Origin of the sequence: Pseudomonas sp. LRF_L74 (assembly GCF_965644255.1) — a bacterium.
In the GTDB taxonomy this organism is placed as follows: Bacteria; Pseudomonadota; Gammaproteobacteria; order Pseudomonadales; family Pseudomonadaceae; genus Aquipseudomonas.
Map to the genome: position 1 here is coordinate 112,621 of NZ_CBFFRH010000001.1, position 53,945 is coordinate 166,565.

At 64.2% G+C, this 53,945-nt stretch carries 57 protein-coding genes, 1 other RNA gene and 1 pseudogene (1 of these 59 running past the window's edge); 29 read left to right on the top strand and 30 right to left on the bottom strand.

What is annotated here, in order from left to right:
* Nucleotides 1-102 precede the first annotated feature (102 nt).
* The 5 genes from ACSZPK_RS00530 to ACSZPK_RS00550 are packed head-to-tail and all read right to left on the bottom strand — an operon-like array spanning nt 103 to nt 4,905.
* Complete coding sequence (locus tag ACSZPK_RS00530; RefSeq protein ID WP_437879449.1) at nt 103-1,314, bottom strand: 2-octaprenyl-3-methyl-6-methoxy-1,4-benzoquinol hydroxylase; 1,212 nt, start codon at nt 1,312-1,314, stop codon at nt 103-105.
* On the bottom strand, nt 1,311-1,808 hold the full coding sequence (locus tag ACSZPK_RS00535) for a DUF4442 domain-containing protein (RefSeq protein WP_437879450.1): 498 nt from the start codon (nt 1,806-1,808) through the stop codon (nt 1,311-1,313). Before ACSZPK_RS00535 ends, ACSZPK_RS00530 begins: the two co-directional genes overlap by 4 nt.
* Nucleotides 1,805-2,992: a 2-octaprenyl-6-methoxyphenyl hydroxylase gene (ubiH, locus tag ACSZPK_RS00540; RefSeq protein WP_437879451.1), complete on the bottom strand. Its 1,188-nt coding sequence runs from the start codon at nt 2,990-2,992 to the stop codon at nt 1,805-1,807. Before ubiH ends, ACSZPK_RS00535 begins: the two co-directional genes overlap by 4 nt.
* 4 nt (nt 2,993-2,996) lie before the next feature.
* The gene (gene pepP / locus ACSZPK_RS00545; RefSeq protein ID WP_437879452.1) at nt 2,997-4,331 is read right to left on the bottom strand and encodes a Xaa-Pro aminopeptidase; all 1,335 of its coding nucleotides are present in this window, start codon (nt 4,329-4,331) and stop codon (nt 2,997-2,999) included.
* Nucleotides 4,332-4,347: 16 nt separating this feature from the next.
* The gene (locus ACSZPK_RS00550) at nt 4,348-4,905 is read right to left on the bottom strand and encodes a YecA family protein (RefSeq protein WP_437879453.1); all 558 of its coding nucleotides are present in this window, start codon (nt 4,903-4,905) and stop codon (nt 4,348-4,350) included.
* A 192-nt stretch (nt 4,906-5,097) separates the two neighbouring features.
* Between ACSZPK_RS00550 and ACSZPK_RS00555 the strand changes: the two genes are divergently transcribed.
* The 4 genes from ACSZPK_RS00555 (at nt 5,098) to ACSZPK_RS00570 (ending at nt 6,435) form a co-directional block, all read left to right on the top strand.
* Nucleotides 5,098-5,307, top strand: coding sequence for a TIGR02449 family protein (locus ACSZPK_RS00555; protein ID WP_437879454.1), 210 nt, complete (start codon nt 5,098-5,100; stop codon nt 5,305-5,307).
* A complete protein-coding gene (locus ACSZPK_RS00560) occupies nt 5,304-5,618 on the top strand; it encodes a cell division protein ZapA (RefSeq protein WP_437879455.1) in 315 nt (104 codons plus the stop codon). The genes ACSZPK_RS00555 and ACSZPK_RS00560 overlap by 4 nt, the downstream gene beginning before the upstream one ends.
* Before the next feature lie 32 nt (nt 5,619-5,650).
* Nucleotides 5,651-5,829, top strand: a non-coding RNA gene (gene ssrS / locus ACSZPK_RS00565) — 6S RNA.
* A 6-nt stretch (nt 5,830-5,835) separates the two neighbouring features.
* Entirely contained in the window at nt 5,836-6,435 is a 600-nt protein-coding gene (locus ACSZPK_RS00570) for a 5-formyltetrahydrofolate cyclo-ligase (protein WP_437879456.1), read from the top strand.
* A gap of 36 nt (nt 6,436-6,471) precedes the next feature.
* Here the strand turns inward: ACSZPK_RS00570 and ACSZPK_RS00575 are convergent, their stop codons facing one another.
* Nucleotides 6,472-6,609, bottom strand: coding sequence for a hypothetical protein (locus ACSZPK_RS00575; protein ID WP_437879457.1), 138 nt, complete (start codon nt 6,607-6,609; stop codon nt 6,472-6,474).
* 181 nt (nt 6,610-6,790) lie between these two features.
* Between ACSZPK_RS00575 and ACSZPK_RS00580 the strand changes: the two genes are divergently transcribed.
* Nucleotides 6,791-7,240: an EVE domain-containing protein gene (locus tag ACSZPK_RS00580; RefSeq protein ID WP_437879458.1), complete on the top strand. Its 450-nt coding sequence runs from the start codon at nt 6,791-6,793 to the stop codon at nt 7,238-7,240.
* A 119-nt stretch (nt 7,241-7,359) separates the two neighbouring features.
* Nucleotides 7,360-9,189 (top strand): sensor domain-containing diguanylate cyclase, encoded by a 1,830-nt coding sequence (locus tag ACSZPK_RS00585; protein ID WP_437879459.1) that lies wholly within the window; start codon nt 7,360-7,362, stop codon nt 9,187-9,189.
* A gap of 24 nt (nt 9,190-9,213) precedes the next feature.
* Here ACSZPK_RS00585 and ACSZPK_RS00590 read toward each other — a convergent pair whose 3' ends face one another.
* Nucleotides 9,214-9,627, bottom strand: coding sequence for a flagellar basal body-associated protein FliL (locus ACSZPK_RS00590; protein ID WP_437879460.1), 414 nt, complete (start codon nt 9,625-9,627; stop codon nt 9,214-9,216).
* Between the two features lie 129 nt (nt 9,628-9,756).
* Here ACSZPK_RS00590 and ACSZPK_RS00595 point away from each other — a divergent pair.
* The 11 genes and pseudogenes from ACSZPK_RS00595 to ACSZPK_RS00645 form a co-directional block, all read left to right on the top strand.
* Nucleotides 9,757-9,924 (top strand): annotated as a pseudogene (locus ACSZPK_RS00595) (zinc-binding dehydrogenase); the annotation flags it as partial.
* A 107-nt stretch (nt 9,925-10,031) separates the two neighbouring features.
* Nucleotides 10,032-11,693, top strand: a complete 1,662-nt coding sequence (gene mdcA / locus ACSZPK_RS00600; protein WP_437879461.1) for a malonate decarboxylase subunit alpha — start codon at nt 10,032-10,034, stop codon at nt 11,691-11,693.
* On the top strand, nt 11,693-12,571 hold the full coding sequence (locus ACSZPK_RS00605; protein WP_437879462.1) for a triphosphoribosyl-dephospho-CoA synthase: 879 nt from the start codon (nt 11,693-11,695) through the stop codon (nt 12,569-12,571). Before mdcA ends, ACSZPK_RS00605 begins: the two co-directional genes overlap by 1 nt.
* 3 nt (nt 12,572-12,574) lie before the next feature.
* Entirely contained in the window at nt 12,575-12,874 is a 300-nt protein-coding gene (locus tag ACSZPK_RS00610) for a malonate decarboxylase subunit delta (RefSeq protein ID WP_437879463.1), read from the top strand.
* Entirely contained in the window at nt 12,867-13,721 is an 855-nt protein-coding gene (locus ACSZPK_RS00615) for a biotin-independent malonate decarboxylase subunit beta (RefSeq protein WP_437879464.1), read from the top strand. Before ACSZPK_RS00610 ends, ACSZPK_RS00615 begins: the two co-directional genes overlap by 8 nt.
* Nucleotides 13,718-14,503: a biotin-independent malonate decarboxylase subunit gamma gene (gene mdcE / locus ACSZPK_RS00620; RefSeq protein WP_437879465.1), complete on the top strand. Its 786-nt coding sequence runs from the start codon at nt 13,718-13,720 to the stop codon at nt 14,501-14,503. Before ACSZPK_RS00615 ends, mdcE begins: the two co-directional genes overlap by 4 nt.
* Before the next feature lie 5 nt (nt 14,504-14,508).
* Nucleotides 14,509-15,126: a malonate decarboxylase holo-ACP synthase gene (locus ACSZPK_RS00625; protein WP_437879466.1), complete on the top strand. Its 618-nt coding sequence runs from the start codon at nt 14,509-14,511 to the stop codon at nt 15,124-15,126.
* Nucleotides 15,123-16,058 carry a malonate decarboxylase subunit epsilon gene (gene mdcH, locus ACSZPK_RS00630; RefSeq protein WP_437879467.1) on the top strand — a complete coding sequence of 312 codons (936 nt, stop codon included), beginning with the start codon at nt 15,123-15,125 and terminating at the stop codon, nt 16,056-16,058. The genes ACSZPK_RS00625 and mdcH overlap by 4 nt, the downstream gene beginning before the upstream one ends.
* Before the next feature lie 55 nt (nt 16,059-16,113).
* On the top strand, nt 16,114-16,530 hold the full coding sequence (madL, locus tag ACSZPK_RS00635; RefSeq protein WP_437879468.1) for a malonate transporter subunit MadL: 417 nt from the start codon (nt 16,114-16,116) through the stop codon (nt 16,528-16,530).
* 1 nt (nt 16,531) lies between these two features.
* Nucleotides 16,532-17,296: a malonate transporter subunit MadM gene (gene madM / locus ACSZPK_RS00640; protein ID WP_437879469.1), complete on the top strand. Its 765-nt coding sequence runs from the start codon at nt 16,532-16,534 to the stop codon at nt 17,294-17,296.
* Nucleotides 17,297-17,605: 309 nt separating this feature from the next.
* Nucleotides 17,606-18,985, top strand: coding sequence for a sodium:proton antiporter (locus ACSZPK_RS00645; protein WP_437879470.1), 1,380 nt, complete (start codon nt 17,606-17,608; stop codon nt 18,983-18,985).
* Between the two features lie 76 nt (nt 18,986-19,061).
* Here ACSZPK_RS00645 and ACSZPK_RS00650 read toward each other — a convergent pair whose 3' ends face one another.
* The 5 genes from ACSZPK_RS00650 to trxA all read right to left on the bottom strand — a co-directional run bounded on the left by ACSZPK_RS00650 (nt 19,062) and on the right by trxA (nt 24,575).
* Nucleotides 19,062-19,979 (bottom strand): LysR family transcriptional regulator, encoded by a 918-nt coding sequence (locus ACSZPK_RS00650; RefSeq protein ID WP_437879471.1) that lies wholly within the window; start codon nt 19,977-19,979, stop codon nt 19,062-19,064.
* 12 nt (nt 19,980-19,991) lie between these two features.
* Nucleotides 19,992-20,960 carry a CDP-6-deoxy-delta-3,4-glucoseen reductase gene (locus ACSZPK_RS00655; RefSeq protein ID WP_437879472.1) on the bottom strand — a complete coding sequence of 323 codons (969 nt, stop codon included), beginning with the start codon at nt 20,958-20,960 and terminating at the stop codon, nt 19,992-19,994.
* Between the two features lie 204 nt (nt 20,961-21,164).
* Nucleotides 21,165-22,631: a 4-hydroxy-3-polyprenylbenzoate decarboxylase gene (gene ubiD, locus ACSZPK_RS00660; RefSeq protein ID WP_437879473.1), complete on the bottom strand. Its 1,467-nt coding sequence runs from the start codon at nt 22,629-22,631 to the stop codon at nt 21,165-21,167.
* Nucleotides 22,632-22,747: 116 nt separating this feature from the next.
* Nucleotides 22,748-24,007: a transcription termination factor Rho gene (gene rho, locus ACSZPK_RS00665; RefSeq protein WP_437879474.1), complete on the bottom strand. Its 1,260-nt coding sequence runs from the start codon at nt 24,005-24,007 to the stop codon at nt 22,748-22,750.
* A 241-nt stretch (nt 24,008-24,248) separates the two neighbouring features.
* Nucleotides 24,249-24,575: a thioredoxin TrxA gene (gene trxA / locus ACSZPK_RS00670; protein ID WP_437879475.1), complete on the bottom strand. Its 327-nt coding sequence runs from the start codon at nt 24,573-24,575 to the stop codon at nt 24,249-24,251.
* A gap of 216 nt (nt 24,576-24,791) precedes the next feature.
* Between trxA and ppx the strand changes: the two genes are divergently transcribed.
* The gene (ppx, locus tag ACSZPK_RS00675; RefSeq protein WP_437879476.1) at nt 24,792-26,288 is read left to right on the top strand and encodes an exopolyphosphatase; all 1,497 of its coding nucleotides are present in this window, start codon (nt 24,792-24,794) and stop codon (nt 26,286-26,288) included.
* A 79-nt stretch (nt 26,289-26,367) separates the two neighbouring features.
* On the opposite strand, the gene ppk1 is transcribed toward ppx, so the two are convergent.
* Together ppk1 and hemB are read right to left on the bottom strand one after the other, a co-directional pair.
* The gene (gene ppk1, locus ACSZPK_RS00680; protein WP_437879477.1) at nt 26,368-28,587 is read right to left on the bottom strand and encodes a polyphosphate kinase 1; all 2,220 of its coding nucleotides are present in this window, start codon (nt 28,585-28,587) and stop codon (nt 26,368-26,370) included.
* A 16-nt stretch (nt 28,588-28,603) separates the two neighbouring features.
* A complete protein-coding gene (hemB, locus tag ACSZPK_RS00685) occupies nt 28,604-29,617 on the bottom strand; it encodes a porphobilinogen synthase (RefSeq protein ID WP_437879478.1) in 1,014 nt (337 codons plus the stop codon).
* A 243-nt stretch (nt 29,618-29,860) separates the two neighbouring features.
* On the opposite strand from hemB, the gene elbB reads away from it, so the two are divergent.
* Nucleotides 29,861-30,526 carry an isoprenoid biosynthesis glyoxalase ElbB gene (gene elbB / locus ACSZPK_RS00690; RefSeq protein ID WP_437879479.1) on the top strand — a complete coding sequence of 222 codons (666 nt, stop codon included), beginning with the start codon at nt 29,861-29,863 and terminating at the stop codon, nt 30,524-30,526.
* Nucleotides 30,527-30,749: 223 nt separating this feature from the next.
* Here the strand turns inward: elbB and ACSZPK_RS00695 are convergent, their stop codons facing one another.
* Genes ACSZPK_RS00695 through ACSZPK_RS00710 form a run of 4 tightly spaced genes read right to left on the bottom strand, consistent with a single transcriptional unit; the run spans nt 30,750 to nt 34,326 of the window.
* On the bottom strand, nt 30,750-31,199 hold the full coding sequence (locus tag ACSZPK_RS00695) for a YaiI/YqxD family protein (protein WP_437879480.1): 450 nt from the start codon (nt 31,197-31,199) through the stop codon (nt 30,750-30,752).
* Nucleotides 31,199-31,834, bottom strand: a complete 636-nt coding sequence (rhtB, locus tag ACSZPK_RS00700) for a homoserine/homoserine lactone efflux protein (protein WP_437879481.1) — start codon at nt 31,832-31,834, stop codon at nt 31,199-31,201. The genes ACSZPK_RS00695 and rhtB overlap by 1 nt, the downstream gene beginning before the upstream one ends.
* Nucleotides 31,835-31,876: 42 nt before the next feature.
* A complete protein-coding gene (locus ACSZPK_RS00705; protein ID WP_437879482.1) occupies nt 31,877-32,416 on the bottom strand; it encodes a mechanosensitive ion channel domain-containing protein in 540 nt (179 codons plus the stop codon).
* A complete protein-coding gene (locus ACSZPK_RS00710) occupies nt 32,416-34,326 on the bottom strand; it encodes an ATP-binding cassette domain-containing protein (protein WP_437879483.1) in 1,911 nt (636 codons plus the stop codon). Before ACSZPK_RS00710 ends, ACSZPK_RS00705 begins: the two co-directional genes overlap by 1 nt.
* Before the next feature lie 50 nt (nt 34,327-34,376).
* Here ACSZPK_RS00710 and ACSZPK_RS00715 point away from each other — a divergent pair, with 50 nt between their 5' ends.
* Nucleotides 34,377-34,838: a TIGR02444 family protein gene (locus ACSZPK_RS00715; RefSeq protein WP_437879484.1), complete on the top strand. Its 462-nt coding sequence runs from the start codon at nt 34,377-34,379 to the stop codon at nt 34,836-34,838.
* Here ACSZPK_RS00715 and ACSZPK_RS00720 read toward each other — a convergent pair whose 3' ends face one another.
* From ACSZPK_RS00720 to ACSZPK_RS00760, 9 genes are all read right to left on the bottom strand, one after another.
* Nucleotides 34,839-35,954, bottom strand: a complete 1,116-nt coding sequence (locus tag ACSZPK_RS00720) for an AlgP family protein (protein ID WP_437879485.1) — start codon at nt 35,952-35,954, stop codon at nt 34,839-34,841. It abuts the gene before it with no gap.
* A gap of 290 nt (nt 35,955-36,244) precedes the next feature.
* Entirely contained in the window at nt 36,245-36,718 is a 474-nt protein-coding gene (rsd, locus tag ACSZPK_RS00725) for a sigma D regulator (RefSeq protein WP_437879486.1), read from the bottom strand.
* A 206-nt stretch (nt 36,719-36,924) separates the two neighbouring features.
* The gene (locus ACSZPK_RS00730) at nt 36,925-37,419 is read right to left on the bottom strand and encodes a disulfide bond formation protein B (RefSeq protein ID WP_437879487.1); all 495 of its coding nucleotides are present in this window, start codon (nt 37,417-37,419) and stop codon (nt 36,925-36,927) included.
* Nucleotides 37,420-37,551: 132 nt separating this feature from the next.
* Nucleotides 37,552-38,778 carry a heme biosynthesis HemY N-terminal domain-containing protein gene (locus tag ACSZPK_RS00735; RefSeq protein ID WP_437879488.1) on the bottom strand — a complete coding sequence of 409 codons (1,227 nt, stop codon included), beginning with the start codon at nt 38,776-38,778 and terminating at the stop codon, nt 37,552-37,554.
* Nucleotides 38,775-39,884 (bottom strand): uroporphyrinogen-III C-methyltransferase, encoded by a 1,110-nt coding sequence (locus ACSZPK_RS00740; protein WP_437879489.1) that lies wholly within the window; start codon nt 39,882-39,884, stop codon nt 38,775-38,777. The genes ACSZPK_RS00735 and ACSZPK_RS00740 overlap by 4 nt, the downstream gene beginning before the upstream one ends.
* A gap of 14 nt (nt 39,885-39,898) precedes the next feature.
* Nucleotides 39,899-40,669: a uroporphyrinogen-III synthase gene (locus tag ACSZPK_RS00745; protein ID WP_437879490.1), complete on the bottom strand. Its 771-nt coding sequence runs from the start codon at nt 40,667-40,669 to the stop codon at nt 39,899-39,901.
* Complete coding sequence (gene hemC / locus ACSZPK_RS00750) at nt 40,666-41,604, bottom strand: hydroxymethylbilane synthase (RefSeq protein WP_437879491.1); 939 nt, start codon at nt 41,602-41,604, stop codon at nt 40,666-40,668. The genes ACSZPK_RS00745 and hemC overlap by 4 nt, the downstream gene beginning before the upstream one ends.
* A gap of 142 nt (nt 41,605-41,746) precedes the next feature.
* Nucleotides 41,747-42,493, bottom strand: coding sequence for a LytR/AlgR family response regulator transcription factor (locus ACSZPK_RS00755; protein WP_437879492.1), 747 nt, complete (start codon nt 42,491-42,493; stop codon nt 41,747-41,749).
* Nucleotides 42,490-43,572 carry a sensor histidine kinase gene (locus ACSZPK_RS00760; protein ID WP_437879493.1) on the bottom strand — a complete coding sequence of 361 codons (1,083 nt, stop codon included), beginning with the start codon at nt 43,570-43,572 and terminating at the stop codon, nt 42,490-42,492. The genes ACSZPK_RS00755 and ACSZPK_RS00760 overlap by 4 nt, the downstream gene beginning before the upstream one ends.
* Nucleotides 43,573-43,814: 242 nt before the next feature.
* On the opposite strand from ACSZPK_RS00760, the gene argH reads away from it, so the two are divergent.
* The 4 genes from argH to ACSZPK_RS00780 all read left to right on the top strand — a co-directional run bounded on the left by argH (nt 43,815) and on the right by ACSZPK_RS00780 (nt 46,863).
* A complete protein-coding gene (gene argH, locus ACSZPK_RS00765) occupies nt 43,815-45,209 on the top strand; it encodes an argininosuccinate lyase (protein WP_437879494.1) in 1,395 nt (464 codons plus the stop codon).
* A gap of 4 nt (nt 45,210-45,213) precedes the next feature.
* Nucleotides 45,214-45,504: a hypothetical protein gene (locus ACSZPK_RS00770; protein ID WP_437879495.1), complete on the top strand. Its 291-nt coding sequence runs from the start codon at nt 45,214-45,216 to the stop codon at nt 45,502-45,504.
* A 21-nt stretch (nt 45,505-45,525) separates the two neighbouring features.
* The gene (locus tag ACSZPK_RS00775; protein ID WP_437879496.1) at nt 45,526-46,008 is read left to right on the top strand and encodes an N-acetyltransferase family protein; all 483 of its coding nucleotides are present in this window, start codon (nt 45,526-45,528) and stop codon (nt 46,006-46,008) included.
* Nucleotides 46,009-46,110: 102 nt separating this feature from the next.
* Nucleotides 46,111-46,863: an endo alpha-1,4 polygalactosaminidase gene (locus tag ACSZPK_RS00780; protein WP_437879497.1), complete on the top strand. Its 753-nt coding sequence runs from the start codon at nt 46,111-46,113 to the stop codon at nt 46,861-46,863.
* 102 nt (nt 46,864-46,965) lie between these two features.
* Here ACSZPK_RS00780 and ACSZPK_RS00785 read toward each other — a convergent pair whose 3' ends face one another.
* Nucleotides 46,966-47,631 (bottom strand): glutathione S-transferase family protein, encoded by a 666-nt coding sequence (locus ACSZPK_RS00785; protein ID WP_437879498.1) that lies wholly within the window; start codon nt 47,629-47,631, stop codon nt 46,966-46,968.
* Nucleotides 47,632-47,728: 97 nt separating this feature from the next.
* On the opposite strand from ACSZPK_RS00785, the gene ACSZPK_RS00790 reads away from it, so the two are divergent.
* From ACSZPK_RS00790 to ACSZPK_RS00810, 5 genes are all read left to right on the top strand, one after another.
* Entirely contained in the window at nt 47,729-47,998 is a 270-nt protein-coding gene (locus tag ACSZPK_RS00790) for a hypothetical protein (RefSeq protein WP_437879499.1), read from the top strand.
* An 88-nt stretch (nt 47,999-48,086) separates the two neighbouring features.
* Nucleotides 48,087-48,866 (top strand): substrate-binding periplasmic protein, encoded by a 780-nt coding sequence (locus ACSZPK_RS00795; RefSeq protein WP_437879500.1) that lies wholly within the window; start codon nt 48,087-48,089, stop codon nt 48,864-48,866.
* 45 nt (nt 48,867-48,911) lie between these two features.
* The gene (locus tag ACSZPK_RS00800; RefSeq protein ID WP_437879501.1) at nt 48,912-49,154 is read left to right on the top strand and encodes a TIGR02647 family protein; all 243 of its coding nucleotides are present in this window, start codon (nt 48,912-48,914) and stop codon (nt 49,152-49,154) included.
* An 86-nt stretch (nt 49,155-49,240) separates the two neighbouring features.
* Nucleotides 49,241-52,087: a class I adenylate cyclase gene (locus tag ACSZPK_RS00805; RefSeq protein WP_437879502.1), complete on the top strand. Its 2,847-nt coding sequence runs from the start codon at nt 49,241-49,243 to the stop codon at nt 52,085-52,087.
* Nucleotides 52,088-52,413: 326 nt separating this feature from the next.
* Nucleotides 52,414-53,121 (top strand): glycine-rich domain-containing protein, encoded by a 708-nt coding sequence (locus ACSZPK_RS00810; protein WP_437879503.1) that lies wholly within the window; start codon nt 52,414-52,416, stop codon nt 53,119-53,121.
* Nucleotides 53,122-53,248: 127 nt separating this feature from the next.
* Here the strand turns inward: ACSZPK_RS00810 and rnk are convergent, their stop codons facing one another.
* Together rnk and ACSZPK_RS00820 are read right to left on the bottom strand one after the other, a co-directional pair.
* Nucleotides 53,249-53,659: a nucleoside diphosphate kinase regulator gene (rnk, locus tag ACSZPK_RS00815; protein WP_437879504.1), complete on the bottom strand. Its 411-nt coding sequence runs from the start codon at nt 53,657-53,659 to the stop codon at nt 53,249-53,251.
* 153 nt (nt 53,660-53,812) lie between these two features.
* Nucleotides 53,813-53,945: the 3' portion of a DUF1289 domain-containing protein gene (locus tag ACSZPK_RS00820; RefSeq protein WP_437879505.1), read on the bottom strand. Its footprint extends 74 nt past the window's final position; the window shows 133 of its 207 coding nt (coding positions 75-207); the start codon falls outside the window, past its right edge; the stop codon is at nt 53,813-53,815.

The following is a 53,945-nucleotide window of genomic DNA, read 5'->3' on the forward strand; positions in this document are numbered from 1 at the left end:
CAACGCGAAGCTTATCCACCGCTCTGCATTGCCAGTGGTGGACAAGCTTCGCGTTGTCCACCCTACGAAAGCACCGTTTTATACGAACGCAATCTCGTGGCGTCAGGCTTTCGCCAACTCCGGCAAATCTCCCGACAAGCCCAGCGCCTGGCGCACGAACAGCACCTTGGCCTCGGCCAGGCCATCGACCCAATTGAGGCCGCTGTTACGCAGCCAGCGCAATGCCAGGTCGTCGGTCTGGAACAGCCGCTCGAAGCCTTCCATCGCCGCCATCATCGCCAGGTTGTGCGGCATCCGTCGGCGCTCGTAGCGGCTGAGCACACGCACGTTGCCGATCTGCTCGCCGCGCCCGTGGGCATGCAGCAGCACTTCGGCGAGGACGGCGGCATCGAGGAAGCCCAGGTTGACGCCCTGACCGGCCAGCGGATGAATCGTGTGAGCAGCATCGCCGATCAACGCCAGGCCACTTTCGACGTAACGTTTGGCATGTCGCTGGCGCAGCGGAATACATACGCGAGGATCGGTCTGGGTGACCGCGCCGAGGCGACTTTCGAACGCGCGGGTCAGCTCGACGCAGAACTCGCTCTCCTCCAGCGCCATCAGCCGCTCGGCCTGTTCCGGCACGGTCGACCAGACGATGGAGCACCAGTGGCCATCGCCCGGCAGCGGCAGGAACGCCAGCGGGCCGTCGTCGGTGAAGCGCTGCCAGGCGGTATCACGATGTGCCTGCTCGCTGCGCACACTGGTAACGATGGCGTGGTGCAGGTAATCCCACTCGCGGGTCGGGCAGCCGGCCAGTCGACGTACCGCCGAGTTGGCGCCATCGGCAGCGATCAGCAACGGTGCGCGCAGTTCGCGGCCATCGTTGAGGGTCAGCAGCCAGCCGTCGCCGGAGCGACGCAGTTGCTCCAGACGCGCACCGCCGATCAGGCCCAGGCTGCTTTCGTGCAGGCGTTCGAGCAACGCGTCCTGGATCACCCGGTTCTCGACGATATGGCCGAGGGTATCGGCATGCACGCTGGCAGCACTGAAATGCACGTGGCCGGTGCCAGAGCCGTCCCACACCTGCATATGCGCATACGGGCCGGAACGCCGTGCGGCGATGCCCGGCCAGGCGCCAACACGCTCGAGAATGCGCTGGCTGGCGATGGACAACGCACTGACCCGCGCCTCGAACGGCGCCTCGGCGTCGAATGGCGTCAGGCTGAGCGAGCCGCCATCGACCACCAGAATCTCCAGACCGCTCTGTTCCAGCGCCAGCGCCAGGGTGCTGCCGACCATGCCGGCACCAACGATGATCAGGTCCGCGTTCATTTGCTGTGTTCCTTAGTGCCTGGTCGTGCGCGGGGTTTCAAGCGCACGTAGAGGGTTTTGTGCACAGTGGCGACCAGGTCGCCGCGCTCGTCACGGATGTCGACACTGAGTTCGGGCAGGTATTTCTCGCCGCCCGCCGTGGCCTGGCGAATGGTCGCCAGCAAGGTATCGTCGACACGAAAGTCGGCGAACACCGGACCGCGTCCCGGACTGATGAAATCGATGCTCGCCGCCTTGTCCCAGACCACGTAGTCGTCGCCCAGCAACGGCATCAACAGCAGCATGTAGAACGGGTCGACCATGCTGTACAGCGAGCCGCCGAACTGGGTGCGCACGATGTTGCGGTTGTACCAGCGCAGCACCATGCGCACCCGCGCGTGGCGGCAATCCGGGCTGATGTGCTGCACGCTGATACCCGCGCCGATGTAGGGCGGGTAGAGATTGAGGACAAAACGCAGGAAACGCGCCTTGCGGGCCAGCGAGCGCTCGCTCATCCGCTGGCCCGAGTGCCGAGGCCCATGGCCTGACGGGCGAACCAGTGCTTGGCCGGCGGCAACAGGTCGAGGCCGAGCAGGCCGAGATTGCGCCCGGCGACCAGTAGCGATTCGCCTCGGCCGAACAGGCGGGTGACACGGTCGGAAAAACCTACGGTCAGTTCCTGATCCTGGCGCTGGCCTTCGCGATAGCGGCGCAGGGTGGCGAAATCGCCCGGCTCCGCCTCGCTGCCCAGCAAGGCATCGGCCAGGGCCTGGGTATCGCGCAGCGACAGGTTGAAGCCCTGGCCGGCTACAGGATGCAGGCTGTGCGCGGCATTGCCGAGCAATACCAGGTGCGGGCGGATCTGCTCGTCGGCCTCGACCAGCGCCAGCGGATACACATGCCGCGCGCCAACCTGGGTCAAGGCACCGAGGCGGTAACCGAAGGCCTGCTGCAAGGCATCGAGGAAGGCGCGTTCGTCCAGCGCCTGCAAACGCTCGGCATCGTTGCCGGGGCGGGTCCAGACCAACGCGCAACGGTTCTCCGCCAGCGGCAGCATGGCCATCGGGCCGTCATCGGTGAAACGCTCGAACGCCCGGCCATGATGAGGCTCGGCCAGGCTGACGTTGGCGATCAGCGCGCTCTGCTCATAGGGTGTCTGGCGAACGTTGATGCCCAGTTGCTCGCGCAGGTTGGAACGCCCGCCGTCGGCCAGGATCGCCAGGTCGCAATCGAGCACGCTTTCGTCATTCAGGGTCAGCCGGTAGCCATCGTCCAGCGCCTGCATGGCGGTGACTTCGGCCGGACAACGCCAGCTCACCACGTCCGGGTCCAGCGCACGCCACAGGCAGTGGCCGAGCCAGGCGTTCTCGACCACGTAGCCGAGGGCCGGCACGCCTTCATCCTCGGCATTCAGCCGTGCGGCACCGAAACGGCCACGATCCGAGACGTGAATCCGCGTGATCGCTTCGGCACGTTCGTTCAGGGCCGGCCACAGCCCATGGCGCTGGTAGATTTGCCGACTGCCGAAGGACAGCGCACTGGAACGCGCGTCGTAACTCGGCTGGTAGGCATCGCCGGGCGCGAACGGCTCGATCAACACGATGCGCCAGCCGCGCGCACGGGCACCGGCCTGCAGCGCCAGGGCCAGGCTGGCGCCGACCAGGCCGCCGCCGATGATGGCCAATTCGACCCGTGGCATGACTTCAGGCAGCCTCTGCGCGGGCAGCGGCCATCAGCGCTTCGATCTCGGCGACCGACTTGGGCACGCCCGTGGTGAGAATCTCGCAGCCTTTCTTGGTCACCACCACGTCGTCCTCGATACGCACGCCGATGCCGCGCCACTTCTTCGGCACGTCCTGGTTGTCCGGCGAGATGTAGATGCCCGGTTCGACGGTCATGCACATGCCGACTTCCAGCACGCGCCACTCGCCACCGACCTTGTATTCGCCGACGTCATGCACGTCCATGCCCAACCAGTGGCCGGCGCGGTGCATGTAGAAAGGCTTGTAGGCGTCCTTGGCGATCAGTTCGTCGACATCGCCCTGAAGCAGGCCCAGCTCGACCAGGCCAGCGGTGATCACCCGCACCGTGGCCTCGTGGGCTTCGTTCCAGTGCTTGCCGGGGGCGATGTGCTTGAAGGCTTCTTCGTTGGCGGCCAGCACCAGTTCGTAGATCGCCTTCTGCTCGGCCGTGAATTTGCCGTTGGCCGGGAAGGTGCGGGTGATGTCGCTGGCGTAGCAGTCGATCTCGCAGCCGGCGTCGATCAATACCAGGTCGCCGTTCTTCAGCGGCGCATCGTTCTCGCGGTAATGCAGGATGCACGCGTTGCGACCGGTCGCGACGATGGAGCCGTAGGCCGGCATCTTCGAGCCGCCCTTGCGGAATTCGTAGTCCAGCTCGGCTTCGAGGTGGTATTCGCTCAAGCCCACGCGGCTGGCCTGCATCGCGCGAATGTGCGCACGCGCGGAAATCTCCGCGGCGGCGCGCATCACCTTCACTTCCGCCGCCGACTTGTACAGGCGCATGTCGTGCAGCAGGTGGGTGAGGGCGACGAACTCCTTCGGCGGAATCGCGCCCTGGCGGGTCTTGGAGCGAATCACCTTGACCCACTCCATCAGCCGGTGATCGAACTCCTGATTGCTGCCGATGGCGTAGTAGACGCGCTCGCGGCCCTCGATCAGACCCGGCAGGATGTCGTCGATATCGCCGATGGGAAACGCATCATCGGCGCCGAAGGTGCTGACCGCGCCGTCCTGGCCGGCACGCAAACCGTCCCACAGCTCCCGCTCCGGATCGCGCTCGCGGCAGAACAGCACGTACTCGCCATGGGCACGGCCGGGGATCAGCGCCAGCACCGCCTCGGGCTCGGGGAAGCCGGTGAGGTACTGGAAGTCACTGTCCTGACGGTACACATGCTCGACGTCACGGTTGCGGATGTACACCGGCGCAGCCGCCAGGATGGCGATGCTGTTGGGTTCCATCTGCTCCATCAGTGCCTTGCGTCGACGGGCGTATTCCGACTTCGGGATGCTGGCCATCAAGGATGATCCTTAATCAATGCAGGGAAGGTTTCGCGGCAAGCGCCTGGGGCTTCTTGTTGCACTCGGTGAACAGCAACAGCGGCGCAACGCGCAGGTATTCCATGACTTCCATGTAGTCGTTCTCGCCGTCCTCGGACTCTTCCAGGGCACTCTGCACCTGGGCGATGGAGCTGAGGTCCTGCAGCACTTCCATGGCATCGCCGCTCAGCGCGCCGTCCTGCAGGGTGCCGCCGAAACCGTCGAGGAAACCCTGGCACCATTGACCCAGAGCCTTGGCCCGCTCGGCCAGTGGCGCTTCGTCGCCAGGCAGCAGCAGGACCACGGTGATGTCTTCGCCGGCCAGTTCGCCCTTGACCATTTCCTGCAGGCCGATCAGCGCCTGGCGAATCGTGTCCTGGGGCTCGGCGCCGAGCAGTTCGCCGGCATCGACCAGCCAGGCATCGGCATCGAAACCGGCGCCGGCACAACTGCGGCCGAGTAACAGGCCATGGAGTTCAGCGGGAGAAACAGCGCTACCGGCGCTTGCGAGCAAAGCCGCAAAGGCAGCATACGGAGAGTTGGAAGTCGGCATGGTCGGCTAGGCGCCAGACGGCGCAATGTCTAGAATGGAGGCCTCGTATCCTAGCACCGGCGGGTACGGCAAGACCATCGACGCGCCAAGCCCGCCGGCTGCATCCATCCGATCATCATCTCGGGTGGGTTGGCTGCGCCAGGCAGCGATCCTTTATAGTTGCGCCCACTTCATTGCCCACACAGGGACTCCATGGAAGACGCCGAACTGCAAGCACTGACCCGCAAACTGGAACTTCTCATCCAGCGCGTGGAGCAGCTCAAGTCACACAACCGTGACCTGCTGGCCAGCGAGCGCGCATGGCGTGAAGAGCGTGCGCAACTGATTGAAAAGAACGAATTGGCACGGCACAAGGTCGAATCGATGATTTCGCGCCTGAAAGCTCTGGAGCAGGACACATGACCCAGCCAAACACCGTAACCCTGCAGATCCTCGACAAGGAATACTGCATCAGCTGCCCCGCCGACCAGCGCAGCAATCTGGAGAGCGCGGCGCGCTATCTGGACGGCAAGATGCGCGAGATACGTTCCGGCGGCAAAGTCATCGGCGCCGACCGCATCGCCGTGATGGCCGCGCTGAACATCACCCACGACCTGCTGCACAAGCAGCAGCGCCTGGACAAGGAGGTCAACAGCACACGCGAACGTGTGCGTGACCTGATCGACCAGGTCGACGATGCGCTGGCCATCGATCAGGACGAACGACCGAACTGACCCCAGCGCGGGCTTTCCTGTATAATCCGCCCCACTCCCTGGTGTGTTTGCCAGTCGGTGATGTCCCTGAGCCGATACGCACAACCACGGGGCTTGCAAGTGGGGCTGGTGTGCATGTCCGCCAGACGGAAAGCCTTAAAGCCTCCTGCAATCTCCACCTTGAACTTTCGGGTTCAAGGGCTAAACCGACAGCGGCCCGACTGGGGAGCCCTCTTTCATGATCGAAGCCGGCACACTTTCACGCCCGGCCCTGCGACGTCAGCTCAGAAAGGCCCGACGCGCCCTCGGCGCTGCGCAGCAGAAGCGCGCAGCTGAACGTCTGTTCCGCCAACTCGTGCAGCATCCGGTGTTCCGGCGCGCCCGAGACATCGCGCTGTACCTGCCCAACGATGGCGAGATCGATCCGCGCCCATTGCTGAAATCCGCTCGGCGGCGTGGCAAACGTATCTATCTGCCAGTGCTCAGCGCCTGGCCGAAGACTCGCATGCGCTTTCAACATTTGCGTCATGACGAAAAACTGATCCTCAACCGCTTTCGCATACCCGAGCCGGTGATCGACCCGGCGCGCCAGCGCAAACCCTGGACCCTGGACCTGATCCTGCTGCCGCTGGTGGGTTTCGATGAGTTCGGCGGGCGCCTGGGAATGGGCGGCGGCTTCTATGACCGGGCCCTGGCCTATCGGCAAATGCGCAAAAATTGGCACAAGCCGACGCTACTGGGATTGGCCCATGAATGCCAGAAGGTGGATCGCCTGCCACTGGCAAGCTGGGATGTGAAACTGGAAGCGGTGGTGACCGACAAACGCTGGTACGGCTGACACGTGACGCCGCCAACGCGGCGTCTCACACAAGGTTCATGGCTGCCGGGCCTGCTCGGCAACCGGCGCGCTCGCTACGCGATCCCACATGCTCTGGGTGTAACCCGTGGTCACCATGCCCAGGCTGAACAGGATGACCAGTATCCACAACATATCCGGTTTGCGTTTTCTCATCGGCTACCTTCCCCCCTTGTCCAAGCCTGTTGCAACTTTAGTCGTAATTCGCCAGGCGCGGGATTCTCGCTCCATGACCGAGCGATGACCACCTCTTTTTTGTCACCTGGATATGCATTCGTCGGCCATGCCTTGGCTTTACAATCGCGTGACCACAGACGGCCCTGAAGGAGCAAAGTTCATGCCGCACTGGCTGATGAAATCGGAACCCGACGAATTGTCGATCCTCGACCTGCGCCAGCTCGGCCGTGCGCGCTGGGATGGCGTGCGCAATTACCAGGCGCGCAACTTCATGCGTGCCATGCAGGATGGCGAGTTGTTCTTCTTCTATCACTCGAGCTGCCCGAAACCAGGCATCGCCGGTATCGCCCGGATCAGCGGTGCGACCTACCCGGACCCGACGGCACTCGACCCGCAAAGCCATTACTTCGACGCCAAGGCCAGCCTTGAGAAGAACCCGTGGAGCGCGCTGGACGTCGAGTTCGTCGAAGCCTTCAACGAGGTGATCGCCCTGCCGCGATTGAAAGCCCACGCCGAACTGGCCAATCTGCCACTGGTACAGCGTGCCAGTCGCCTTTCGGTGATGCCGGTAAGCGATGCCGAATGGGAGGCCATTCTCGCCATGCGCTGAGCACTGTGCTATCACGAAGCATCATCAAGGTTCGCGGCAGAATATATAAAGAGGCAGGCGCTCGAACGCGCGCTCATTGAAGAGACACGCTGGCAGTAATACGGCCCCAGGAGCAGTTCATGCACAAAGTGTCTGTCTGGCCGGTACGTCTTTCCCTCACGATCCTGTCGCTGGCGCTGATCGCCGCCAGCCTGGGGCTCTGGCGCATGCTGGAAGACAACCAGCAACAGCGCCTGCAGGAGCGCGTCGGCTATCAGGCCCGGTTGATGGCACGCCAGCTCGAAGACACCCTGAGCATGGAGGTCGACAGCCTGGCGCGGATCGGCCGCCTGTGGAACGAGCTGTCGCGCCTCGACGAAGGTGACTGGGCAGTCGAGGCCAACTTGGCGCTGCAGCATTTCCCCGCCTATCAATCGGTCCAGTGGCTCGGCCCCGACCTGCACATGCGCTGGCTCGTCCCCATCAAAGGCAACGAGGCGGCACTGAACTTCCAGTTGCTCCCCTCGCACCCCAACTACCCGGTCGCCATGCAAGCCAAGGGCAGCGGCGAGCAGCGTTTTTCCAACAGCTTCGACCTGGTCCAGGGCGGACGCGGCTTCGTTCTCTATACGCCACTGTTCCTGCATGACAGGGAAGGAGCGCGACAGTTCGACGGCTTCCTGCAGGGTGTATTCCGCGTCGATCCCCTGATGGACCAGCTGTTGCACAGCCTCGACGGCAACGAGTTCAGCGTCCAGCTGCTGGAAAACGGCATCCCCATCTACAGCCATGAACAAGCCGGCAGCCTACCGGGCCTGACCCAGACCGTGCCCCTGCAATTGCTCAACAACCGTTCGTTCAGCTTGCAGCTCAGCCCCACGCCAACCTTGCTCCAGCGCCTCAACAGTCTCTTGCCGGAAGTGGTACTGGGTGCCGCGCTGATCATCAGCCTGTTGCTGATCGCCGCCCTGGCCCAAGCCGTGCTCAACAAACGCCGGGCCAACCAGTTGCAACGGGCCAATCGGCGCCTGCAGGTGGAAGCCCGTCGCCGGGTGCAGGTCGAGAAGCGCCTCAACACCAGCCGCGAACATCTGCAACTAGTGCTCGACCTGACCGACTCCAGTCACGACGGCCTGTTCATCTTCGCGACCGAGAACCGCGAATTGCTGCACATGAACCAGGTGACCTACGCCAGCCTGGGATACAGGGCCGAACAGTTCGCCCAACTGCTGCGCGAGCAACCCGATCAACTGATCCCGGGCTACGCGAATTGGCTGGAGCAGGTGCGCAAGGCGCAGATGGAAGGCCAGTCGCGCATCTTCCAGCGCGAGATGCGCCGTCGCGACGGCAGCCGGCAGGCAGCGGAAATCAATACGCAACTGGTACTGCTGGGTGGCCGCGAATACCTGATCGCGGTATCGCGGGACAATAGCGAGCGGCTGGAGCTGGAAGCGCGGTTGCAACGCCTGTCGCAGCAGGACGGCCTGACCGGCCTGTATAACCGGCGTTTCTTCGACCAGCGCCTGCATAGCGAATGGCGGCGCCTGCGCCGCAGCGGTTCACCGATGGCGCTGCTGATGATCGACATCGACTACTTCAAGCCCTACAACGACGCCCTCGGCCACCTCGCCGGCGACGACGCCCTGCGCAAGGTCGCCGGCGTGCTGCAGGATTGCCTGCAACGCGAAGGCGACGTGGCCTGCCGCTATGGTGGTGAGGAGTTCGTGCTGATCCTGGTCGACACCGACGCGCAAGGCAGCCAACACCTGGCCGAGCAGCTCCACCAACAGATCGCACGCCTGGACATCGAACATCCAGGCAGCCCACTGGGACGGTTGAGCCTGAGTATCGGCGTGGCCGTCGCCGATCCGGTCGAGGACGAACAGGCAGACCAGTTGGTGGCACAAAGCGACCAGGCGCTTTATCAGGCCAAGGCGCTAGGGCGCAACAGAACGCAGGTGTGGCGCTGAACGCGCGCCCGGTAGCTTGCGCCGCTACTGAATGATCAGGTTATTGAACAGCAGATCATCGACGACCGGCTTGCCCTCTTCCTGATTCAGCACGTCCTGCACCTGCTTGAGGGCTTCCTGGCGCAGCTTCTCCTTGCCGTCCTGGCCATTCATGGTCTCCTCGGTCTGCTGGGAGAAGAGCATCACCAACTGGTTGCGGATCAGCGGATCGTGGTGCTCGACTATTTTTTCTGCATCGGCACCTTTGACCTGCAGGGCGATATCGGCCTTGAAGAACTTCAACTTGGGGCCCGCACCGAAATTGCCAACCAAGGCAGGCACCAGGCTGTAGTAGGCAACCTTGTCGACTTCCGCCCCTTCGCCTTCTTTCTTCTCTTCTTGGGCCATGGCGGCAAACGGCAGGCTGAGAACCAGCAACAGGGCGATCCAGGTCTTCACAGGGTGACTCCTCGGTATGAATGGGGCATAGCATAGTCATTGCCGGGCCGACGCCCAAGCCCGACGCTTATGGACAGCCATCAGACACAGGCATGCTCGTTGCCCAGCCAGGAGCGCGGCCTAAACTGCCAGCCACAGGACAACCTGCGCAACTTCCAGCAATTGTTCGCCTGGCATGCCGAGGACAGACTCAAGCCCTTGGTATCGCAGACCTTTCCACTGGAGAAAGCCGGCGAGGCGATCGAGCAACTGGTGCAACGCAAGGCGGTGGGCAAAGTGGTGGTGCAGGTCCGCTGATCACTTGATTGTTAACCTGAGCGTAATCGAACGCGCGTTTGCTTGATTGATGGCATTCGAGCAGCTTTCTAAGGTGTGCCCACGACAGCGGAAATCGTGGACTCATCATGACAACAACAATCGCCCCACCGCCGCAGTGGTCGCGCCGTCGCGCCGAGAAAGCGCGGCGTCTCGACCAGGTGCGCGCCCTCGCCGATGGCGTGGTCCTGCCCAGCGACAAGATCGTCACCGCCCTCGAAGCCCTGATCGCCCCTGGCGACCGCGTGGTGCTCGAAGGCAACAACCAGAAGCAGGCCGACTTCCTCTCGCGCTCCCTGGCTCAGGTCGACCCGAGCCGCCTGCACGACCTGCACATGATCATGCCCAGCGTCAGCCGCGCCGAGCACCTCGACCTGTTCGAACGCGGCATCGCCCGCAAACTCGACTTCTCCTTCGCCGGCCCGCAGAGCCTGCGCATCGGCCAACTGCTCGAAGACGGGCAGATGGAGGTCGGTGCGATCCACACTTACATCGAGCTGTACTCGCGCCTGCTGGTCGACCTGATTCCCAACGTCGCGCTGGTCGCGGGTTTCCAGGCCGACCGCCACGGCAATATCTACACCGGGCCAAGCACCGAGGACACGCCCGCACTGGTCGAGCCCACGGCATTCAGCGACGGCATCGTCATCGTTCAGGTCAACGAACTGGTGGACGAGCTGCCCCGGGTGGACATACCCGCATCCTGGGTCGATTTCGTGGTGGTCGCCGACAAGCCGTTCTACATCGAGCCGTTGTTCACCCGCGACCCGCGCCACATCAAGCCGGTGCACGTGCTGATGGCGATGATGGCGATTCGTGGCATCTACGAAAAACACAACGTGCAGTCGCTCAACCACGGCATCGGCTTCAACACCGCGGCCATCGAACTGATCCTGCCGACCTACGGCGAATCCCTCGGCCTGAAGGGCAAGATCTGCCGCAACTGGACGCTCAACCCGCATCCCACCTTGATCCCGGCCATCGAGACCGGCTGGGTCGAGAGCGTGCATTGCTTCGGCACCGAACTGGGCATGGAAGGCTACATCGCGCAACGCCCGGACGTGTTCTTCACTGGCCGCGACGGCTCGATGCGCTCCAACCGGATGATGTGCCAGCTCGCCGGGCAGTACGCGGTGGACCTGTTCATCGGCGCCACCCTGCAAGTGGACGGTGACGGTCACTCGTCGACCGTCACCCGTGGTCGCCTGGCCGGTTTCGGCGGCGCCCCCAATATGGGCCACGACCCTCGCGGCCGTCGCCACAGCACACCGGCCTGGCTGGACATGCGCCCGGCGCCGAGCGATGCGCCGATGCTCGAACGCGGCAAGAAGCTGGTGGTACAGATGGTCGAGACCTTCCAGGAAGGCGGTAAACCAACCTTCGTCGAAACCCTGGATGCGGTCGAGGTGGCGAAGAAGGCCGGCATGCCGCTGGCGCCGATCATGATCTACGGCGACGACGTCACCCACCTGCTCACCGAAGAAGGCATCGCCTACCTGTACAAGGCGCGTTCCCTGGAAGAACGCCAGGCGATGATCGCCGCCGTCGCCGGGGTCACCGCCATCGGCCTGCGCCACGATCCGAAAGACACCCTGCGCATGCGCCGCGAAGGCTTGATCGCCTTGCCGGAAGACCTCGGTATCCGCCGCACCGATGCCAGCCGTGAACTGCTCGCGGCCAAGAGCATCGCCGAGCTGGTCGAGTGGTCCGGCGGCCTCTACACCCCGCCCGCCAAGTTCAGGAGCTGGTGATGAACGCACCTATCGAACAGGCTCGCGTCCTCTCTCGCGCGGAAACGCTGGCCGACCGGGTGGTCGATGCGCTGATCGACGAAGCCGACCTGTCCCCCAAGCCCGGCCTGGTCGACAAGCGCGGCAGCGGCGCCCACAGCGACCTGCACCTGGGCCTGATGCACACCTCGGCGCTGAGCCTGTGGCCGACCTTCCGGGCCATGGCCGAAGCCGGCGAACACTACGGCCAGGCCAGCCAGCCATTGCGTGATGAACTCGGCCAGATCGGCCGCGATGGCGAGCGCGAAATGCTGCGCGTCACCGGCGGCGTGAACACCCACCGTGGGGCGATCTGGGCACTGGGCCTGCTCAGCGCGGCCGCCGCCTTCGACGAAGAAAGCCTGCCGGCCAGCACCATCGCCTGGCGGGCCGCGCGCATCGCCTTGCTCGATGACAGCGCCGCCGCGCCCAATCCAGACAGCCATGGCGCCAACGTCTGCCGCCGTTACGGCGTGCGCGGTGCCCGCGAGCAAGCGCAACTGGGCTTCCCCGCAGTGCTCCAGCATGGTTTGCCGCAACTGCGGCGTAGTCGCGCCGCCCATGCGGGCGAACAGAACGCACGACTCGACGCCTTGCTGGCGATCATGGGCATCCTCAGCGACACCTGCGTCCTGCACCGCGCCGGATTGGATGGCTTGCAGCGCATGCAGTCCGGCGCCCGCGCCGTACTCGCTGCGGGTGGCAGCGCCAGCTTCGCCGGACGCCAGCAACTGCGCCGGCTCGACCGCGACATGCTCGCCCTGCATGCCTCGCCTGGCGGCGCCGCCGACCTGCTTGCCGCCACCCTTTTCCTCGACCGTCTGGCGCCCGAACGCCCGACGCCGCACGGGAGCCTGTGAACCATGGAAACCCTGACTTTCGAATTTCCCGCCGGTGCGCCGGCCAGTGGCCGCGCGCTGGTCGGCTGTGTCGGCTCCGGCGACCTGGAAGTGCTGCTCGAACCCGGCCAGCACGGCATCCTGGCGATCCAGGTGGTGACCTCGGTGAACGGCGCCAGCGCGCGCTGGCAGCACCTGTTCGAACGCATGTTCAGCGAACAGACGCCGCCGGCCCTGCGCATCGACATCCATGACTTCGGCGCCACCCCTGGAGTGGTTCGCCTGCGCCTGGAGCAAGGCCTGGAGGAACTGAGCCATGACTGATACCGCACGCCTGCTGCACAGCCGCAGCTTCACCGAACTGGGCGCTCGCCAGCGCGCTCGCGAGTTGCTCGACCCGGGTAGCTTTCGCGAGCTGATCGGCCCCTTCGACCGAGTCATCTCTCCCTGGCTGCCGCGCCAGGGCATCGTGCCGCAAGCCGACGACGGCGTGGTGGTCGGCAAAGGTTCTATCGATGGCCAACCGGCCGTGATCGCCGCCATCGAGGGCGCGTTCCAGGGCGGCAGCATGGGCGAGGTCGGCGGTGCCAAGATCGCGGGCCTGCTGGAGCTGGCGGTGGAAGACAACCGCAAGGGCATTCCCACTCGCGCCATCCTGCTCCTGGAAACCGGCGGCGTACGCCTGCAGGAAGCCAACCTCGGCCTGGCCGCCATCGCCGAGATCCAGGCGTCTATCGTCGAACTGCGCCAATACCAACCGGTGATCGGCCTGGTCGCCGGGCCGGTCGGCTGCTTCGGTGGTATGTCCATCGCCGCCGGCCTGTGCAGCCACCTGCTGGTCACCCGCGAGGCACGCCTGGGCCTGAACGGCCCGCAGGTGATCGAACAGGAAGCTGGACTCGATGAGTACGACTCCCGCGACCGGCCATTCATCTGGAGCCTCACCGGCGGTGAACAGCGTCACGCCAGTGGGCTGGCCGATGGCTATGTCGCCGACGACTGCCAGGCCATCCGTGAACAACTGGTCGCGCTGTTCGCGAGCCGCACCGACGAGCAGCCACGCAGCCGCCGCCATGCCTGGTTCCTCGAACGCCTGAATCGCCTCGGTGCCGATCCCCAACAACTGGACGCCGCCAACGTGCGTAGCCTCTACCAAGGAGAACAGCCATGAGCCGTGGATCGAACTGGCTGCGCGCCCTGGCCAGCCGCAATACCCTAACTGACTACCCGGCCTCGGTGGCAGTCGCCGATGGCGAGGTTGGCAACCGGGCCGCACGCTTCATCGCCGTGGTGCCGGATGCCGACAACCCCTTCCCCCGCGCCCGCAACGGCGAAGTCGGCCTGCTCGAAGGCTGGGGCCTGGCCAAGGCCGTGGACGAGGTCATCCAGGCCGATGCGCAGTCCGCCAGTAAACGTGTGCTGGTCGCCGTGGTCGACGTCCCCAGCCAGGCCTATGGCCGCCGCGAGGAAGCCCTCGGCATTCACCAGGCCCTGGCGGGCGCCGTCGACAGTTACGCCAGGGCGCGCCTCGCCGGGCATCCGCTGATTGCCCTATTGGTTGGCAAAGCGATGTCCGGTGCCTTTCTCGCCCACGGCTACCAGGCTCAGCGACTGATCGCCCTGGAGGATGAAGGCGTGATGGTCCACGCCATGGGCAAGGCCGCCGCTGCGCGCATCACCCTGCGCAGTGTCGACGAGCTGGAAACCCTGGCCGCCAGTGTGCCGCCGATGGCCTACGACCTGCACAACTACGCGTCGCTGGGCCTGCTCTGGGAGCGCCTCAAGGTCAGCGACGCGAACCAGCCGGACGCGGCGGATATCGCCCGTGTGCGCGAGTGCCTGAGCCAGGCAGTAGAAGACATCGGCAGCAGTACCGACTTGAGTGGCCGCTTGGGCGCCGCCAATCGCGCCGCGTCCTCCCAGGTGCGCGATCTGTTGCGTACGCAGTGGTAACGACGATGGACAGACTGATCCGCCCACACGACCTGCTCTGGGGCATGGCCCCGGAGCGACTGCCAGCCGATGCGCCGGCCTGGGCGCGACGGGCCCTGGCTTCCGGCCAGCCGGTGGTGGTGCGCCGGGCCATCGGCCCGACGGGCCAGGTCGCTGTGGGTATTCGTGGAACCCGCCGCGAGCAGCGACTGGCGGCCTGGATGCCTGTGCAGTCGATCAGCCGCCAGCTCTGTCCCGAGCAACTGCGCCTGCGCGGTGAACCGTCCTGCGCCGCACTCCACGCACTGGTACGAATATCCGCTTGCCTCGACGCCACTGGCCTGGCCTGGGGACCGAGCGGGGGCGCAGGCTTTCAGCTGGCCAGCGGCATCGAGGTGTTGCATGACGCCAGCGACCTGGACCTGATCCTGCGCACCGAGCAGCCCTTCGAACGTCGCCAGGCCGTCGATCTACTCGCTGCCCTGGAGCAGGCCCCTTGCCGGATCGACCTGCAACTGGAGACCCCAAATGGTGCCGTGGCCCTGCGTGAATGGGCCGGCGGCAGTCAACGCGTCTTGCTGAAATGCGCCAGCGGCGCGCGGTTGGTGGACGATCCCTGGAACATCCGCGAGCTGGCCGCGTGAGCAGCCTGTTCGCCTTCCCCGGCCAGGGTGCTCAGCAGGTGGGCATGCTCCACCAGTTGCCCGATGACGCCGTGGTTCACGCCTGCCTGGAGCAAGCCAGCACAGCCCTGGGCGAAAACGCCCTGGAACTGGATTCGGCCGACGCCCTGCAATCCACTCGCGCCGTGCAGCTCTGCCTGCTGATCGCTGGCGTGGCCTGTGCCAGGCTGCTGATTCAGCGTGCCTGCGCACCGGACTACGTCGCCGGCCTGTCCATCGGCGCCTACGCGGCGGCCGTCGTCGCCGGCGCACTGGCCCTGGATGACGCAGTGCGCCTGGTCGCCTTGCGTGGCGAGCTGATGCAGCAAGCGTATCCACAGGGCTATGGCATGACCGCCATCACCGGTCTCGACCTGGGCACGCTGGAGCGCCTGATCGGCGCAACGAACAGCCCGGCAACCCCGGTGTTCATCGCCAACCTCAACGCCGACAACCAGACCGTGATCGCGGGCAGCGATGCCGCCATGCGGACTGTCGCCGAACAGGCACGGCGGCTCGGTGCCGGTTCGGCCAAACGCCTGGCGGTGAGCGTGCCGTCGCATTGCCCGCTGCTGGCAGAACCGGCCCGCGAGCTGGCCACTGCGTTTGCCGAAGTCGCCCTGAACCGCCCCAACCTGCGCTACCTGAGCGGCAGCAGCGCACGGCCGCTCCACGGTCCCGAACAGATCCGCGATGACCTGGCCTACAACATGTGCCGTGTCGTCGACTGGCACGCCACCCTGCGCACCGCCTACGAACGCGGCGTACGCCTGCACATCGAGCTGCCGCCCGGCACTGTGCTCAGCGGCCTGGCACGACGAGTCCTGGACCAGGGTACGGTGGTCGCCTTCCAGGGCACCCGCCTCGATACACTGGGCGCCCTGCTACGCCAGGAGGTGGACCAGAGCCGATGACCGCGTGATTTTCGAAGCACAAGAACAACAACTTCGTAAACCGAGGAACAAGACCATGATCATTTACGGTGTAGCTCTACTGGCCGTCTGCACACTGGCCGGCGTCATCATCGGCGACCTGCTGGGCGTGCTGCTCGGCGTCAAATCCAACGTGGGCGGTGTCGGCATCGCCATGATCCTGCTGATCTGCGCGCGCCTGTACATGCACCGCCACGGCGGCATGAGCAAGGAATGCGAGTTCGGCGTCGGCTTCTGGGGCGCCCTGTACATCCCCGTCGTGGTGGCCATGGCCGCGCAACAGAATGTGGTGACCGCCCTGCACGGCGGCCCCGTGGCGCTGATCGCCGCCATCGGTTCGGTGCTGTTGTGTGGCTGCACCATCGCCCTGATCAGCCGCTCGCACAAAGGCGATCCATTGCCCGACGAGCCACTCGATCAAGGCGTGAGCATCGCGCCAGCAGGAGGACGCTGATATGTGGAGTGCTCTCGAACACAGCCTCGCGCAAAATGGCCTGGTCACCGCCTTCGCCGTGGTCGGCGGCATCATGTGGTTGTCGGTGCTGCTATCCAAGCACCTCACCTTCGGTCGCGTGCATGGCTCGGCCATCGCCATCGTCATCGGCCTGATCCTGGCCTGGGTCGGCGGAACCCTGACCGGCGGGCAGAAAGGCCTGGCCGACCTCAGCCTGTTTTCCGGCATCGGCCTGATGGGGGGCGCCATGCTGCGCGACTTCGCCATCGTCGCCACGGCCTTCGAAGTGCAGGCGACCGAAGCCCGCAAGGCCGGCATGATAGGCGCCGTTTCCTTGCTGCTGGGCACCATCCTGCCATTCATCGTCGGTGCATCCGTGGCCTGGATGTTCGGCTACCGCGATGCGGTGAGCATGACCACCATCGGCGCCGGCGCGGTGACCTACATCGTCGGTCCGGTGACCGGCGCGGCCATCGGCGCCAGCTCCGACGTAATGGCACTGTCCATCGCCACCGGCCTGATCAAGGCGATCATGGTGATGGTCTTCACCCCGGTTTCGGCACGCTTCCTCGGCCTCGACAACCCGCGCTCGGCGATGGTCTTCGGTGGCCTGGCCGGGACGGTCTCGGGCGTTACCGCAGGCTTGGCCGCTACCGATCGGCGCCTGGTGCCCTACGGTGCACTGACCGCCACCTTCCACACCGGCCTGGGCTGCCTGCTCGGCCCTTCACTGCTGTACTTCTGCGTGCGCGGGCTGGTGGGCTGAAGCCTGCGGTTACAGACCGAGGCGGCGGATCATGGGACAATGCGCGGCGCGCCGCCGCGCTTTTTCCCGTCCGAACACTGGTCCGTGCCGATGCCGTTGCTGAACACTCCACGCTCCCCCGCTTGTCTTCGCCTCTTGGAGTTCTTTCATAATCTTTGCCGGCAACTAGCCGCTGTCGGGAGCCACGTAGGGTGGACAACGCTGTTTTTGTCCACCATTGGCACTGTAGAGCGGTGGACAAAAAAAGCGTTGTCCACCCTACAAAGGGCCAGGCCCTCTCAATCAAACGGCCGCCTGAGGATCATGAGCATGGCGCTGTTGCTGGTCCTGCCAGGCGCGGCATCGGCCGCCGACGTCGACGGCGCCAGCCTGAGCCTGCTGTGGGGCCTGCCGTTCGCCGGCATCCTGCTCAGCATCGCGCTGCTGCCGCTGCTGGCGGCCTCGTTCTGGCACCACCACTTCGGCAAGGTCACCGCAGGCTGGACCCTGCTGTTCCTCGTGCCATTTCTCTACACCTTCGGTTGGCACGCCGCCCTGGGACTGAGCGTGCACACGCTGCTGGCCGAGTACATTCCCTTCATCGTCCTGCTGCTGTCGCTGTTCACCATCTCCGGCGGCATCCTGGTCGATGGCAACCTGCATGGCTCGGCCAGGCTCAACACCGGCCTGCTCGCCCTCGGTGCACTGCTCGCCTCGGTGATGGGCACCACGGGGGCGGCGATGTTGCTGATTCGCCCGTTGCTGCGCGCCAACGACAACCGCAAGCACCAGGTGCATGTGGTGGTGTTCTTCATCTTCCTGGTCGCCAACATTGGCGGCGGGCTCACGCCGCTGGGCGACCCGCCGCTATTCCTTGGCTTCCTCAAGGGCGTGGACTTCCTCTGGACCGTCGAGCACATGCTCGAACCGGTGCTGTTGCTGACCCTGCCGCTGCTGGTGATCTTCTATGCACTGGACCGTTACCTGTTCAGCCGCGAAGGCGAACTGAACGCCAACGACCCGACGCCCGATTCGCCGCTACGCCTGCGTGGCACCTTCAACTTCCTGCTGCTGGGCGGTGTGGTCGCGGCGGTGCTGATGTCCGGCATCTGGAAACCGGGGATCAGCTTCGACGTCATGGGCACCGGCGTGGAACTGCAGAACGCCCTGCGCGACGTCATCCTGCTGGCGCTGGCACTGGTCTCGCTGTGGATCACGCCCAAGGCTATTCGCCAGGGCAACGAATTCGACTGGGGACCGATCCTCGAAGTGGGCAAACTGTTCGCCGGCATCTTCCTGACCATCGCGCCGGTGATCGCCATCCTGCGCGCGGGCAGCGACGGGCAACTGGCCGCCGTGGTGGCAACCGTGGCCACACCCGACGGCGCCCCGCACGAGACCATGTACTTCTGGATGAGCGGCACACTGTCAGCCTTCCTCGACAATGCGCCGACCTACCTGCTGTTCTTCAACCTCGCGGCGGGCGATGCCCAGGTGATGATGAACCAGTTGCCCGGCACCTTGCTGGCGATCTCCATGGGTTCGGTATTCATGGGTGCGATGACCTACATCGGCAACGCGCCGAACTTCATGGTCAAGGCCATCGCCGAACAACGCGGCGTGAAGATGCCAAGCTTCTTCGGCTACATGCTCTGGTCGTGCGCCATCCTGCTGCCGCTGCTGGTGATCTTGAGCCTGGTGATGCTGTAGGAAGATCGTCATTCCCGCGAAGGCGAGAGCCCTGCATCTGGGTTCCCGCCTTCGCGGGAATGACAACTATTCGGGATCAGCCCTCGCGCGCCAGGCTGTACATGCGGCACTCGGCGAGTAGCGCGAGCAGGTTCGGGTCGCGCTCCTTGGCCTTGAGGAACACCACGCCGATATCCTGCTGCAACTGATAGCGTGCCTGCAGCGGGATCAGCCGTACGCGGTTCTCGTACACCGCTGCGATTCGCCCCGGCAACAACGCATAGCCGACGCCGGAGCTGACCATGCTGAGCAAGGTGAAGATGTCGTTCACCTGCATCGCCACCTTGGGCTCGAACCCGGCCTGGCCGAACACACGCTCGCCGTCGCGGTGGGTGGCGAAGCCCTGGGTCAGGGTGATGAAGGTCGACTCGCGCAGGTCGGCCAAGTCGACTTCCGGCCTTTCAGCGAACGGCGAATCGGTAGGCACGGCGAGAAAGATATCGTCGGAAAACAGCGGCAATTGCTCACAATCCGCATCGCTGACACCTTCATCCAGCGACACCAGAATGGCATCGAGCTCCATGTTCTTCAGCTTGTAGAACAGATCGACGTTGGAACCCAGGATCAGGTCGATGTTGAGCTCGCTGCGCCTGAGTTTCAGGCCCATGATCAACTGTGGCACGGTCTTAACCGTCAGCGAATAGAGCGAGCCGAGCTTGAAGCGCTCCGCGGAGAATCCAGCCGCTTCACGGGTGCAACGCACCGTTTCCTGCACGTCCTGAATCAGCTTGTGAGCGCGCTCCTCCAGCACATAGGCGCTTTCCAGGGGGATCAGGTTGCGCCCTTCGTGCTTGAACAACGGGCAACGCAGGGCGCTTTCCAGCGAGTGAATGGCGCGATGCACGCTGACATTACTGGTACCCAGCTCCGCTGCCGCGCGAGCCAGGTTGCCGCTGCGCATGAAGGCGAGGAAGGTCTGCAACTTCTTCAGCGTCAGCTCGTCATCGATCTCCATGGCCGGCCTCGATCAGCTACGCGGGGCGTAGGCGAAGACGTCGGCGCGCATCTGGTGGGCGTCCATGCCCGCCTCGACCAGCGCATCGAGCGTGCCGTAGACCATCGCTGGCGAGCCGCTGGCGTAGACGTGCAGAGGCTTGAGATCGGCGAAGTCCTCACACACCGCCTGGTGCAACAGGCCACAGCGCCCCGGCCACTCGCCGGGCTCACTGACCACCTGATGCACGCACAGCCCTGGTTGCGAATGCCATTGCTGCCAGTGCGGCAGCTCGTAGAAATCCCCGGCCTGCCGTACGCCCCAATACAAGTGCAGCGGATGCTTGAAACCGTTGGCACGGCAGTGCTCCAGCAGGCTGTGCATCTGCGACATGCCGGTGCCGGCGGCGAGCAGCACCAGCGGCCCGTCTGGCAATTCGGCGAGGTGCGTGTCGCCAAACGGCATCCGCACCCGTGCCATGCCACGCTCGCGCAGGAAGGTCAGCAGGTTGCGGGTCTTGTCGTCGCGCGCCAGGACATGCAACTCCAGTTCACGGCCACTGTGCGGCGCGGAAGCCAGGGAGAACGCCGAGAACTCGCCGTCCTGGCGCTCCAGCAGCAAGTACTGGCCGGCGTGGTAACGCGGCGGTTTGCCGGCTGGCGCACGCAACAGGATACGGAACACGTCGCCGCCGGCCGCGATGATCTCGCTGACCTGGCAATTGAGCGTACGCACCGGCAGCTCGCCCGGCGCCAGCACGCCATCCCAATGCAGCACGCAGTCTTCTAGCGGCTCGGCCAGGCAGGTGTAGACCTCGCCATGATCGCGAACTTCGCCATCCTGGCGCACGCGGCCCTCGACCAGCAGCGCTGAGCAAACATGACAGTTGCCGTTGCGGCAGCTCTGCGGGCACTCGTAGCCCAGGCGGCGCGCACCGTCGAGGATGCGTTCGCCGGGTTGCAGCTCCAGTTGCGCCCCGGAGGGCTGCAGCGTCACTCGCACGAAAAGCTCCTAGGTTCTCAGTTCAAACGTGAATGAAGGCATAGAGGCAGTTGCGGACATTCATTATTTCTCCGTCATTCCCGCGAAGGCGGGAATCCAAATGCGCCTGATCTTCTGGGTTCCCGCCTTCGCGGGAATGACGACTAAACACACCGCGTAATAATGGTCACCGCACGAATGGCTGCTTCTGCCTCAAAGCAGGCATCAATCGATCCCCAGGCTTGCCCACATTTCATCGACCCGCTTGGTCACCGCATCGTCCTTGACGATGGCGCGACCCCATTCGCGAGTGGTTTCGCCGGGCCACTTGTGGGTGGCGTCCAGGCCCATCTTCGAACCGAGGCCGGAGACCGGCGAGGCGAAGTCGAGGTAGTCGATCGGCGTGTTGTCGATCATCACCGTGTCGCGCTTGGGGTCCATGCGCGTGGTGATGGCCCAGATCACGTCGTTCCAGTCGCGGGCATTGATGTCATCGTCGGTGACGATAACGAACTTGGTGTACATGAACTGGCGCAGGAACGACCACACACCGAGCATCACGCGCTTGGCGTGGCCTGGATACTGTTTCTTCATGGTCACCACCGCCATGCGGTACGAGCAGCCTTCCGGCGGCAGGTAGAAGTCGGTGATCTCGGGGAACTGCTTCTGCAGGATCGGCACGAACACTTCGTTGAGCGCCACGCCGAGGATCGCCGGCTCATCCGGCGGACGGCCGGTGTAGGTGCTGTGGTAGATCGGTTTCTGCCGACGGGTGATGCGCTCGACGGTGAACACCGGGAAGGTGTCAACCTCATTGTAGTAGCCGGTGTGGTCGCCGTAAGGGCCTTCCGGCGCGGTCTCGCCCGGATGGATCACGCCTTCGAGGACGATCTCCGCGCTGGCCGGCACTTGCAAGTCGTTGCCCTTGCACTTCACCAACTCGGTGCGCTGGCCGCGCAGCAGGCCGGCGAAGGCGTACTCGGAGAGGCTGTCCGGTACTGGCGTCACCGCACCAAGAATGGTCGCCGGGTCTGCCCCCAACGCCACGGCCACCGGATAAGGCTGGCCTGGATGCTTCTGGCACCACTCGCGAAAATCCAGCGCGCCGCCGCGATGGCTGAGCCAGCGCATGATCACCTTGTTGCGGCCGATCACCTGCTGGCGGTAGATGCCGAGGTTCTGCCGCTCCTTGTTCGGGCCCTTGGTGACAGTCAGGCCCCAGGTGATCAGCGGCGCGACATCGCCCGGCCAGCAATGCTGGATCGGCAGCTTGCCGAGGTCGACATCGTCGCCCTCCTCCACCACTTCCTGGCACGGCGCGTCCTTGAGTACCTTGGGCGCCATGCTGATGACCTTCTTGAAGATCGGCAGCTTGGACCAGGCGTCCTTGAGGCCTTTCGGTGGCTCGGGCTCCTTGAGGAACGCCAGCAGCTTGCCGATCTCGCGCAGCTCGGAAACGTCCTCGGCACCCATGCCCAGGGCCACGCGCTGCGGCGTGCCGAACAGGTTGCCGAGCACGGGAATATCGAAACCGGTGGGGTTCTCGAACAGCAGCGCCGGGCCTGCCTTGCGCAAGGTACGATCACAAATCTCGGTCATCTCCAGGAGCGGAGAGACCGGTGCCTGGATGCGCTTGAGTTCGCCGCGCTGTTCCAGTCCCTTAATGAAGTCGCGCAGATCGCGATACTGCATGCCTATGCCTCGTCGGCGTGCCGGGTGGGGCGCAGAGTTTAACCCCGATGTAGATGGCTGGAAACGCGAAGGCCGGGTTTCCCCGGCCTTCGAAGCTTTTCGCAGTGACGCTCGACTTACTTCCGCTTCATGGAGAGGAAGAATTCGTCGTTGGTCTTGCTGTCTTTCAGCTTGTCGAGCAGGAACTCGATGGCGGCGATTTCGTCCATCGGGTGCAGCAGCTTGCGCAGAATCCACATGCGCTGCAGCTCGTCTTCGGCGGTCAGCAACTCTTCGCGGCGGGTGCCGGAACGGTTGATGTTGATCGCCGGGAACGTACGCTTCTCGGCGATGCGACGATCCAGTTGCAGTTCGAGGTTACCGGTGCCCTTGAACTCCTCGTAGATGACTTCGTCCATCTTCGAGCCGGTTTCCACCAGCGCGGTGGCGAGGATGGTCAGCGAACCGCCTTCCTCGATGTTGCGCGCGGCGCCGAAGAAACGCTTCGGCTTCTCCAGGGCGTGGGCGTCGACACCACCGGTGAGTACCTTGCCGGAGCTCGGGATCACGGTGTTGTAGGCACGCGCCAGGCGGGTGATGGAGTCGAGCAGGATGACCACGTCCTTCTTGTGCTCGACCAGGCGCTTGGCCTTCTCGATCACCATCTCGGCGACCTGCACGTGGCGGGCTGGCGGCTCGTCGAAGGTCGAGGCGACCACTTCGCCGCGCACGGTGCGCTGCATCTCGGTCACTTCCTCCGGGCGCTCGTCGATCAGCAGGACGATCAGGTAGCACTCGGGATTGTTGCGGGTGATGTTGGCCGCGATGTTCTGCAGCATGATGGTCTTGCCCGCTTTCGGCGGGGCGACGATCAGGCCGCGCTGGCCCTTGCCGATCGGTGCGCAGAGGTCGATCACGCGGGCGGTCAGGTCTTCCTTGGAGCCGTTGCCGGCCTCCATGGTCAGGCGCTTGTTGGGGAACAGCGGCGTGAGGTTCTCGAAGAGAATCTTGTTCTTCGCGTTCTCCGGACGGTCGAAGTTGATCGAGTCGACCTTGAGCAGGGCGAAGTAACGCTCGCCTTCCTTCGGCGGGCGGATCTTGCCGATGATGGTGTCACCGGTGCGCAGGTTGAAGCGGCGGATCTGGCTCGGCGAGACATAGATGTCGTCCGGGCCGGCAAGATACGAGGAGTCCGCGGAGCGCAGGAAGCCGAAGCCATCCTGGAGTATCTCCAGCACGCCATCGCCGGAAATTTCCTCGCCGCTTTTCGCGTGCTTCTTCAGCAGGGCGAAGATGATGTCCTGCTTGCGCGAACGGGCCATATTCTCGAGGCCCATCTGTTCGGCCATGTCGAGGAGTTCGGCAATCGGCTTTTGCTTGAGTTCTGTCAGATTCATAGGAATGAAGTAGCTGATATAAGGAGGGGAAAGCACGAGGGCTTTGGAGTGCCGCGCCGCGAAAGAAGGCGACTGGATCGCTCGGTATTATCGAATAGGAGGCGTCGGCGACGGAGTTGGAAGCAGTGGAGAAAACCACTGACCGGCCGAATGTAACACCGCTTTTGCAAGGGCGTCCACCCTGCAAAACGAAAAAACCCCGCATTTCTGCGGGGCTTTTGTGATCACGGCAAGGTCGCGATCAGATATTGGCGTCGAGGAAGGCCGCCAGTTGCGACTTCGACAGCGCACCGACCTTGGTCGCTTCGACGTTGCCGTTCTTGAACAGCATCAGGGTCGGAATGCCACGCACGCCATACTTCGGCGGGGTATCCTGGTTCTCGTCGATGTTCAGTTTGCAGACCTTCAGCTTGCCCTGGTAGGTCTGGGCGATCTCGTCGAGGACCGGCGCGATCATCTTGCATGGGCCACACCATTCGGCCCAGTAATCAACCAGGACCGGACCGTCGGCCTTGATCACATCATCTTCGAAACTCGCGTCGCTGACGCTGGTGATGAATTCGCTCATGGAAAATCTCCGAGGTCGAAAGGGCTTGAAGTGGCGGCATGATAGCCCGGCTTGAACGACACCGAAAGCCACGGGTCATTGTGCTTGCCTATCGAGAAGCGATGAATTGCTGATGAAACACTACGGCAGACAGCTCGCGGAGGTTAACATGGTCGTCCAAACGATCGACTGCCGACGCGTGGCCGCATGCCACTGCCTGGAACCGAGAGCCTGACAATGCCGCATACCAAGTCGTTTTCCCTGATCGCCGCCATCGACCTCGGATCGAACAGTTTCCACATGGTCCTGGCCAAGGCCGACCACGGTGAAGTCCGCATCCTCGAGCGGCTCGGCGACAAGGTACAGCTCGCCGCCGGCATCGACGACCAGCGCATGCTCAGCGAAGAAGCCATGCAACGCGGCCTGGATTGCCTGAGCCGCTTCGGCCAACTGATCCAGGGCCTGCCCCAGGGCGCGGTGCGCATCGTTGGCACCAATGCCCTGCGTGAAGCACGCAACCGTGGCGAGTTCATCCGCCGCGCCGAGGCCATCCTCGGCCACCAGGTCGATGTGATTTCCGGTCGTGAAGAAGCGCGCCTGATCTATCTGGGCGTTTCCCACTCCATCGCTGACACGCCCGGACGCCGCCTGGTCGCGGATATCGGCGGCGGCAGCACCGAGTTCATCATCGGCCAGCAGTTCGAACCGCTGCTGCGCGAGAGCCTGCAGATGGGCTGCGTCAGCTTCACCCAACGCTATTTCCGCGACGGCAAGGTCACTCCTGCACGCTACGCCCAGGCCTACACCGCGGCGCGCCTGGAACTGATGGGTATCGAGCAGGCTCTGCACAAGCTCGGCTGGCAACAGGCGGTAGGCGCCTCCGGCACCATTCGCGCGGTAGGCCTGGCAATCAAGGGCGGCGGCCTGGGCAACGGCGAGATCAACATCGAAGGCCTGGGCTGGCTCAAGCGCCGGCTGTTCAAGATTGGCGAAACGGAAAAGCTCGACATCGATGGCGTCAAACCCGATCGCCGCTATATCTTCCCTGCCGGCCTGGCCATTGCCGAGGCGATCTTCGACGCCCTCGACCTGCAGCGCATGGATCATTCCGAAGGCGCCCTGCGCGAAGGCGTGCTCTATGACCTGCTCGGCCGCCACCAGCACGAAGATGTACGCGAACGTACGCTCAGCGCGCTCGCCGAGCGTTACCACATCGATCTGCAGCAGGCCGCGCGGGTCGAGGCCAAGGCCATGCTCGCCCTGGACCAGGTCGCGGATACCTGGGGCCTGGACGACGATTGGCACCGCGACCTGCTGCAATGGGCGGCGCGCATCCACGAGATCGGCCTGGACATTGCCCACTACCACTACCACAAGCATGGCGCCTATTTGATCGAGCACTCCGACCTGGCCGGTTTCTCACGCCGTGAACAGGCCATGCTGGCGCTGCTGGTCCGTGGCCATCGGCGCAACATCCCACGGGAGAAGTTCGCCGAGCTGGGCGAGGACGGCGACAAGCTGCTGTATCTCTGTGTACTGCTGCGCTTCGCCATTCTCTTCCATCACATCCGCGGCACCCAGGAAATGCCCGAGGTGAAGCTCAAGGCCGGCAAGAGAAGCCTGGACCTGACCTTCCCCGCCGGCTGGCTGGAAGCGAACCCGCTGACCCAGGCCGATTTCGAGCAGGAAGCCGGCTGGCTGGCACGGATCGATTTCACGCTGAAGGTGCGCTAAGAAAGCGCGAAGAAAAATCCCTATTCATACAAACAAAAGGCCCAACATACGCTGGGCCTTTTGTTTGGTGCGCTGAAACTCAGCGACTCAGTACCACCGGGCTGGCTAGCTTCTCCAGCAACGCAGCCTGCGCGTTACGCGGATTGGCATTGCCCGTCGGGCTGAGCCGCCCGTAGCGTCCATCCGCATGCAAGACCCAGGCGTGGGTATTGTCGCTCAGGTAGCTCTCCAGCTCCTTCTTCACCCGCGTGGTGAGCTTCTTGCCCTCGACCGGGAAGCAGGTCTCGACGCGCTTGTCGAGGTTGCGCTCCATCCAGTCGGCACTGGACAGGAACAGTTGCTCGTCGCCGCCATTGAGGAAGTAGTAGATCCGGCTGTGTTCGAGGAAGCGGCCAATGATCGAGCGCACATGGATATTGTGCGAAACCCCCGGCACCCCCGGACGCAACGAACACATGCCGCGCACCACCAGGTCGATCTTCACCCCGGCCTGACTGGCCTTGTACAGGGCGCGGATGACCTTGGCGTCGGTCAGTGCATTGACCTTGGCCATGATGTGCGCCGGCTTGCCCTCGGCGGCGAACTGCGCCTCGCGGTTGATCATGTCGATGATGCCCTTCTTCAAGGTGAAGGGCGCGTGCAGCAGCTTCTTCATGCGCAGGGTCTTGCCCATGCCGATGAGCTGGCTGAACAGCTTGGACACATCCTCGCCCAGCGCCACGTCGGCGGTCAGCAGGCTGTAGTCGGTGTACAGGCGCGCATTGCCGGCATGGTAGTTGCCGGTGCCGAGGTGCGCGTAGCGACGGATCTCGCCATTCTCGCGGCGCAGGATCAGCATCATCTTGGCGTGGGTCTTGAAGCCGACCACGCCGTAGATCACCACCGCGCCGGCCGCCTGCAGACGGCTGGCCAGTTGCAGGTTGGACTCTTCGTCGAAGCGCGCGCGCAGTTCGATGACCGCGGTGACTTCCTTGCCGTTGCGCGCCGCCTCCACCAGTGCATCGACGATCTCGGAATTGGCCCCGGAGCGATACAGCGTCTGCTTGATCGCCAGCACGTTGGGGTCCTTCGCCGCCTGGCGCAGCATGTCCACCACCGGGGTGAAGGACTCGAACGGGTGCATCAGCAGGATGTCCTGCTTGCCGACCACGCTGAAGATGTTTTCGCTGTTCTGCAGCAGCTTGGGGATGACCGGGGTGAACGGGCCGTATTGCAGCTCGGGGTGGCTGTCCAGGCTGGTGATGGAGAACAGGCGGGTCAGGTTGACCGGGCCGTTGACCCGGTACAGCTCGTTGTCGCTCAGGTTGAACTGCTTGAGCAGGTAGTCGGACAGGTGCGGCGGGCAGGTTTCGGCCACCTCCAGGCGCACGGCATCCCCATAGCGACGCGAGAACAGCTCACCGCGCAGGGCACGGGCCAGGTCCTCGACATCCTCGGTATCGACCGATAGATCGGCGTTGCGGGTCAGACGGAACTGGTAGCAGCCCTTGACCTTCATGCCGGTAAACAGATCGTCGGCATGGGCGTGGATCATCGACGACAGGAACACGTAGTTGGCGCCAGGCCCGCCGATATCCTCCGGCACGCGGATGATCCTCGGCAACGGACGCGGCGCCGGGATGATCGCCAGGCCCGAATCGCGACCGAAGGCGTCCACGCCTTCCAGTTCGACGATGAAGTTCAGGCTCTTGTTCACCAGCAGCGGGAACGGGTGCGTCGGATCGAGGCCGATGGGCGTGATGATCGGCGCGATCTGCTCGCGGAAGTAGCGGCGCACCCAGCTCTTGAGCTTCGGCGTCCAGTAACGACGGCGAATGAAGTTGATCTGGTGCTTGGCCAGCTCCGGCAGCAGCACGTCGTTGAGCAACGCGTACTGGCGGTCGACCTGCCCGTGGGCGATCTCGGAAATCTGCGCCAGCGCCTGGCTCGGCAGCAGGCCGTCGGGTCCGGCCTGCTCACGGGCGAAGTTGATCTGCTTCTTCAGGCCGGCGACGCGAATCTCGAAGAACTCATCGAGGTTGCTGGAGAAGATCAGCAGGAACTTGAGGCGTTCCAGCAGCGGATAGGACTCATCCAGCGCCTGCTCCAGCACGCGGATGTTGAACTGCAGTTGCGACAGCTCGCGATGGATGTACAAGCCACTGTCATCCACCGACGGAATCGGTGCCGCAGGAGCAGCCGGCGGCGCCTCGGGCTCGGGTTCGAGCGCCGCGATGACTTCGGCAACCTCGACGGCGGTCGGTTGCTGTTCGGCAGTCTTGCCGTCCACTTCGTGTTTGCTGGGTCCCTCGGTATTCATGCTTCTTCCCAGGGGCTCACTGCCCCGCTTTGATCAGTTGTGCGGCACGCTTGGCGAAGTACGTGAGGACGCCATCGGCCCCCGCACGTTTGAACGCCGTCAGCGACTCAAGAATCACAGCTTCGCTCAACCAGCCATTCTGGATCGCCGCCATGTGCATGGCGTACTCACCGCTGACCTGGTAGACGAAGGTCGGTACGCGGAACTCCTGCTTCACCCGCCACAGCACGTCGAGGTACGGCATGCCCGGCTTGACCATTACCATGTCGGCGCCTTCGGCCAAGTCCAGCGCCACTTCGTGCAGGGCTTCGTCGCCGTTGGCGGGGTCCATCTGGTAGTTGAACTTGTTGCCCTTGCCCAGGTTGCCCGCCGAACCGATGGCGTCGCGGAACGGGCCGTAGTAAGCGCTGGCGTACTTGGCCGAGTAGGACATGATGCGCGTGTTGGCGTGCTCGGCCAGCTCCAGCGCCTCGCGCATGGCGAGGATGCGGCCGTCCATCATGTCCGACGGCGAAACGATGTGCGCGCCGGCCTCGGCATGGGACAGCGCCTGCTTGATCAGCGCATCGATGGTGATGTCGTTGAGCACGTAGCCGTCGTCATCGATGATGCCGTCCTGGCCATGGGTGGTGTACGGGTCCAGGGCCACGTCGGTCATCACCCCCAGCTCGGGGAAGTTCTCACGCAACGCCCGGATCGCGCGCTGAACCAGACCATCCGGGTTCCACGCCTCGGCGGCATCGAGCGACTTGCGCTCGGTGGGGATGAACGGGAACAGGTCGATCAGCGGGATGCCCAGCGTCACCAACTCTTCGGCCTCGCGCAGCAGCTCGTCGATAGACAGGCGCTCGACGCCCGGCATCGAGGCCACTGGCTCGCGACGCTTCTCGCCGTCGAGGATGAACACCGGCAGGATCAGGTCGTTCACGCTCAGTTCGTTCTCGCGCACCAAGCGACGGGAAAAATCGTCGCGACGGTTACGGCGCAGACGGGTAGCGGGGAACATGCGATTGGCGGGGGTAAAGCTCACGGCAGACTCCAGACCCGCGAAAACGGGCACAGTGCGACGGATTTATAAGCCGTCATTATGACTAAATGATGACGGCGCTGGAGGGTCATATGACCAAGGCGGGCCAAGACAGGTGCGACGAAGCGTCGCTGCCAGCATCGAATGAAGCATGTCTTGCAGGCTGAAACGGTATCGCCGTATGCCTCCTAGGTCTAGGATTGCGGCCATATCCGCGGAATAACGAATTTTTCAAGGAGATACAGCATGAGCAAAAACGTAGCGGTAATTCTCTCCGGCTGTGGCGTCTATGACGGCGCGGAAATCCAGGAAAGCGTGATCACCCTGCTACGCCTCGACCAGCGTGGGGCCAAGGTGCAGTGCTTCGCGCCGAATATCGCGCAGTTGCATGTGCTCAATCACCTGACGGGCGAGGAAGCCCCGGAAAGCCGCAACGTACTGGTCGAGTCAGCCCGCATCGCCCGGGGCGCGATCAAGGATGTACGCGAACTGAACGTCGCCGACTTCGATGCGCTGATCCTGCCGGGCGGTTTCGGCGTGGCCAAGAACCTCTCCAGCTTCGCCAACGAAGGCACCAATCTCAGCGTACAACCCGACGTGCTCGCCGCCGCCAGGGCCTTCGCCAGCGCCGGCAAACCCATCGGCCTGATCTGCATCTCGCCGGCCCTGGCCGTGCAGATCTTCGGGGCGGGCGTCAGTGCGACCCTGGGCAGCGACGAGGACGACGCGGCCAAGGCCCTGGTGGCCATGGGCGGCAAGCACGTCGCCTGCAGCGTGGAAGACATCGTCGAGGACGAAGAGCGCAAGCTGGTGAGCACGCCGGCCTACATGCTCGCCCAGTCGATTTCGCAGGCGGCGGCGGGGATCAACAAACTGGTCGACCGCGTGCTGGAACTGGCGTTGCCGCATTGAGGCAGGAGCAGTCGTCCTTACTCGGTGTGTTTAGTCGTCATTCCCGCGAAGGCGGGAATCCAGAAAACACCACACGTTTGGATTCCCGCCTTCGCGGGAATGACGATTGAGTGTGGACCGGGTGTTCGTGGAACGACCGCCTCTGCCTCGAAGCAGCCTGTCAGTTGAGTCCCCATGAGCGTATGGCTTGAAATACCGCCACCGCTGTTTTGCTCAAAAGCCGCTAGCGCATGAGCCGCACAAGAATCCGATCCAGCGCATTGGCGAAGGACTGCCGATCCTTGTCCGAATAGGCGGCCTGGCCACCACCGACCTGCCCTTGCTCGCGCAGGTCGGTGAATAGGTTGCGCACCGCCAGGCGCTCGCCCATGTTGCGCTCGTCGAACTCACGACCGCGCGGGTCGAGGGCCGCCACGCCCTTCTTCACCAGCCGGTCGGCCAATGGCACATCACTGCAAATCACCAGATCGCCCGGCTCGGCATGCTCGACCAGATGATCGTCCGCCGCATCCGGCCCGCTGGGCACCACGATCAGCCGCACGCAGGCGAAATTCGGTCGTGCCACCGCCTGCCCCGCCACCAGCACCACCTCGAAGCCACGCTTGAGGGCGAACTTGACCACCTGGTCCCGCGCCAGGCGCGGACAGGCATCGGCGTCGATCCAGACGCGCATCAGGCCACCGGCGCACGACGGACCAGCGCCAGCAGGCTGGCCGCGCCGACGAACAGGGCCGCGAACACCCGGTTCATCACGCGCTGCTGGCCCGGCGTGCGCAAAGCGCGCAGGACTCGCGAAGCCAGGCCGGTGTAGCCCGCCATGACGATCAGATCGACCACGATCATGGTCACGCCCATGATCAGGTACTGCGGCAACAACGGCGCCTGGGGATGGATGAACTGTGGCAATACGGCCAGCATGAACACCACTGCCTTGGGATTGCTGGCGTTGACCAGAAAACCGCGCAGCACCAGGCTCAATGGCCGGCCACTGCGGCTCTCGCCAGAAGTGCTGGCCATCGCACTCGGCCGCGAGCGCCACTGCACCACGGCCAGCCACAGCAGGTAGGCGACACCGAACCACTTGATCAGGCTGAACGCCAGCGCCGAAGTCGCCAGCAGCGCCCCGACCCCGGCCGCGACGATGGCGATCTGCAGGGCCAGACCGATCTGCAATCCCAAGGCATTCCAGTAGCCGCGCAGGAAACCATATTGCAGGCCACAGGACATCGAGGCGATGGCGCCCGCCCCTGGCGACAGGCTGATCACCCAACAGGCGACGAAGAAAGCGAGCCAGGTTTCGAGTGCCATGGCAGTGACCTCAGTGATGAAGAACGGAAAAGCGCCCGGAGATCAGCGCCAACGACGCACCGAACGCTGGAAGAACAGGCTGTTGGGAATCTGTACCACGGCGCCGCTGACGCCTTCGCTGTGGTCTTCCAGAGTGGTGTAGAACAGGTTGATCGCAATCACCCGGCCCTTGACCCCCGGTTTGTCGGCGGAGTCCACCACCTCGACCACATCGCCCAGGCGAAACGGTCCCATGGAGAAGATCAGCACCGCGCAGAACATATTCGACAGCACGCTCCAGATGGCAAAGAACGCCACCGCGGCGACCGCGGTAAAGCCGGTGACCGCCGTCCACAGCACTTCGGCGGAAACCCCCAGGCGCTCCAGCACCAGCATGCCGGCGCTGCCCATGATCAACCAGCGCAACAAGCCGCGCAGCGGCATCAGCACCTCTACTGGCAGCAGGCTATAGCGTTGGCCAAGACGAGTAATGCCACGGGTAACGACACGCTGGGCGAGCCAGGCCAGGACCAGAATCAGGAATACCTGGGCCGCTACGATCAGCGGCTCGCGCCAGGTAGCGAGTATCGCCAGCTCTTCCATCACTCAGCCTCCTCGAGTTGCCGTTGCAGGTCTTCCAGGGTTTCCAGGGCGAACAGCCAGGCTTCCTCCAGTTCGCTCTCGCTGGTTTTCAGGCGCGCCTGCTCAGCCAAGGCATCGCGCAACTCATCCTTGCGCGCCACATCGTAGATACCGCCGTCGCCCAGGCGCTGCTCCACGCTCGCCAGTTTTTCCTGGACCTTGCCCAGTTCCTTCTCCAGCTTGTCGGCCTCGCGTTTGTGCGGTGCAAGTTGCTGGCGCAGCGCAGCCGCCGCCTGGCGTTGGGCGCGCTTGTCGGTCTTGTCGGCAGCGGGCGCCACAGCACTGGCCGGCACCTGGCGCTGCCGGTACTCGACCAGCCAGCGGGCATAGTCGTCGAGATCGCCATCGAACGCCTTGATCCGGCCATCGGCGACCAGCAGGAACTCATCCGTGGTGCTCTTCAGCAAGTGCCGATCGTGGGAAACCACCAGCACCGCGCCGGCGAACTCCTGCAACGCCATGGTCAGGGCCAGGCGCATTTCCAGGTCGAGGTGGTTGGTCGGTTCGTCGAGTAACAACAGGTTGGGCTTCTGCCAGGCGATCAGCGCCAGGGCCAGGCGCGCCTTCTCGCCACCGGAGAAATTGACCACCGCCTGGTCACAGCGATCGCCCCGGAAATCGAAGCCGCCCAGGAAGTCGCGCAGCGTCTGCTCGCGCTCGGTCGGGGCGATGCGCTGCAAATGCAACAGCGGGCTGGCCTTGGCGTCCAGGGAATCGAGCTGGTGCTGGGCGAAGTAGCCGATGGCCAGGTTCTCGCCGCGATACAGGCGCCCAGCCAGGGGCTGCAACTCACCGGCGAGGGTCTTGATCAGGGTCGACTTGCCCGCGCCATTGGGGCCGAGCAGACCGATACGCGCGCCCGGCGTCAGTTGCAGCTTGACCTGTTGCAACACGGTTTTTTCGCCATAGCCCAACTGCGCCTCGGAAAGGTCGAGCAACGGGCTGGATATCTTGTCCGCCTCACGGAAGACGAAGTCGAACGGCGAGTCGACATGGGCCGGCGCCAGTTCTTCCAGGCGCTCCAGCGCCTTGATCCGGCTCTGCGCCTGGCGGGCCTTGGTCGCCTGGGCCTTGAAGCGGGCGATGTACTTTTCCATGTGCGCACGCTGCGCCTGTTGCTTCTCGTAGGCCTGTTGCTGCTGGGCCAGACGCTCGGCACGGGTGCGCTCGAAGGCTGAGTAACCGCCGCGATACAGCGTGAGCTTCTGCTGTTCGAGGTGAGCGACATGATCGACCACCGCATCGATAAAATCGCGGTCGTGGGAAATCAGCAGCAAGGTGCCGGGATAGCTTTTCAGCCAGTCCTCCAGCCACAGGATCGCATCGAGGTCCAAGTGGTTGGTCGGCTCGTCGAGCAACAGCAAATCCGACGGGCACATCAGCGCCTGGGCCAGGTTGAGGCGCATGCGCCAACCGCCGGAGAAATCGCCGACGCGACGATCCATCTGCTCGGCGCTGAAGCCCAGGCCGGCCAGCAGCTTGCGTGCCCGGGCATCGGCGGTATAGCCGTCGGCGCTGTCCAGTTCGCTGTGCAGGCGGGCGATGGCGTTGCCGTCGTGGGCCACCTCCGCAGCGGCCAGCTCGCGCTGGACCTTGCGCAGGTGGATATCGCCATCGAGCACATAATCGGTGGCCAGCCGTTCGAGGTCGTCGATCTCCTGGCGCATGTGGGCGATGCGCCAGTCCGGCGGCAGGCTGCAATCGCCGGAGTCGGGACCGAGCTCGCCACGCAACAGGGCGAACAGGCTGGATTTACCGGCGCCATTGGCACCGATGAGGCCGGCCTTCTGGCCGGCGTGCAGGGTCAGCTCGGCGCCTTCTAGCAGGCGTTGCGGACCACGCTGTAAAGTGAGGTTCTGGAGTCGAATCATGATGGCGGCGGAGTCTACCAGTTTCCCCCGTGCGCCGCCCGGAGAGCCGAATGCCTTCTGACCTGTGGAGTTTCGCCCTCGCCACCTATGCGCGGCCGGGCGTGGAAGCGGCCTGCCTGCAATTGCAGGAGGAAGGAGCCGATGTGTGCCTGCTGTTGTGCGCGCTCTGGCTGGAGTCTAGAAACACTGGCTACGACAGCGGGTATGCCGGTTCACTGCGAGCCATCGCCCAGCCATGGCAAAACGATGTGGTCGCTCCCCTGCGCGAGTTGCGCCGTGCCTGGCGCGACAGGGCACGGAAGGATGTTCAACTGGCGGGCTGGCGTGAACGGGTCAAGACCTTGGAGCTGGAGGCCGAGCGCGAGTTGTTGTCGCGTCTCGAAGACTGCGCTTCGGCGTGGCCCACCGACGTGAAAGATTCTGCACGCTGGCTTGAAGCGCTCAGCGAAGGACAGGCGAAAAAAAACCGCGACGCGCTGCAGGTGCTGCGCGCCGCGGTTTCTTTCGACTGATCAGGCAGTCGTCGACGGAGTAGCTGCGTTGGCGGTAGCCGGAGCAGCAGGGGCGGCAGGCGCTTCTGCTGGCTTGGCGGCCGAGGCGGCAGCGGGCTTTTTGGCCGCGGGTTTGCTGGCCGGTTTCACCGCCGCTTTAGCAGCAGGCTTGGCGGCAGCAGGTTTGGCAGCGACAGGCTTGGCGGCGGCTTTCGCCGGAGCCTTCGCAGCGGCCGGCTTAGCAACTGGTTTGCTGGCAGGCTTGGCGGCGGAAGCAGCCTTGGCCGGAGCCTTGGCCGCCGGTTTGGCAACAGCTTTGGCTGCCGGTTTAGCTGCGGCAGGTTTGGCGGTTGCCTTGGCCGGCGCTTTTGCCGCAACAGGCTTAGCTACAGTCTTGGCAGCAGGCTTGGCGGCGGAAGCTGCTTTGGCTGGAGCCTTGGCTACCGGCTTGGCGGCGGCTTTTGCTGCTGGCTTGGCTGCAGCAACTTTCTTCGCCGTTGGCTTGGCGGTTGCTGTGGCGCTCTTGCCAGCAGGGGCAGCTTTGGCAGCGGGCTTGCTCGCAGCAGTTTTGGCTGCAGGCTTAGCGACGGGCTTGGCAGCCGGTTTGGCTGCGGAAGCAGCTTTGGCCGGGGCCTTGGCCGCTGGCTTGGCGACAGCCTTGACTGCTGGCTTGGCAGCGGCCTTCGCGGCCGGTTTGCTAGCCTTGCTTGCTTTGGCAGCCGGCTTGGCGGCCGGAGCACGAGTGCTCAGCGCTTTGCCTGCCGCGTCTTGTACCTTGCCTACGCCTTGAGCCAGTTTCAGGCTCTGCTGGATATCACGCTTGAGTTGCTGGATGTAATCGCGAGTCTCGCCCTGGCGAGTCTTCAGGCTGTCGAGCAGCGCTTCGAGTTCAGCGACAGCGGCCTTGGCCTTCTCTTCGACCTTGGCCTTGCCAGCCTTGCCCGCCTCTTGCAGTTTGCTGCGTGCGGCGTGCAGTTTTTCTTGAGCCTTGCCACGCTGTTTTTCCAGCTTGGTCAGCAGTTCTTCTGCGTCAGACTGCGCTTGCGAGCATGCCTTTTCCAGGTGGTCGAGCAGGCTCTGCGAGAGTTGCTGAAGCAAATGCAAAGGAGTGGTGACGGGCTTTTTGTTAATCGGCATGGCATGCCTCCGGCGGACATAGGTGGTCACATACTAGACAAATGGCCCGCAAGCCGCTAGCCACCTGACTCTGACAAAGTTCACGACGAGCACAATTAAGCATATTTTTTTCGAAAAATCGTCACGACCCATCGTTCGCTGCTGTTTCCCTGCCTGATTCCGCTTGTGCTGCAGGCCGCGCCATCACAGGCTCGCAGCGCTATGGCCTACAGCCTTGGCGCGAGAATCGACGAGCGCTTGCATGCGGAAGTCAGCAATATCGACCTGCTGGAGGTGGCCGAGTGAAAGACTCAGGCGGTAGCGGCCGCCTTTTGCCGATGCGCGTTGTGCAGCACCTCGATGAGGCAGTCTTCCAGTTCGAAGCGCTCATGCAGCAGTTGCCCGAGACGCTTGAGCTCAGCGCTCAGCGAGGAACTGTCGCCGCAATCCTGCTGGTCGCAGCGGTCATTGAACGCCAAGGCCACTTCAGTGATCGCCTCGATGCGCGGGTAGATCTGCTTGGCCAGTTCGAGACCGCGTTGGTCTCCGAATGAAGTGGCCTCGGTAGTGAGCTGTTCGTAGACTTCGAAGTGCCCTGCCGAGACGTAGTCAACCAGGATTTCACAAAAACGGTGCAGGTCCGGGGTATTGGAGACTTCGCCGGCCGGGCCCCCGTCGAGCAGCGCGAAGGCGCTGACCAGTTCGTGTCGTTCCTGGAGCCAACGATCGATCAGTTGGTGTACGCCGCCCCAGCGCTCCTGGGCGTTCTGGCAGGTCTCGAGCATGATGTCCTCACTTCCCTCTGGTGGATGCTGGTCATGTGGCCCATCCGGACTCCCAGCGTAACCCCCCGTCTTCGACGACGAAGTGTGAGGGCCAGAGTATGCCCCGAAGCCGTGCGCTTCAAGTCACCGGCTGGGTTGATTTGACCAACATTCGCTCACAGCGCTGCGTAACGCCGTCTAGGTGGATGTTTCGCCTGGGAATTCGCTCAGACCCGACGGCGGAACAACTGATAAAGGCCGACAAGGATCAGGCCAAGGAAAGCCAACAGGCTCCACTCCGGCAGGCTGAGGCTGAACAGGGTCCAGCTGACCTCGGCGCAGTCGGCGGTGCCATGGAACACCAGGCGGACGATTTCCTGCAGTGGCAGGGCATCCATCATGAACTCCAGGCTTGGCAGGCACGCCTCGAGTTGCTCGGGCGGCACGCTTTGCAGCCACACCTGGCGCGCGGCGGTACCTGCGCCGGCGACAGCGAACAACACCATCAGCACCGAGTAGATACGGCGCCCCACGCCACCCGGAGCGTGCAAGGCTGCCACCAGGCTGACCAGCCCTACGGCGATCAGGCAGATGCGCTGGACGATGCACATCGGGCACGGCTCCAGGCCGACCACGTGCTCCAGATAGAGCGCGACGCCCATCAACCCGACGCAGCCGAGAAACACGATAAGAAACAGGGTGCGTGGTTTGGCCAGGGCCATGGGAACTCCGAGAGGGGGGCGGGAAAGGCGATTACGGTAGAGGAAAGGCCGCCCGCCTTTCAAGACACAACGCGACGCCTCGTCAGTGACCAGACGCCGCATGTCTCCTCAACGCAGTGCGGATTCGACCGCTCAAATGGCCTGACGTGGCAGCGGCAGCTCTACCTGCGATGCGAAACTGTCCAGCAGCAGGCGGTTGCTCGCCTGCAACTCCCCCTGGGCCGCCAGCAGCCGGGCCAGTTCGACACGGGCATCGATGCTGTGAGAGAAGCTCAGGCTCAGTTCGAAATACTCGCGCGCCTTGCCCCACAAGCTGTTCTGCAGGCACAGGCGCCCCAGGCACAGCAGCAGCAGGGGATCGCCTTCGTGTTGCTTGAGCAGGCCTTCGGCAGTCTGCAACTGGCGCGCCGGGTCACGCCCGCGCAGCAATCCGTACAACTGGACCAGGCGCGGATCGTAATGCTGCTTGAACGCCTTGCGCACCACCTCTTCCGCTTCCTCTTGGGCACCGAGCAGCCGTAGCTGGCCAGCATAGGCGGCGATCAGGCCGGGCTCGTTGCGCTGGGCGGATGACAGCTCCTGCCAGGCCGCTGTCAACGGTTGCAGGGCCGTTTCGCCACGCTCCTGGCCATCCGCGCCGGCTTCGACCAGGCGCCCCTGCCAGACCTTGCGCTCCAGCTCTGCCAGCTCATCACCGGCCAACACCCGCCCCTTGCGCAGTTCAGGCAGCAGGGCAAGCAGCGCTGGCCACTCCCCCCGCTCGACCAGCAGCTCCTGCAACGCATGCAGCACGCGTGGCTGGTGAGGATGACGCTCGCGCATCACTTGCAGCGTCTCGACCGCGGCGGCCGAATCGCCACGATCCCGTTGCAACTCTGCATGGGTCAGGGCTACCGCCAACTCGGCCTGGGGCTGGCGCTGCAGCGCGTGCTCAAGGAACTCATCGCTTTGCTCGTGCCGGCCCAGTTCATTTGCAGCCCGGGCCGCCCCCAGGTAGTAGGGCAACGGTTGAGTCTCGCCTCGCGCTGCCAGCGGCAGGTGGCGAACAGCCTGCTCCCAGCGCCCCTCGGCCAGCTCCAGCAAGCCTTTCTCGGCAGCCGCGCGCTGGCGGCGGTAATGATTGTGCCGCGACCATGGGTTGACCAGGCCACCGGATACCAGCAGCACCTTGCTGACCCAGCGGATCAGCCAAAGCGCCAGCCAGGCCAGGACAATGATGCCGAGGAACACCCAGAGGCTGGACTCGTAGCGCACGTTGCGCCAGGCGATCAGCACATAACCGCTGTGCGCGTGGATCGCCCAGCCCAGGCCACCGAGCACCGCCAGGATCAGCGCCAGCCAGATCAGGAAACGGATCATTGTCCGCTCTCCTGCTCAGCCTTGGGAGCCTCCAGCGCAGCCGTCTCGCGCTGCTTGATGTAGGCACGCAGGGTGGTCAGCGCCTTGTCCAGGCTTGGCAGTTGCACGCTGACCGGATGCCCGGCCAGTTCGCCGAGGCGTGCCTGCATGGCCTGCACGGATGGGTTGTTGGCGTCGAAATAGGTACGCAGCACATCCTGAGCGGCGTCCAGCGCCTGGCGATAGACCTGGGGCTGGCCATTGAGCGCCGCCCACTGCGCCTGCTCGATGGCCAGGCCCAGGGTCAGGCGCACCTGGGCCAGGCTCTGGCCGGCCAGTTGCGGACGGATGTCCTGGTCGGCCTGCAGGTCCAGGCGCACGTATCGCGACAACTGATCCCAGAGCTCATTCCAGCGGCTGGTGTCGTTGGCGCTGGCCTTGGTCGGTTGCTCCGGGCTGAGGATGTATTCCGGCACCAGCTCCTGCAGGCCGTTGACCTGCCCCCGGAGCGCCGCGAGCTGCAGGAACAGGCCGCTACGGTCGAGTTCCGGCAAGGCCCGCAGGCCTTCGATGACCTTGATCAACTCGCCACGGGCAGCGAACGCCTGTGGATCGTTCTGCTCACGCAGGATCTGGTCCGCGCCCTCGATCAGCGCCGTGGCGCTGGGCACGTCCTGCAACGCACTGAGGCGCAGGGTCGCCAGGCGCAGCAAGTGTTCAGATTCGGCCAGGCGCCAGTCCTCACGGCTCTTGCTCAAGACGTCGGAGAGGTTTTGCGCCAGGCGTTGCTGATCGCTCTGCAGGTTCATTACCAGATCGCGCTGCTCGCCCAGCTCGGCCGCAGAGGGCAGCCCGGCCATGCGCTTGAGAACGCTGCCTTCGATGGCCTTGAACTGATCGCGCGCCGCGGCGTTGTTGCTTTCCAGCTGTCCCAGGTGCTGCTGGGCGATGACCTTTTGCTGCTGGAACTGCCAGGCGCTCCAGCCGCCGGCGGCAAGCGCGGCCAGGCCGACGATCAGCGCCAGGGCGGCGACGGTATTGCCGCCCTTGGCGGGCGGCGGTGCCTTGGCTGCTGCAGGCGTATCGGCAGGTTTGGTTTCCGTGCTCGGCAAGGCTGTCTCGCTCACATGTCCATCCTTTATCAGTGGGTGGTCGGCGCGGTGTTCTGCAAGGCCGACACAACAGCCGCAGCACTGGCGCCGCGACACTCGATCACACATCTGGCGCCAGCCTCGCGGGCCCGTTCGGCGACGCGGGCGCTGGGCACCAGCAGGGTCATGCCGGCCACCTGCTTCCAGGCATCGGCGGCCAACCGACGTAAATGTTCCAGTCCCTGAGCACTGCTGACCAATACGGCGTTCAGTCGTTCCGCTTGAATCTTCTGCATCAGGGTGCCAGCCGGGTATTCAGGCAGCACCCGCCGGTAAAGGGGCAGATAGTCGACCGCAACGCCCCGCTCGCGCAAGGTCTCGGCAATCAGTTCACGACCGCCCTCCCCGCGCAGGATCAATGCACGGGGGATCGGCGCCTGCAACGCCTCGTCCAGCGCCGGCATCGCCAACAATGCCTCGCTGTCTTCGCCGCTATCCGGATACCGCACATCGACACCGTAGTCATCGAGAATCGCTGCGGTCCCGGCGCCCACGGCGAACCAGCGCAGGTATATCGGAGGCTGCGGCCACAGCCGATCGACCCGTTCCAGACCGATACGGGCGGCGGGCTTGCTGACCACGATAACGGCCTGGTAACGATCCAGCTCCATGATCAGGCTGCGCTGCTCACCAGTTTCCTCCAGCGCCTCGATTTCCAGCAAGGGTAACGTCGCGCTGGCAATGCCGGCATGATCCAGCGCGACCTCCAGTGTCTCGTTCTCGGCAGCGGGGCGGGTCAGCAGCACGCGCCAGGCGGTCACGGCTGGCCGGCCTCGCCATAGACCGCGTCGAGAATCGCGGCGGCGCCCTGCTGAAGGAGTTGCTCGGCCACGCTGATGCCCAATCGCTCGGCCTCCCCGGATGCCGCGCGGGCCTCGGCACGCAGCAGCAGGCTGCCGTCTGGCTGGCCGACCAGGCCACGCAGCCACAATTGATCGCCCTCAAGCAACGCATAGCAGGCGATGGGCACCTGGCAGCCGCCATTGAGGTGTTTGTTCATCGCCCGCTCGGCATTGACCCGCGCGGCGGTCTCGCCGTGGTGCAGCGGGGCGAGCAAGGCCTGCACGTCGGCATCGGCACTGCGGCACTCGATGCCGACCGCGCCCTGGCCACCGGCAGGCAGGCTGTCTTCGGCGCTGATGAAGTCACGGATGCGTGCCTCGAAACCCAGGCGGATCAGGCCGGCAGCGGCCAGGATGATGGCGTCGTACTCGCCGGCATCGAGCTTGGCCAGGCGGGTGTTCACATTGCCGCGCAGGAACTGGATCTTCAAATCGGGGCGACGCGCCAGCAACTGCGCCTGGCGGCGCAGGCTGGAAGTGCCGACCACGGCGCCGGCCGGCAGTGCATCGAGGTTGGCGTAGGTATTGGAGACGAAGGCATCGCGCGGGTCTTCGCGCTCACAGATGCAGAACAATCCCAGGCCTTCCGGAAAATCCATCGGCACGTCCTTCATCGAGTGCACAGCGATGTCGGCTTCGTTTTCCAGCAACGCGGTTTCCAGCTCCTTGACGAACAGGCCCTTGCCACCGATTTTCGCCAACGGCGCGTCGAGCAGCTTGTCGCCACGGCTGACCATCGGCACCAGGCTGACCCGCACCCCGGGATGCGCCTGCTCCAGGCGCGCCTTGACGTATTCGGCCTGCCACAGGGCCAGGGCACTCTTGCGGGTGGCGATGCGGATTTCGCGAGACATGGTGGATTCCGGAAAACGAGATGCCGGAATGATAACAGGCCCTTTCGATCGAGGGCGGGAGCGGATTGCCGCGCCCGCTGAAACGGAAAAAGCGCTGGTGGGGGAAACGGCCCACCCACTCCAGCGCTCTTCATCGAAAACCCTACAGGTTGTGCATCAGCTTGCGCACCCCAGCCACGTGCCGACGACTGACGGTGAGCGGCTCGCCATTGAGCCCCTTGAGATAGAGCTGGAAATGACCGAGCGGCGTACGCTGCAGGCGCTCGATGCGATCACGCGCGACCAGCGCATTGCGGTGGATGCGCACGAAACGATCGCCGAACTCGTCCTCCAGGGACTTGAGCGGCTCGTCCAGCAACACTTCGCCGTCGTCATGGCGCAGGGTCACGTACTTGTGATCGGCGATGAAATAGATCACATGCTCCAGGGGAATCAGCTCGATGCCCTTGCGGGTCCGCGCGCTGATGTGGCTGCGAGGCCCGGCACCATTCACCGCGGCGGGGCGGGTCAGTGCCGCGAGCTGCACCCGATTGGGGCGCTCGGCTTTCTTCAGCGCCTCGGACAAGGCCTCGGGCCGCACCGGCTTGACCAGGTAGCCGACCGCACTGACCTGGAACGCCTCCAGGGCGAACTCGTCATGGGCGGTGCAGAAGATCACCGCAGGCGGCGCCTCGCGCTCGCACAGCTTGGCCGCGACCTGCAGGCCGTCGAGGCCAGGCATGCGGATATCCAGCAGCACGACATCCGGCTTGAGGCTGTCGATCAGGGTCAACGCCTCCTCGCCATTGCCAGCGGCAGGCTCGAGGACACGACAGCCTTCGAGGTCGCCCACGAGTCGACTGAGTCGCTCTCGGGCCAGGGGTTCGTCATCGACAATCAGCACATTCATATTGCTCTGGCTTCCTGCGTGAGTCTCGCACAAGGATAGCGTAGACAGGTGAAGTGGCGGCCGTCACGGCGCTCCACGCTGAGACTAGCTCGCGGCCCGAAAAGTGCCGCAAGACGCGCATCAATGTTCACCAACGCCTGCCGGGTCCCGCGCGACGGCTGTCGCTCGGCGCTCTCGTCATAGGGGTTGCTCACAACGAGCCTTAAGACCCCGTTTTCGTATTGCCCCTCCACCGCCACCAGACCACCTTCAATACGCGGCTGGATACCATAGATCAAGGCATTCTCCAGCAAAGGTTGCAAGGTCAGTTGCGGTATCGGCAGATCATCCGGAATATCGTCGACCTGCCATTGCAACTGTAGTCGCTCGCCAAGCCGGTATTGCTCGATAGACAAATATCTGCGCGCCAGCTCCAACTCTTCTTTCCAGCTCACCAACGCGCCAGGCCTGGCCAGACTGGCGCGGAACAGGTCGGAAAGGTCCAGCACGGCCTGCTCGGCCTTGTACGGATCGACCACCACCAGGCTGGCGATGCTGTTCAGGCTGTTGAACAGGAAATGCGGGCGAATGCGCGCCTGCAGCGACTCGATGCGCGCGCGCAGCTCGGCCTGTTGCTGCTTGCGCCATTGGCTTTGCAGATAGAAGTAGCGCAACAACAGTGCCGACATGATCAGGCTGATCAAGGCATGGCGCAGGTACAGGTTGACCTCGCCGCTACGCTGGATCGGACCGCCCAGCTCGTAATAATCGGCGACCGCCGTACAGGCGAGGGTCAACCCCACGACCAGGGCGCAACACAACGCACTGGCCAGCGCGACGTTGAGGCGGGCCAGCAACGGACGCAACTGACACAGCAATGCAGCCGAAAGCAGCACGATCCATTGCACGAACAACGAAGCCAGGGCCAGGCGCACCCAATTGAAACCCGGCAGCATCGGCTCGGCCAGTACCAGTACCAGCACCAGCAGTTCCGCAAGCAGCACCATGGACAGCAGCGCCTCGGGCTTGCACAGCTCGGGCAGGAAGAAATCGTCGTACGCCTCGCCTGGACGCGCGTGATTGGTTGTTTCGTTGGCCATCGCGGGAGTTTTCCTGGGCACCTAATACGGCAGCAAGCCGTTGTCCTACAGCCGGGCAAAACAGGGTGACCGCTAACCGGATAGCCGAACGCGCCCGGTTGCGGGTCCACTTCTGTCACATCATCGCTGCGAATTGTGGCACTCCGGCTGGCTGCGCGCCGGTTTCCTTCGCAAGGCTGCTATCATCGGCACACTTTTTCACCGTTCCGCAGGCCCGCACCTGCCTTGCCACGAGTTCCAACATGAGCACCGAGAAAACCAACCAGTCCTGGGGCGGCCGTTTCAGCGAGCCGGTCGACGCCTTCGTTGCCCGTTTCACCGCCTCCGTCGAGTTCGACAAGCGCCTGTATCGCCACGACATCATGGGCTCCATCGCCCACGCCAGCATGCTGGCCAAGGTCGGCGTGCTGAGCAGTGACGAGCGTGACGCCATCGAAGCCGGCCTGAAGGATATCCAGGCCGAAATCGAAGCCGGCCGCTTCGACTGGCGCGTGGACCTGGAAGACGTGCACATGAACATCGAGGCGCGCCTGACCGATCGCATCGGCGTCACCGGCAAGAAGCTGCACACCGGCCGCTCGCGCAACGACCAGGTCGCCACCGACATCCGCTTGTGGCTACGCGACGAGATCGACCTGATCCTCGCCGAGATCACTCGCCTGCAGCAGGGCCTGCTGGGGCTGGCCGAAGCCGAGGCCGACACCATCATGCCCGGTTTCACCCACCTGCAGACCGCCCAGCCGGTGACCTTCGGCCACCACCTGCTGGCCTGGTTCGAGATGCTCAGCCGCGACCACGAGCGCCTGCTCGACTGCCGCAAGCGCACCAACCGCATGCCGCTGGGCAGCGCTGCGCTGGCCGGCACCACCTACCCGATCCAGCGCGAGATCACCGCCGAACTGCTGGGCTTCGACGCCGTGGGCGGCAACTCGCTGGACGGCGTGTCCGACCGTGACTTCGCCATCGAATTCTGTGCCGCCGCCTCCCTGGCGATGATGCACCTGTCGCGTTTCTCTGAAGAGCTGGTGCTGTGGACCAGCGCGCAGTTCCAGTTCATCGACCTGCCGGATCGTTTCTGCACCGGCTCCTCGATCATGCCGCAGAAGAAAAACCCCGACGTGCCCGAACTGGTGCGCGGCAAGACCGGCCGCGTGTTCGGCGCCCTGACCGGCCTGCTGACCCTGATGAAAGGCCAGCCGCTGGCCTACAACAAGGACAACCAGGAAGACAAGGAACCGCTGTTCGACGCCGCCGACACCCTGCGCGACAGCCTGCGCGCCTTCGCCGACATGGTCCCGGCGATCAAGCCCAAGCGCGAGATCATGCGCGAGGCCGCGCGCCGTGGCTTCTCCACGGCCACCGACCTGGCCGACTACCTGGTGCGCAAGGGCCTGCCATTCCGCGACTGCCACGAAATCGTCGGCCACGCGGTGAAATATGGCGTGGACAGCGGCAAGGACCTGGCCGAGATGAGCCTGGACGAACTGCGCCAGTTCAGCGAGCAGATCGGCGACGACGTGTTCGCCGTGCTGACCCTGGAAGGCTCGGTCGGCGCCCGTGACCATATCGGCGGCACGGCACCGAACCAGGTGCGTGCCGCCGTGGCACGCGGCAAGGAACTGCTGGCGAAGCGCTGACGGCATGCTCGACGACCTGCCGGAAGGCCTGTTCAGGCTGCTGTTCAAAGTCCTTCGGGTCATCGTCGAGCTGATCGGGGAAGGCCTGCTGGAGGTGATGTTCAACCGCATCACCTACTGCGCAGGTTGGCTGGCCGCCCGTGGCCTGACCCTAGGACATCGACCACGCGGCCAGTTCTGGCCTGCCGACTTCGACCGGCTACGCGGCGTCTGGCCGCTGCAACTGCTCGGTTTCGCGAGCCTGACCATTCTGCTGATCGGGTTGGTCGGGCTGGTCATGGCCTTCTCTCCCTGATAACGCACAGCGAAATTCATCATGCCCCTGACCATCCGCACGGCCCACGCCGGTGACGCCGAACTGATCCTGCGCTTCATCATCGACCTGGCCATCTACGAGAAAGCCGAGCATGAGGTAAAGACCGATGCCACCGGCCTGCGCGACAGCCTGTTCGGCGCACACAGCAGCAGCCATGCACTGATCTGCGAGAAGGACGGCGTCGCCATTGGCTACGCCGTGTACTTTTTCAACTACTCGACCTGGCTGGGCAAACACGGCCTGTACCTGGAAGACCTCTACGTCGCCCCCGCGCACCGGGGCTGCGGCGCGGGCAAGGCACTGTTGAAACACCTGGCGCGCATGGCGGTAGAACGTGGCTGCGGCCGTTTCGAGTGGTCGGTGCTGGACTGGAACACGCCTGCCATCGACTTCTACGAGTCGTTCGGCGCTCGCCCACAGGACGAATGGACGACTTATCGCCTGACAGGAGATGCCCTGCACGGCTTCGCGCTTAGCGACTAGCCTCAAGCTTGCGCTCCAAGGCATTGCGTTTTCACCCCGAGCTCATGGACGAGGCCGGTTCATCCAGACCGGCCTTTGGCTACCCCCAAAAGGAAATTTGTCATGCGCAGCCTCTCCAGCATCTTTCTTGCCCTGTTCTGCAGCACCCTCAGCGCCTCGCCGCTGGCGATCCCGGTCGACAGCAGTTGGCACCTGCAACTGGATGGAACCCTGCAAACGCCGGATCGACAGGTCTATGACATCGATCTGTACGACACACCGACCTCGACCATCACCAATCTCAAGGCCCAAGGCCGTATCGTCATCTGCTATTTCAGCGCCGGAACCTGGGAGGACTGGCGCGAAGATGCCAGCCAATACCCGGATGCCGCCAAAGGCAAGGCGCTGGATGACTGGGCAGGAGAACGCTGGCTCGATATCCGCCGCCAGGACGTGCGCAATCTGCTGGCCAAGCGCCTGGACCTGGCGGTGAGCAAAGGCTGCGACGGCGTGGACCCGGACAATGTCGATGGCTACAACAATGACAACGGACTGAACCTGACCAAAGGCGAAGAACTCAGCTTCACCCGCTGGATGGCCAAGCATGCCCATCTGCGCAATCTGTCGGTGGGCCTGAAGAACGCCATCGAGCTGCTGCCCTACGTGGCGGACGACTATGACTTCGCAGTCAACGAGAGCTGTTACAAATACAAGGAATGCGACGCCTACAAGACCCTGCGCAGCCAGGGCAAACCGGTGTTCATCGCCGAGTACCGCAGCTACAACGCCAGCCTGTGCACCCAGGCCGCGGCATCCGGCTACAACCTGCAGTTCTTCAAGACGTCGCTGAAAGCGGTCGGCGAGCCCTGCAAGTAAACGGTCCACCTGGTTCTTTCCGGCCGCGTCGAGGCAGGAGCGGGCATGACGACGATAGCGGCCATCGTGCGTGTGTCCGTTTTTGCCTCGACCCGCGTCACCTCAAGCCTTGAACCTAGCCTGGGCCATGGCCAGGAATGCCGGCAGGCCGGCTTCCTTCTCGGCCGCGATGCGCTGCACGTTCGGGTTGTCCTTGAAGCGTTCGAACAGTGCACGCGCCCCGGGGAAATCGGCCAGCAGATCGAGACCGAACAGTTTGTGCGCGACCAGGCAGGCCAGATCGACGCTGTAGAGGAAGTACAGGTCGGCCACCGTCAGCCTGTCGCCCGCCACATACGGCGCGAACTTGCCATGGCGCTTGAGTGCGGCAATACCGCCAAGCAGTTCCTCGCGGGTCTTGTTCTTGATCGAGTCGCTCACGCTCGCACCGAAGAATGCCTCCGGATAGCAGGCGCGGGCGGGCAGTTCCAGATACAGCTCGATTTCCTTGGCCAGAGAACGCACCTGGGCACGCTGGAACGGCTCGGCAGGCAACAATGGCACCCCCTGCCCCAGGTCTTCCAGGTATTCGAGAATCGCTCCGGTTTCGCTGATAAAGCCGTGCTCGGTCTCCAGCACCGGCACCTTGCCGCGCGGGCTGATGGCCAGGAATTCGGGATTCTGGCTGGTGAATACTTCGACCATGTCGAAAGCCAGGCCCTTCTCGAGCAGCGCGAGCTTGACCATGTTGACGTAGTTGCTGACGGCGAATCCGTGGAGCTTGAGCATATTGTTCTCCTCTGGCAGGTGCGCCAGATTAACCTTGGCACTGCTGCCGTCAATGCCATTCATGGCACACTGCGCGCCCATCGCCGAGGAGCCAACGATGAACGAACATGACGACAGCGAAGAGTCCTTCGCCGAAGCGACTCTGGTCCAGGCCATCGAAAACCAGTTGGACGCGGGCAGCCCCGCGGCGGCCAAGGCCACCTATAACAAACTCAGCCTGGTCGGCTACGAGCACGAGGAAATCCTTGAGCTGATGGCCCTGGTGTTGGCCCATGCGATCCGCAACCTGACGGACGACCAACCCTTCGACCTGGACGCCTACGAGCAGGCCTTGCGCGCCCTGCCGGAACTGCCGGAAGAAAACTGAAGCCGGATTGATCCAGAGCGCTTCCGGGCCTGACACGGCGCTGCTATGGTTCGCCTCCCCACGTCCCATTCATGGAATGCGAGAGCGGATGCCCGATCTGTGTCGTACCGGCCCGTGGCCTGCGCTGTTGTCAGCCATGCTGGCCCTGTCACTTTGCCTGGGCCTGGCCTGCGCACGGGCCGACACGATTCGCATAGGCGCCGAAGATGACTGGTATCCCTACACGGGCGTCAAGGATGGCGAGGTCAGCGGCATGTCGGCCGATATCGTCCGAGCGGCCTTCGCCGCGGCGGCAGTCGACGTGGAACTGGTGCCCTATCCCTATGCACGGTGCATGGAGATGGTCCGCGTCGGCCAACTGCCAGCGTGCTTCAATACCGCGCCGAACGAACGCATCAGCCGCGAGTTCCGCCTGTCCGAAGCGCCCCTGTTCACCGACGATATCCTGCTCTGGGCACGCAAGGCCGATGCACGCCCCATCACCGCGCTGGATCAGTTGGGTTCACGCCGCGTAGCCGTCACCATCGGCTATGAATATGGCGCACTGTTCGACGAACACCCAGGCATCAACCGCATCCAGGTCCGGCGAGACCTCAATGGTTTTCTCATGCTGCTGCACCGGCGCGTAGACTTCACGGCCGCCTATCGCGGCACGGCCCAGGCGCTGTTCCTGGAGAATCCCGAGCTGGCCGGCCAATTCGCTCCGGTCGCCACACTTCACCACTCCCAGCTTTACCTCAGCGCCTCACGCCATAACGCGGACGCCGAGCAACTGCTGCAACACTTCGATCAGGGCATGCGCACCATTCGCGGCAATGGTCAGTACCAGCAGATTCTGGATTACTGGCAACGCTACCCCGAGCACTGACAACGACTACACTGCGAAAACAAAAAGAACCGGAGTCACACGTCCATGGCCTATACCCCCGAACTGATCGCCGAACTGGAAATCCTCGCCCTGTTCAATCTGGGCAACGTGCAAGAGGGCATCAAGGTGCACAACAACGCCACGCCCAAGTTCCAGGCCGCCATCGGCCGCCTGCACGACAAGGGCCTGGTGAGCCTGGCCGACGGCGGCTACCTGACCAACCTTGGCATAGAGGCCGCCGAACATGCCCAGGCCCTGCTGACCATCCTCACCCCCCAACACGCCTGATCCTCAAGGAACGCCACGTCTCTGCCGATATCCGATCATCTCGCGGCTGGTAAGCTGTGTGGCAACAGACAGGGATCGAGCAGTCCATGACCCACACCGAGGAAATTCGCCCGGACATCCAGGACGGTATCGACCGCAAGGTCCTCGCCCAATTGCGGGCGCGTTTCCTCAAGATCAACGCCGGCCGCCTGGCCCGGGCCCTGCAGGCGCTATCGACGCGCCAGGAACTGGTGCTCAAGCTGTTGCCGCTGCTGTTGCACGTCAACCACCCGTTGCTGCCTGGCTATGTTTCCGGCTCGACCCCGGCCGGCCTCTCCGGCTTCGAGCCCAGCGACGAATTGCTCGCCGAAGCCTCGCGCCTGACCCGTTCGTTCAGCTACAAACCACGGCGCAACGCGCCAGCACCGCTCCACGGCCTGTTCCTGATGGGCAGCCTGGGCACCGTGGCCCAGGCCGAGCAGAGCGACATGGACTTATGGCTGTGCCATGCCTCCAACCTCGATGCCCGCGCCCTGCACGAGTTGCAGAAGAAATGCGGCTTGCTCGAAGCCTGGGCCGCCACCTACGGTGCCGAAGTGCACTTCTTTCTGATCGACCCACAGCGTTTCGCCCTCGGCGAGCGGGAAACCCCGCTGACCTCCGATGACTGCGGCACCACCCAGCACTACCTGTTGCTCGACGAGTTCTACCGCACGGCGATCTGGCTCGGCGGCCGCACGCCACTGTGGTGGCTGGTGCCGGTGTATGAGGAAAGCAACTATGCGCACTACACACAGTTCCTGCTGAGCAAGCGCTTCATCCGCGACGAAGACGTGCTCGACCTCGGCCACCTGGCGCACATCCCGCCCGGGGAATTCATCGGTGCGGGCATGTGGCAACTGTTCAAGGGTATCGAGTCGCCCTACAAGTCCGTGCTCAAGCTGCTGCTGACCGAGGTCTACGCCAGCGAGCATCCACAGGTGAAGTGCCTGAGCCTGCGCTTCAAACAGGCGGTGTTCGCCAATCGACTGGACCTCGATGAGCTGGACCCCTACATCGTCGTCTACCGCCGCCTGGAGGAATACCTCGTTGCCCGTGGCGAAACCGAGCGCCTGGAGCTGATCCGCCGCTGCCTGTACCTGAAGGTGAACAAGAAGATCAGCAGCCCGCCCCGCCATCGCGCCAAGAGCTGGCAGCGCCTGCTGCTGGAGCGCCTGAGCGGCGAATGGCAGTGGAATGCCCGGCAACTGACCCTGCTCGACAGCCGCAGCCAATGGAAGGTGCGCCAGGTCAGCGCCGAGCGCCGGGCGCTGGTCAACGAACTGACCTACAGCTATCGCTTTCTCTCGGCCTTCGCCCAGCGCCAGCAGGCCAGCAGCCCGCTGAACAGCCGCGACCTCGGGGTACTCGGGCGGCGCCTGTACGCGGCCTTCGAACGCAAGGCCGGCAAGATCGAATTCATCAACCCCGGCATCGCCCCGGACATGGCCGAAGACACCCTGACTCTGGTCTGCTCCAGCCTCGACGAGGCTGGAGCGGAAACCCAATGGGCGCTCTACAGCGGCAGCCTGGCCAATCACGAGTGGCCGGACTTCGCACCGCTCAAGCGTGCCCGGGAACTGGTCGAGCTGCTCGCCTGGTGTCATCGCAACGGCGTGATCGACAGCGGCACACGCGTGTCACTGCATCCGGGCCCGAGCGATCTGAGCGAGTTCGAACTGTCCAACCTGATCAGCAGCCTGCAGCAGTCCTTCCCCCTGCCCCTGCCGGCGGTCGCCGAAGCGGACCTGCTGCGCCATGCACAACCGTCGCGCACCCTGCTGCTGGTCAATGTCGGCGTCGACCCGCTCAAGGCCCACAGCCAGTTGAACGTGCACATGACCAGCGAGCGCACCGACTCGCTAGGCTACTCCGGGGTGCGCGAGAACCTGGTGCTGACCCTCGACCAGGTCACCCTGAACAGTTGGAACGAACTGCTGGTCAGCCGCTACGACAGCCCCACCGCGCTGCTCGATTGCCTGCGCGATTACCTCAACAGCCTGCCGCCTGGCGGTACGCCGCCAGAGCTGCGCGTCAGTTGCTACTGCCGCAACCGCGCCCCGGCCATCGCCCAACGCGTCGAGGAACTGCTGCGCGACGTGCTCGTCAACCTGCGCGAACAGCCTTACAGCCGCTACCTGCTGCAGGTCCAGCAGCACTATCACGTGCTGGAGTTGCAGCCTGGGCTGGTCAGCCATGCGCAACTGGATAACCTGCCGGCCCTGGTCGAACACCTCGGCGAGGAACAGCCACGCTACAGCCCGCTGCACCTCGACCCTTTCGCGCTCGAAGGCGAAGACCTCGCACTGATCCTGCCGGCCGGCCGGGCCGATTGTATCCAGGTGTTCTATCGGGTCGATGGCGGACAGGCCGACCTGAGCGTGCTCGACGAGCACAATGCGTTGTGGCGTCAACGCGTGCCATTTCGCGACGAGCAAAGCTTGCTGACCCCGCTGCAGCGCTTCTTGCAATCCGTGCTCTACCGTCGCAACGCCTTGCTGCCCCTGGAGAACGTTGACAGCCGCCCCGCCCTGGAACTGCTCTATTACGAGGTGCTACCGGCGCCACCGCTGCGCGCCCGCAGCCTGGAACGCCGCGCTGCGCCCCAGGCGTCGGTCAGCTATCCCTTCTACGATGTACAAGCGATCATCGAGCCTGGCGACGACAGGCGCCTGCATGTCACGCTGTTCTGCAACCACCGGGAATTCTCCGAGCTGGAGTACGGCCAGAGCCTGTTCGGCAGCGTTGCCCGGCACATTCTCGAGCAGCGCCGTGAAACCGAGCGCTACCCCTGCTACATCACCGACCTGGACCTGTCCCGCGTGCTCGGCGGCGACCACGGCCAGACCGTCAACTACTTGCGCTACAAGAGCGAACTGGAACGCGCCCTGAACGACGCCCTGGCCAATGCCTGAGAACCTGTTCACGCGCGGCTGCCGTCGGCTCGCGTCGAAACGGAAAATCGATTAAAAACGCGGCAGGTATGAGGCAAGAGAGACCGTGTGAAAACGTAGCGAGCGAAGGGCAGGCAAGGGCTAGGCGCCCCCGCAAAACGGCGAAAAAGCGCAGTTTACGCGCTGTAAATGAGCATTTTGACTGGGCTGGCATTCCAGCCGTTTTTTAACGCCGCATGACCGAGCGCAGTAGTTTTCACACAGTCTGAAGAGCGGGCATTCGCGTTTGCAGGGTGGGCCGCAATTGTCTCTTTCAGCCCGTCAACGCCTCGAAAAGGAAGACGAACATGTTGCTCCCCAGCCTGCTTGGCGCTGCCCTGGTCGGCGTCGGCTTCTGGCAACTGCGTAAACGCAATGCGCGAGCCCGCGAACGTTTCATCGCCTCGTTCAGCTTTCCCGATAGCGTGCGCGGCAAGCTGCTGGAGCGCTACCCGCACCTGACACCGCAGCAGACCGGCCTGGTCCTGCAAGGCTTGCGCGAATATTTCCAGCTATGCCGCATGGCCGGAAAGCGCATGGTCGCCATGCCGTCCCAGGCCGTCGACGTGGCCTGGCACGAGTTCATTCTCTATACCCGCCGCTACCAGCAATTCTGCCGCAAGGGCTTCGGCCGCTTCCTGCACCACACGCCCAACGATGCGATGCCCAACCCCAGTGCTCCCGCCGATAGTATCCGCCGCGCCTGGCAACTGGCATGCAGGCGCGATGGCGTCGCGCCGAGCACCAGCAGTCACATTCCCCTGCTGTTTGCCCTGGACGCACAGCTGGCCATCGCCGACGGCTTCTTCTACCGACGCAACTGCGAGGCAGCTCCCGGCACCATCGGCACCGGCGACACTTTCTGTGTCAGCCATTTCGGCTGTGGTTCAAGCGGCTGTGGCGGCGACTCGGGTTCGTCGGGCCATGGCGGCTCGGACAATGGCAGCGGCGACAGTGGCGGAGGCGATTCCGGCGGGGGTTGTGGCGGGGGCTGCGGAGGAGGTGGCGGCGACTGACCCCGTCCGGGCCGGGGCCAAACCTGCCGCAATTGATGTCATCGCTGCCGGTCGGCCTGCGCAGCGGCGGCTGACATCAATGGCAAACGCGTCGGCGCTTTCCGGCGCCGACAAGCGCCGGTATTGCTCAACGCACGTATTCGCCCGCCGCTTCCGGTTGGTACTCGACCGCCAGCAACGTCAGTTTGAGCACCTTGCCACCACCCGGCACCGGCCAGTCGATGTGCTGGCCGACGGACAGGCCGAGCAACGCGCTGCCCACTGGCGCGAGGACCGACACGGTGCCTTCGCCACCCGCCTGCTCCGGGTAGACCAGGGTCAGGTGATAGTCCTTGCCGCTGCCTTCCTCGCGGCAATGCACGCGCGAGTTCATCGTCACCACGCCAGCCGGCACCTCGTCATGACCGACCACATGCGCGCGGGACAATTCTGCCTCCAGCGCCTCGGCGGCCGGGCCGTATGGCTCCAGGCTGTCGAGCAACTGCTCCAAGCGTTGCAGATCAAGGCGGGTGATGGTGATGGCGGGCGAGCTGTGCATGGCGATCGGCGACTCCTGTCCGGTCTATATAAAACAAAACCCCGCCCGAAGGCGGGGTCTGGTTGACGTGGTTCGACCGTATCACAGGCGAATAAATAAGCAAGGGCAGCCGCTGGAGGCGGGAGGCATCGGGGCCTGTCGGCCCAGCAAGTACTACTTTCGGCTCACACTTGCCTCCGCCAAGCGCCTGGCTGCCGCGTCACGAATGGCCATTCGCCTGCTCCGGGCGGCGTTCCCCCATTCGAGGATTTCCCCCAACAGGCGACCACAGCCCAGGCACTGCTCC

What these genes read in the sequence shown, in the direction of transcription:
- ACSZPK_RS00530 (WP_437879449.1), bottom strand. Translation starts at nt 1,314, where the DNA reads ATGAACGCGGACCTGATCATCGTTGGTGCCGGCATGGTCGGCAGCACC.
- ACSZPK_RS00535 (WP_437879450.1), bottom strand. Translation starts at nt 1,808, where the DNA reads ATGAGCGAGCGCTCGCTGGCCCGCAAGGCGCGTTTCCTGCGTTTTGTC.
- ubiH (WP_437879451.1), bottom strand. Translation starts at nt 2,992, where the DNA reads ATGCCACGGGTCGAATTGGCCATCATCGGCGGCGGCCTGGTCGGCGCC.
- pepP (WP_437879452.1), bottom strand. Translation starts at nt 4,331, where the DNA reads ATGGCCAGCATCCCGAAGTCGGAATACGCCCGTCGACGCAAGGCACTG.
- ACSZPK_RS00550 (WP_437879453.1), bottom strand. Translation starts at nt 4,905, where the DNA reads ATGCCGACTTCCAACTCTCCGTATGCTGCCTTTGCGGCTTTGCTCGCA.
- ACSZPK_RS00555 (WP_437879454.1), top strand. Translation starts at nt 5,098, where the DNA reads ATGGAAGACGCCGAACTGCAAGCACTGACCCGCAAACTGGAACTTCTC.
- ACSZPK_RS00560 (WP_437879455.1), top strand. Translation starts at nt 5,304, where the DNA reads ATGACCCAGCCAAACACCGTAACCCTGCAGATCCTCGACAAGGAATAC.
- ACSZPK_RS00570 (WP_437879456.1), top strand. Translation starts at nt 5,836, where the DNA reads ATGATCGAAGCCGGCACACTTTCACGCCCGGCCCTGCGACGTCAGCTC.
- ACSZPK_RS00575 (WP_437879457.1), bottom strand. Translation starts at nt 6,609, where the DNA reads ATGAGAAAACGCAAACCGGATATGTTGTGGATACTGGTCATCCTGTTC.
- ACSZPK_RS00580 (WP_437879458.1), top strand. Translation starts at nt 6,791, where the DNA reads ATGCCGCACTGGCTGATGAAATCGGAACCCGACGAATTGTCGATCCTC.
- ACSZPK_RS00585 (WP_437879459.1), top strand. Translation starts at nt 7,360, where the DNA reads ATGCACAAAGTGTCTGTCTGGCCGGTACGTCTTTCCCTCACGATCCTG.
- mdcA (WP_437879461.1), top strand. Translation starts at nt 10,032, where the DNA reads ATGACAACAACAATCGCCCCACCGCCGCAGTGGTCGCGCCGTCGCGCC.
- ACSZPK_RS00605 (WP_437879462.1), top strand. Translation starts at nt 11,693, where the DNA reads ATGAACGCACCTATCGAACAGGCTCGCGTCCTCTCTCGCGCGGAAACG.
- ACSZPK_RS00610 (WP_437879463.1), top strand. Translation starts at nt 12,575, where the DNA reads ATGGAAACCCTGACTTTCGAATTTCCCGCCGGTGCGCCGGCCAGTGGC.
- ACSZPK_RS00615 (WP_437879464.1), top strand. Translation starts at nt 12,867, where the DNA reads ATGACTGATACCGCACGCCTGCTGCACAGCCGCAGCTTCACCGAACTG.
- mdcE (WP_437879465.1), top strand. Translation starts at nt 13,718, where the DNA reads ATGAGCCGTGGATCGAACTGGCTGCGCGCCCTGGCCAGCCGCAATACC.
- ACSZPK_RS00625 (WP_437879466.1), top strand. Translation starts at nt 14,509, where the DNA reads ATGGACAGACTGATCCGCCCACACGACCTGCTCTGGGGCATGGCCCCG.
- madL (WP_437879468.1), top strand. Translation starts at nt 16,114, where the DNA reads ATGATCATTTACGGTGTAGCTCTACTGGCCGTCTGCACACTGGCCGGC.
- madM (WP_437879469.1), top strand. Translation starts at nt 16,532, where the DNA reads ATGTGGAGTGCTCTCGAACACAGCCTCGCGCAAAATGGCCTGGTCACC.
- ACSZPK_RS00645 (WP_437879470.1), top strand. Translation starts at nt 17,606, where the DNA reads ATGGCGCTGTTGCTGGTCCTGCCAGGCGCGGCATCGGCCGCCGACGTC.
- ACSZPK_RS00650 (WP_437879471.1), bottom strand. Translation starts at nt 19,979, where the DNA reads ATGGAGATCGATGACGAGCTGACGCTGAAGAAGTTGCAGACCTTCCTC.
- ubiD (WP_437879473.1), bottom strand. Translation starts at nt 22,631, where the DNA reads ATGCAGTATCGCGATCTGCGCGACTTCATTAAGGGACTGGAACAGCGC.
- rho (WP_437879474.1), bottom strand. Translation starts at nt 24,007, where the DNA reads ATGAATCTGACAGAACTCAAGCAAAAGCCGATTGCCGAACTCCTCGAC.
- trxA (WP_437879475.1), bottom strand. Translation starts at nt 24,575, where the DNA reads ATGAGCGAATTCATCACCAGCGTCAGCGACGCGAGTTTCGAAGATGAT.
- ppx (WP_437879476.1), top strand. Translation starts at nt 24,792, where the DNA reads ATGCCGCATACCAAGTCGTTTTCCCTGATCGCCGCCATCGACCTCGGA.
- ppk1 (WP_437879477.1), bottom strand. Translation starts at nt 28,587, where the DNA reads ATGAATACCGAGGGACCCAGCAAACACGAAGTGGACGGCAAGACTGCC.
- elbB (WP_437879479.1), top strand. Translation starts at nt 29,861, where the DNA reads ATGAGCAAAAACGTAGCGGTAATTCTCTCCGGCTGTGGCGTCTATGAC.
- ACSZPK_RS00695 (WP_437879480.1), bottom strand. Translation starts at nt 31,199, where the DNA reads ATGCGCGTCTGGATCGACGCCGATGCCTGTCCGCGCCTGGCGCGGGAC.
- rhtB (WP_437879481.1), bottom strand. Translation starts at nt 31,834, where the DNA reads ATGGCACTCGAAACCTGGCTCGCTTTCTTCGTCGCCTGTTGGGTGATC.
- ACSZPK_RS00705 (WP_437879482.1), bottom strand. Translation starts at nt 32,416, where the DNA reads ATGGAAGAGCTGGCGATACTCGCTACCTGGCGCGAGCCGCTGATCGTA.
- ACSZPK_RS00710 (WP_437879483.1), bottom strand. Translation starts at nt 34,326, where the DNA reads ATGATTCGACTCCAGAACCTCACTTTACAGCGTGGTCCGCAACGCCTG.
- ACSZPK_RS00715 (WP_437879484.1), top strand. Translation starts at nt 34,377, where the DNA reads ATGCCTTCTGACCTGTGGAGTTTCGCCCTCGCCACCTATGCGCGGCCG.
- ACSZPK_RS00720 (WP_437879485.1), bottom strand. Translation starts at nt 35,954, where the DNA reads ATGCCGATTAACAAAAAGCCCGTCACCACTCCTTTGCATTTGCTTCAG.
- rsd (WP_437879486.1), bottom strand. Translation starts at nt 36,718, where the DNA reads ATGCTCGAGACCTGCCAGAACGCCCAGGAGCGCTGGGGCGGCGTACAC.
- ACSZPK_RS00730 (WP_437879487.1), bottom strand. Translation starts at nt 37,419, where the DNA reads ATGGCCCTGGCCAAACCACGCACCCTGTTTCTTATCGTGTTTCTCGGC.
- ACSZPK_RS00735 (WP_437879488.1), bottom strand. Translation starts at nt 38,778, where the DNA reads ATGATCCGTTTCCTGATCTGGCTGGCGCTGATCCTGGCGGTGCTCGGT.
- hemC (WP_437879491.1), bottom strand. Translation starts at nt 41,604, where the DNA reads ATGTCTCGCGAAATCCGCATCGCCACCCGCAAGAGTGCCCTGGCCCTG.
- ACSZPK_RS00755 (WP_437879492.1), bottom strand. Translation starts at nt 42,493, where the DNA reads ATGAATGTGCTGATTGTCGATGACGAACCCCTGGCCCGAGAGCGACTC.
- ACSZPK_RS00760 (WP_437879493.1), bottom strand. Translation starts at nt 43,572, where the DNA reads ATGGCCAACGAAACAACCAATCACGCGCGTCCAGGCGAGGCGTACGAC.
- argH (WP_437879494.1), top strand. Translation starts at nt 43,815, where the DNA reads ATGAGCACCGAGAAAACCAACCAGTCCTGGGGCGGCCGTTTCAGCGAG.
- ACSZPK_RS00770 (WP_437879495.1), top strand. Translation starts at nt 45,214, where the DNA reads ATGCTCGACGACCTGCCGGAAGGCCTGTTCAGGCTGCTGTTCAAAGTC.
- ACSZPK_RS00775 (WP_437879496.1), top strand. Translation starts at nt 45,526, where the DNA reads ATGCCCCTGACCATCCGCACGGCCCACGCCGGTGACGCCGAACTGATC.
- ACSZPK_RS00780 (WP_437879497.1), top strand. Translation starts at nt 46,111, where the DNA reads ATGCGCAGCCTCTCCAGCATCTTTCTTGCCCTGTTCTGCAGCACCCTC.
- ACSZPK_RS00785 (WP_437879498.1), bottom strand. Translation starts at nt 47,631, where the DNA reads ATGCTCAAGCTCCACGGATTCGCCGTCAGCAACTACGTCAACATGGTC.
- ACSZPK_RS00790 (WP_437879499.1), top strand. Translation starts at nt 47,729, where the DNA reads ATGAACGAACATGACGACAGCGAAGAGTCCTTCGCCGAAGCGACTCTG.
- ACSZPK_RS00795 (WP_437879500.1), top strand. Translation starts at nt 48,087, where the DNA reads ATGCCCGATCTGTGTCGTACCGGCCCGTGGCCTGCGCTGTTGTCAGCC.
- ACSZPK_RS00800 (WP_437879501.1), top strand. Translation starts at nt 48,912, where the DNA reads ATGGCCTATACCCCCGAACTGATCGCCGAACTGGAAATCCTCGCCCTG.
- ACSZPK_RS00805 (WP_437879502.1), top strand. Translation starts at nt 49,241, where the DNA reads ATGACCCACACCGAGGAAATTCGCCCGGACATCCAGGACGGTATCGAC.
- ACSZPK_RS00810 (WP_437879503.1), top strand. Translation starts at nt 52,414, where the DNA reads ATGTTGCTCCCCAGCCTGCTTGGCGCTGCCCTGGTCGGCGTCGGCTTC.
- rnk (WP_437879504.1), bottom strand. Translation starts at nt 53,659, where the DNA reads ATGCACAGCTCGCCCGCCATCACCATCACCCGCCTTGATCTGCAACGC.